At 45.0% G+C, this 57671-nt stretch carries 45 protein-coding genes, 5 tRNA genes and 2 pseudogenes; 35 read left to right on the top strand and 17 right to left on the bottom strand.

Features of this window, described 5'->3' with window-relative positions; genetic code table 11:
- Positions 1-676: 676 nt before the first annotated feature.
- Positions 677-760, bottom strand: a pseudogene (locus tag Xsze_RS03110) (IS1595 family transposase); the annotation flags it as partial.
- A gap of 207 nt (positions 761-967) precedes the next feature.
- Between Xsze_RS03110 and rep the strand changes: the two are divergent.
- The gene (gene rep, locus Xsze_RS03105) at positions 968-2998 is read left to right on the top strand and encodes a DNA helicase Rep (RefSeq protein WP_038242230.1); all 2031 of its coding nucleotides are present in this window, start codon (positions 968-970) and stop codon (positions 2996-2998) included.
- A 57-nt stretch (positions 2999-3055) separates the two neighbouring features.
- On the opposite strand, the gene gppA is transcribed toward rep, so the two are convergent.
- Together gppA and rhlB are read right to left on the bottom strand one after the other, a co-directional pair.
- A complete protein-coding gene (gene gppA, locus Xsze_RS03100) occupies positions 3056-4564 on the bottom strand; it encodes a guanosine-5'-triphosphate,3'-diphosphate diphosphatase (protein WP_038242233.1) in 1509 nt (502 codons plus the stop codon).
- Between the two features lie 61 nt (positions 4565-4625).
- Positions 4626-5912: an ATP-dependent RNA helicase RhlB gene (rhlB, locus tag Xsze_RS03095; protein ID WP_038242235.1), complete on the bottom strand. Its 1287-nt coding sequence runs from the start codon at positions 5910-5912 to the stop codon at positions 4626-4628.
- Positions 5913-6094: 182 nt separating this feature from the next.
- On the opposite strand from rhlB, the gene trxA reads away from it, so the two are divergent.
- The 14 genes from trxA to wecG all read left to right on the top strand — a co-directional run bounded on the left by trxA (position 6095) and on the right by wecG (position 22033).
- On the top strand, positions 6095-6421 hold the full coding sequence (gene trxA / locus Xsze_RS03090; protein ID WP_038242393.1) for a thioredoxin TrxA: 327 nt from the start codon (positions 6095-6097) through the stop codon (positions 6419-6421).
- 924 nt (positions 6422-7345) lie between these two features.
- Positions 7346-8605, top strand: a complete 1260-nt coding sequence (gene rho, locus Xsze_RS03080; RefSeq protein ID WP_038242237.1) for a transcription termination factor Rho — start codon at positions 7346-7348, stop codon at positions 8603-8605.
- 411 nt (positions 8606-9016) lie between these two features.
- A complete protein-coding gene (gene wecA / locus Xsze_RS03075) occupies positions 9017-10087 on the top strand; it encodes a UDP-N-acetylglucosamine--undecaprenyl-phosphate N-acetylglucosaminephosphotransferase (protein ID WP_408673083.1) in 1071 nt (356 codons plus the stop codon).
- Between the two features lie 34 nt (positions 10088-10121).
- Positions 10122-11204 (top strand): ECA polysaccharide chain length modulation protein, encoded by a 1083-nt coding sequence (gene wzzE / locus Xsze_RS03070; RefSeq protein WP_038242242.1) that lies wholly within the window; start codon positions 10122-10124, stop codon positions 11202-11204.
- A 146-nt stretch (positions 11205-11350) separates the two neighbouring features.
- Positions 11351-12481 carry a non-hydrolyzing UDP-N-acetylglucosamine 2-epimerase gene (wecB, locus tag Xsze_RS03065; protein WP_038242245.1) on the top strand — a complete coding sequence of 377 codons (1131 nt, stop codon included), beginning with the start codon at positions 11351-11353 and terminating at the stop codon, positions 12479-12481.
- Positions 12478-13740, top strand: a complete 1263-nt coding sequence (gene wecC, locus Xsze_RS03060; RefSeq protein WP_038242247.1) for a UDP-N-acetyl-D-mannosamine dehydrogenase — start codon at positions 12478-12480, stop codon at positions 13738-13740. Before wecB ends, wecC begins: the two co-directional genes overlap by 4 nt.
- A complete protein-coding gene (gene rffG / locus Xsze_RS03055) occupies positions 13737-14807 on the top strand; it encodes a dTDP-glucose 4,6-dehydratase (protein WP_038242249.1) in 1071 nt (356 codons plus the stop codon). Before wecC ends, rffG begins: the two co-directional genes overlap by 4 nt.
- Positions 14808-14825: 18 nt before the next feature.
- Positions 14826-15707: a glucose-1-phosphate thymidylyltransferase RfbA gene (gene rfbA / locus Xsze_RS03050; RefSeq protein ID WP_038242251.1), complete on the top strand. Its 882-nt coding sequence runs from the start codon at positions 14826-14828 to the stop codon at positions 15705-15707.
- Positions 15685-16422 (top strand): dTDP-4-amino-4,6-dideoxy-D-galactose acyltransferase, encoded by a 738-nt coding sequence (rffC, locus tag Xsze_RS03045; RefSeq protein ID WP_038242255.1) that lies wholly within the window; start codon positions 15685-15687, stop codon positions 16420-16422. The genes rfbA and rffC overlap by 23 nt, the downstream gene beginning before the upstream one ends.
- Before the next feature lies 1 nt (position 16423).
- The gene (rffA, locus tag Xsze_RS03040; protein ID WP_038242257.1) at positions 16424-17554 is read left to right on the top strand and encodes a dTDP-4-amino-4,6-dideoxygalactose transaminase; all 1131 of its coding nucleotides are present in this window, start codon (positions 16424-16426) and stop codon (positions 17552-17554) included.
- Position 17555: 1 nt separating this feature from the next.
- On the top strand, positions 17556-18806 hold the full coding sequence (gene wzxE / locus Xsze_RS03035; RefSeq protein ID WP_038242258.1) for a lipid III flippase WzxE: 1251 nt from the start codon (positions 17556-17558) through the stop codon (positions 18804-18806).
- The gene (locus tag Xsze_RS03030) at positions 18803-19885 is read left to right on the top strand and encodes a TDP-N-acetylfucosamine:lipid II N-acetylfucosaminyltransferase (protein ID WP_038242260.1); all 1083 of its coding nucleotides are present in this window, start codon (positions 18803-18805) and stop codon (positions 19883-19885) included. Before wzxE ends, Xsze_RS03030 begins: the two co-directional genes overlap by 4 nt.
- A complete protein-coding gene (gene wzyE, locus Xsze_RS03025) occupies positions 19882-21309 on the top strand; it encodes an ECA oligosaccharide polymerase (protein ID WP_038242262.1) in 1428 nt (475 codons plus the stop codon). The genes Xsze_RS03030 and wzyE overlap by 4 nt, the downstream gene beginning before the upstream one ends.
- The gene (gene wecG / locus Xsze_RS03020) at positions 21296-22033 is read left to right on the top strand and encodes a lipopolysaccharide N-acetylmannosaminouronosyltransferase (protein ID WP_038242263.1); all 738 of its coding nucleotides are present in this window, start codon (positions 21296-21298) and stop codon (positions 22031-22033) included. The genes wzyE and wecG overlap by 14 nt, the downstream gene beginning before the upstream one ends.
- 87 nt (positions 22034-22120) lie before the next feature.
- Here the strand turns inward: wecG and Xsze_RS03015 are convergent, their stop codons facing one another.
- The gene (locus Xsze_RS03015; protein ID WP_038242264.1) at positions 22121-22342 is read right to left on the bottom strand and encodes a hypothetical protein; all 222 of its coding nucleotides are present in this window, start codon (positions 22340-22342) and stop codon (positions 22121-22123) included.
- Positions 22343-22532: 190 nt separating this feature from the next.
- Here Xsze_RS03015 and thrP point away from each other — a divergent pair, with 190 nt between their 5' ends.
- The 5 genes from thrP to Xsze_RS02990 all read left to right on the top strand — a co-directional run bounded on the left by thrP (position 22533) and on the right by Xsze_RS02990 (position 24521).
- A complete protein-coding gene (gene thrP / locus Xsze_RS03010) occupies positions 22533-23909 on the top strand; it encodes a bifunctional threonine/serine APC transporter ThrP (RefSeq protein WP_038242265.1) in 1377 nt (458 codons plus the stop codon).
- A gap of 159 nt (positions 23910-24068) precedes the next feature.
- Positions 24069-24145, top strand: a tRNA-Arg gene (locus tag Xsze_RS03005).
- A 94-nt stretch (positions 24146-24239) separates the two neighbouring features.
- Positions 24240-24315 (top strand) — tRNA-His (locus tag Xsze_RS03000).
- 15 nt (positions 24316-24330) lie between these two features.
- A tRNA-Leu gene (locus Xsze_RS02995) sits at positions 24331-24417 on the top strand.
- Between the two features lie 27 nt (positions 24418-24444).
- Positions 24445-24521: transfer RNA gene (locus Xsze_RS02990), tRNA-Pro, on the top strand.
- Positions 24522-25343: 822 nt separating this feature from the next.
- Here the strand turns inward: Xsze_RS02990 and hemY are convergent.
- The 4 genes from hemY to hemC are packed head-to-tail and all read right to left on the bottom strand — an operon-like array spanning position 25344 to position 29481.
- Positions 25344-26549 carry a protoheme IX biogenesis protein HemY gene (gene hemY, locus Xsze_RS02985; RefSeq protein WP_038242267.1) on the bottom strand — a complete coding sequence of 402 codons (1206 nt, stop codon included), beginning with the start codon at positions 26547-26549 and terminating at the stop codon, positions 25344-25346.
- 2 nt (positions 26550-26551) lie between these two features.
- Positions 26552-27781, bottom strand: a complete 1230-nt coding sequence (gene hemX, locus Xsze_RS02980) for a uroporphyrinogen-III C-methyltransferase (protein WP_071991849.1) — start codon at positions 27779-27781, stop codon at positions 26552-26554.
- A gap of 21 nt (positions 27782-27802) precedes the next feature.
- Positions 27803-28543: a uroporphyrinogen-III synthase gene (gene hemD, locus Xsze_RS02975; protein WP_038242271.1), complete on the bottom strand. Its 741-nt coding sequence runs from the start codon at positions 28541-28543 to the stop codon at positions 27803-27805.
- A complete protein-coding gene (hemC, locus tag Xsze_RS02970; RefSeq protein WP_038242274.1) occupies positions 28540-29481 on the bottom strand; it encodes a hydroxymethylbilane synthase in 942 nt (313 codons plus the stop codon). The genes hemD and hemC overlap by 4 nt, the downstream gene beginning before the upstream one ends.
- A 642-nt stretch (positions 29482-30123) precedes the next feature.
- On the opposite strand from hemC, the gene Xsze_RS02965 reads away from it, so the two are divergent.
- On the top strand, positions 30124-32724 hold the full coding sequence (locus Xsze_RS02965; RefSeq protein WP_038242276.1) for a class I adenylate cyclase: 2601 nt from the start codon (positions 30124-30126) through the stop codon (positions 32722-32724).
- Positions 32725-32866: 142 nt separating this feature from the next.
- Here Xsze_RS02965 and cyaY read toward each other — a convergent pair whose 3' ends face one another.
- On the bottom strand, positions 32867-33187 hold the full coding sequence (gene cyaY / locus Xsze_RS02960; RefSeq protein WP_038242278.1) for an iron donor protein CyaY: 321 nt from the start codon (positions 33185-33187) through the stop codon (positions 32867-32869).
- Positions 33188-33265: 78 nt separating this feature from the next.
- On the opposite strand from cyaY, the gene lptM reads away from it, so the two are divergent.
- The 7 genes from lptM to corA all read left to right on the top strand — a co-directional run bounded on the left by lptM (position 33266) and on the right by corA (position 39981).
- Positions 33266-33436 carry an LPS translocon maturation chaperone LptM gene (lptM, locus tag Xsze_RS02955; protein ID WP_071991850.1) on the top strand — a complete coding sequence of 57 codons (171 nt, stop codon included), beginning with the start codon at positions 33266-33268 and terminating at the stop codon, positions 33434-33436.
- A 66-nt stretch (positions 33437-33502) separates the two neighbouring features.
- On the top strand, positions 33503-34327 hold the full coding sequence (dapF, locus tag Xsze_RS02950) for a diaminopimelate epimerase (protein WP_038242280.1): 825 nt from the start codon (positions 33503-33505) through the stop codon (positions 34325-34327).
- Positions 34328-34388: 61 nt separating this feature from the next.
- The gene (locus tag Xsze_RS02945; protein WP_038242281.1) at positions 34389-35093 is read left to right on the top strand and encodes a DUF484 domain-containing protein; all 705 of its coding nucleotides are present in this window, start codon (positions 34389-34391) and stop codon (positions 35091-35093) included.
- Positions 35090-36004 (top strand): tyrosine recombinase XerC, encoded by a 915-nt coding sequence (xerC, locus tag Xsze_RS02940; RefSeq protein WP_038242283.1) that lies wholly within the window; start codon positions 35090-35092, stop codon positions 36002-36004. Before Xsze_RS02945 ends, xerC begins: the two co-directional genes overlap by 4 nt.
- Positions 36004-36720 carry a 5-amino-6-(5-phospho-D-ribitylamino)uracil phosphatase YigB gene (gene yigB / locus Xsze_RS02935; protein ID WP_038242286.1) on the top strand — a complete coding sequence of 239 codons (717 nt, stop codon included), beginning with the start codon at positions 36004-36006 and terminating at the stop codon, positions 36718-36720. The genes xerC and yigB overlap by 1 nt, the downstream gene beginning before the upstream one ends.
- Positions 36721-36776: 56 nt before the next feature.
- Complete coding sequence (gene uvrD, locus Xsze_RS02930) at positions 36777-38942, top strand: DNA helicase II (protein ID WP_456303150.1); 2166 nt, start codon at positions 36777-36779, stop codon at positions 38940-38942.
- A gap of 88 nt (positions 38943-39030) precedes the next feature.
- A complete protein-coding gene (corA, locus tag Xsze_RS02925) occupies positions 39031-39981 on the top strand; it encodes a magnesium/cobalt transporter CorA (RefSeq protein WP_038242291.1) in 951 nt (316 codons plus the stop codon).
- Positions 39982-40271: 290 nt separating this feature from the next.
- Here the strand turns inward: corA and rarD are convergent, their stop codons facing one another.
- Both rarD and Xsze_RS02915 read right to left on the bottom strand, forming a co-directional pair.
- Positions 40272-41162, bottom strand: a complete 891-nt coding sequence (rarD, locus tag Xsze_RS02920) for an EamA family transporter RarD (protein WP_038242296.1) — start codon at positions 41160-41162, stop codon at positions 40272-40274.
- A 396-nt stretch (positions 41163-41558) separates the two neighbouring features.
- Positions 41559-42044, bottom strand: coding sequence for a thioesterase family protein (locus Xsze_RS02915; protein WP_038242298.1), 486 nt, complete (start codon positions 42042-42044; stop codon positions 41559-41561).
- 326 nt (positions 42045-42370) lie between these two features.
- Between Xsze_RS02915 and pldA the strand changes: the two are divergent.
- The 4 genes and pseudogenes from pldA to yigL all read left to right on the top strand — a co-directional run.
- Positions 42371-43140: pseudogene (pldA, locus tag Xsze_RS02910) on the top strand (phospholipase A); the annotation flags it as partial.
- Between the two features lie 127 nt (positions 43141-43267).
- A complete protein-coding gene (recQ, locus tag Xsze_RS02905; RefSeq protein ID WP_038242300.1) occupies positions 43268-45094 on the top strand; it encodes an ATP-dependent DNA helicase RecQ in 1827 nt (608 codons plus the stop codon).
- 90 nt (positions 45095-45184) lie between these two features.
- Complete coding sequence (gene pldB / locus Xsze_RS02900; RefSeq protein ID WP_038242302.1) at positions 45185-46183, top strand: lysophospholipase L2; 999 nt, start codon at positions 45185-45187, stop codon at positions 46181-46183.
- A 21-nt stretch (positions 46184-46204) separates the two neighbouring features.
- Entirely contained in the window at positions 46205-47005 is an 801-nt protein-coding gene (yigL, locus tag Xsze_RS02895) for a sugar/pyridoxal phosphate phosphatase YigL (RefSeq protein WP_038242303.1), read from the top strand.
- Positions 47006-47160: 155 nt separating this feature from the next.
- On the opposite strand, the gene Xsze_RS02890 is transcribed toward yigL, so the two are convergent.
- The gene (locus tag Xsze_RS02890) at positions 47161-48195 is read right to left on the bottom strand and encodes an MFS transporter (protein WP_038242306.1); all 1035 of its coding nucleotides are present in this window, start codon (positions 48193-48195) and stop codon (positions 47161-47163) included.
- 820 nt (positions 48196-49015) lie between these two features.
- On the opposite strand from Xsze_RS02890, the gene Xsze_RS02885 reads away from it, so the two are divergent.
- Positions 49016-49447 carry a carboxymuconolactone decarboxylase family protein gene (locus Xsze_RS02885; RefSeq protein ID WP_038242309.1) on the top strand — a complete coding sequence of 144 codons (432 nt, stop codon included), beginning with the start codon at positions 49016-49018 and terminating at the stop codon, positions 49445-49447.
- Between the two features lie 256 nt (positions 49448-49703).
- Here the strand turns inward: Xsze_RS02885 and Xsze_RS23085 are convergent, their stop codons facing one another.
- The 5 genes from Xsze_RS23085 to rsgA form a co-directional block, all read right to left on the bottom strand.
- Positions 49704-49922, bottom strand: a complete 219-nt coding sequence (locus Xsze_RS23085) for a GntR family transcriptional regulator (protein WP_084616404.1) — start codon at positions 49920-49922, stop codon at positions 49704-49706.
- Positions 49923-49979: 57 nt separating this feature from the next.
- Complete coding sequence (locus Xsze_RS02870) at positions 49980-51203, bottom strand: MFS transporter (protein ID WP_038242312.1); 1224 nt, start codon at positions 51201-51203, stop codon at positions 49980-49982.
- A gap of 12 nt (positions 51204-51215) precedes the next feature.
- The gene (mscM, locus tag Xsze_RS02865) at positions 51216-54560 is read right to left on the bottom strand and encodes a miniconductance mechanosensitive channel MscM (protein ID WP_038242315.1); all 3345 of its coding nucleotides are present in this window, start codon (positions 54558-54560) and stop codon (positions 51216-51218) included.
- A gap of 26 nt (positions 54561-54586) precedes the next feature.
- Positions 54587-55510 (bottom strand): archaetidylserine decarboxylase, encoded by a 924-nt coding sequence (gene asd, locus Xsze_RS02860; protein WP_051462648.1) that lies wholly within the window; start codon positions 55508-55510, stop codon positions 54587-54589.
- A 93-nt stretch (positions 55511-55603) separates the two neighbouring features.
- On the bottom strand, positions 55604-56662 hold the full coding sequence (gene rsgA, locus Xsze_RS02855) for a small ribosomal subunit biogenesis GTPase RsgA (RefSeq protein WP_038242318.1): 1059 nt from the start codon (positions 56660-56662) through the stop codon (positions 55604-55606).
- A 110-nt stretch (positions 56663-56772) separates the two neighbouring features.
- On the opposite strand from rsgA, the gene orn reads away from it, so the two are divergent.
- Both orn and Xsze_RS02845 read left to right on the top strand, forming a co-directional pair.
- Positions 56773-57318, top strand: coding sequence for an oligoribonuclease (gene orn, locus Xsze_RS02850; RefSeq protein WP_038242321.1), 546 nt, complete (start codon positions 56773-56775; stop codon positions 57316-57318).
- A 275-nt stretch (positions 57319-57593) separates the two neighbouring features.
- Positions 57594-57669: transfer RNA gene (locus tag Xsze_RS02845), tRNA-Gly, on the top strand.
- The last annotated feature ends 2 nt before the right edge of the window (positions 57670-57671 follow it).

Here is a 57671-nt window from a genome sequence, read left to right as displayed (position 1 = left end):
TGCCCAACTTGCCATGATATAATTCATCCCTTTTATTACCTCTTGTTTATAATTTTAATGTTATTGATAAATTTATTACGGATAATTACGTTATTTTGTGGCTTGCTGAGTATAGTCATTTAAATCGTAGGCCTATTCCGAAAAGGAAATGTTAATAATAGTATTAATAATGATAGCCCAGCATAACCATGAGTAGTATGAAATATGGTGTTTGTGTTTATTGTGATGAGGGAATAAATATAAAATGATAAGTAAAATAGGAATCAAGACAATGAATGTCAAAGCGATAGGTTATCTCTATTCTGACACATGGCTATGAATAATATTATGATGATAGAATGTTGTAAGGTCTTATTTTTTCTTTGAAAATATTATAACCAACAATAATGTATGATACTGAAAACACAATGGGAATATATGTGATTTCTAATATCCTTAATAAATGTTCCATTTTACATCTTTATCTCTCTTAAGGTTTTAAATAATTACTACATTCTCCCCTTAGATCTCTCATTGTTGCATGTTCAGGGTGATTGTTACAGCAAGTTAATTAGAAATACATGAAAATAATCATTATTAAATTTTATTTGATTTAATATATTGAATTATTGCAAGGTTTAAGTGTGTTAATCTTATTTAATCGGATTGATTTTAGAGCTGACCTAGATAATAGATCAATATTAGTTTTAACTATTTGCTTTAAAATAGTGAATTGTTTCTTTATCCCCGGAGTATCAAATCGCCACCTGCATTCCTTCAGGGAATTAGATGAAACACTATTGCAATATATCTGTCTTTTCGAACAATTGAAGGTGATTTTATCTGATTATTTAATATTGTCACATTTACAAAGAATTCATCTTAAATAAAAAGAAATAAGTTTTTTTAAAGAAAATATCTCCATCAGTTGCTTTCTGCTACAATTCAGCTCCCTGATCTTTCATTCTGATATCATTTTCGAAATAGTATGCGATTAAATCCAAGCCAACAACAAGCGGTTGAATTTGTCACAGGGCCTTGTCTGGTTCTGGCGGGAGCAGGCTCCGGCAAAACCCGCGTGATCACCAATAAAATTGCCCACCTGATCCGCACCTGTGGTTATCAGGCCCGGCACATTGCCGCAGTCACCTTTACCAATAAGGCAGCACGCGAAATGAAAGAGCGCGTGGCACAAACGTTGGGCCGCAAGGAAACAAAAGGTTTGATGATATCGACTTTCCATACCTTGGGTTTGGAGATCGTTAAGCGTGAATACAAGGCGCTGGGAATGAAGCGTAATTTTTCTTTGTTCGATGATCAGGATCAAATGGCTTTGTTGAAAGATCTGACCGCAGATTTGCTGGAAGAAGACAAGGATCTGCTGCAAAAATTAATTTCGAACATTTCGAATTGGAAGAATGACTTAATGTCACCAGAACAGGTGATCAGGAGAGCCCGTTCAGCGCAAGAACATCAATTTGCGGAATGCTATCGCCGCTATGATTTGCAATTGAGCAGTTGCAACGTTCTTGATTTTGATGATCTGATTACCAAACCAACGTTGTTATTAATGCGTGATGAAGAAATCAGGGAGCGCTGGCAAAATAAGCTCCGTTATTTGCTGGTGGATGAATATCAAGATACCAACACCAGCCAATATCAACTGGTGAAATTGCTGGTTGGTCATCGTGCCCGTTTTACTGTGGTGGGGGATGACGATCAGTCTATTTATTCATGGCGTGGTGCCCGCCCACAAAACTTGATCTTGTTGAAAGAAGATTTTCCCCAGTTGAATGTGATCAAGTTGGAACAAAATTACCGTTCATCGGGCAGGATCCTGAAAGCAGCGAATATTTTGATTGCCAATAACCCCCATGTATTTGAGAAAAAACTTTTTTCAGACTTGCACTATGGCGATCCACTCAGGGTAATAGAAGCCAATAATGAAGATCATGAAGCTGAACGTGTTATCGGGGAACTGATCGCCCATCACTTTATTAATAAAACAGAATACAAAGATTACGCCATCCTTTATCGCGGTAATCATCAATCCCGCATCTTTGAGAAGATGTTGATGCAAAACCGTATCCCGTACCGAATTTCGGGGGGAACCTCTTTTTTCTCACGACCTGAAATCAAAGATTTGCTTTCTTACTTGCGTGTCCTGACCAACCCTGAAGATGACAGCGCATTTTTGCGTATCGTCAATACACCACGGCGGGAAATTGGCGCAGTTACAATCCAGAAGCTGGGGGAATGGGCAAATCAACGCAACAAAAGCCTCTATCAGTCCAGCTTTGATCTGGGTTTGGAACAGCACTTAACGGGGCGGGGTTTGGCCGCATTGCAGCGTTTTACTCACTGGATGGATGAAATTGCCCGTCAGGCTGAGCGTGAGCCACTGCTGGCCGTGAGGGATTTATTGCGCGGCATGGATTACGAAAGCTGGCTATATGAAAATTCACCCAGCCCAAAAGCGGCCGAAATGAGAATGAAGAACGTCAACCAGCTTTTCACTTGGATGAGCGAAATGCTTGAAGGGGATGATTTGAATGAACCCATGACGCTTTCTCAAGTTGTGGCGCGCTTTACACTTCGGGATATGCTGGAGCGTGGGGAAGAAGATGAAGAGCTGGATCAGGTTCAGCTTATGACGTTGCATGCTTCCAAGGGGCTCGAATTCCCTTATGTTTTTTTGGTCGGGATGGAAGAAGGCTTGTTGCCACACCAAAGTAGCATTGATGAAGATAATATCGAGGAAGAACGCCGTCTGGCCTATGTCGGCATTACCCGTGCCCAAAGAGAACTCTTTTTCACCCTCAGTAAAGAGCGCCGCCAGTATGGGGAACTGATCCGCCCTGAACCAAGCCGTTTTTTACTTGAATTGCCACAGGATGATTTGCACTGGCCACAGGGGAAACCGGTGGTCAGTGCGGAAGAACGAATGCAAAAGGGGCAATCCCGTCTTGCAGATATAAAATCACGCTTGGGGCTTGGGCAGAAAAGCGTTGGTAAATAGCGCAATAGCACCCTGTATCCGTGAGGAATACAGGGTATAGAAAAAGCCACTAAAAAATCAGCCTAAACGGGAGTTATTCTGCTCTTCAATAAACAGCATCCATTGGACATAACTTTGCCATTTCATTTCTTGCTGCAATGTTTCGGCCCTGAGAGGGTGCTCTGCCTGCCAATGATAAGGCAGGGTAATAATGAGCGTTTCATTTTCCACTCGCAATCGTAAGGCAGGTAAAGAGTCATCCTGCCGCCGGCTGGCAAAAATAATGGCTGAACGCAATAAACGGCATAGCCGCTGTGCTTGTAATGATGGCAACGCATTTTGCTGACTGAGTGATGATAAATCGATTGGGCCATTTTGATTTTTCAAAAGTACCGCCAACAGTCTTTTTTGGGCTGGTGTATAGCCGGGTAGATCTAAGTGGCTGACAAGGTAAGCGGCATGTGCTGCCCCTTGGCGAAAATCAATGCACAAGCCTATTTCATGGAGCAGGCATGCACTACTCAGTAATTCGCGGCAGCGATCATCCAATTCCCATGATTTAGCGACTTGCTGGCAGAAATTTTCAGCCAGTTGCTTAACACGCTGTGCCTGTGCAATGTCCAACTGGAAGCGATTTTGAGTATTCCGTAAGGTTCTTGTGCGGATGTCCTGCTCAATAGGCCAATCCAGCATGCCATAAATTAATCCTTCACGGAGAGCGCCACCTGCCAGTGTCATGCCATCGATATTCAATGCCTGAAAAATAGCGATTAGGATTGCCAATCCGCTGGGAAAAACCAGTGCCCGTTCCAGAGTCAGCCCGTCGATTTCCAACTCTTCCAATTTGCCGCATTCGATCGCTTGATGCTTGAGTTGCTCAAGTTTGGGCAAAGTGATCTGTTCATCCATCCCTTGAGCAATCATGATTTCCTGCAAAGCCTGTACTGTGCCGGACGCCCCTACGCAAATCTGCCAGCCCTGTTCCCGCAGCGTTGTGGTCAGGGGGTTGAGAATATGATGGGCGGCAGATTCCGCTTTGGCAAAGTTTTCTGCTGTCAGGCTTCGGTCATTGAAATAACGCTCCAGCCAAGTCACACAGCCCATTTCAAGGCTGAACAGCTGGTTGGTTTTGGCGCCGGTGCCTATGACTAATTCTGTACTGGCACCGCCAATATCCACAACAAGCCGTTTTTCAGGCCCACCTGTCGTGTGGGCAACACCCTGATAGATTAGCCGGGCTTCTTCTTCACCACTGATAATATTCACCGGGCTATCCAATATTTCTGAAGCCTTCGTGACAAATTCATCAGAATTCGCTGCGAGCCGCAGGGTTGCTGTCGCGACAACACGGATCTGTGAGGCTGGAATATTTTGCAAGTATTCGGAAAAGAGATGCAGACATTGCCATCCCCGTTCCATTGCCTGTTTTGATAAATGGTTATTTTTATCTAACCCGGTGGCCAGTCTGACCTTGCGCTTAATACGGGTAACCACTTGAATGCTGCCGGATACTTCACGGACAACCAGCATATGGAAACTGTTTGAGCCTAAATCGATAGCGGCATAGAGCGACGAAGAACTCAGCATAGTGTTTGTTCCAACTGATAGTGTAAAATCCCGCCATGCGTTATTTCAGCATCAAGCTGCTTCAGCTTGAGTGTGGTTTACGATTGCGCGTTGTGTTGCCGCGGCGTTGCATATTTGAGCGGCGTGGATGTCCTCCTGAGCGTGAACGATTACGGCGCTTAGGCGTTGGCAAATCTTGCAGCAATGCATCACTGTTATATTTACTGACAGGTATCTGATGCTGGATATATTCTTCAATGGCAGGCAAATTCAGCGCATATTCTTCACATGCCAAACTGATGGAATGCCCGCTTTCTCCTGCACGCCCTGTCCGGCCAATGCGGTGAACATAATCTTCACAGTCATCCGGTAAATCATAGTTGAAGACATGTGTTACAGAAGGAATGTGTAACCCGCGTGCGGCAACATCAGTCGCAACGAGAATATCAATATTGCCCAGACTGAATTCCTCAAGAATACGCAGGCGTTTTTTCTGTGCCACATCACCAGTGAGCAATCCGACACGATGACCATCAGCCGCCAGATGCGCCCAAATGTCTTCACAGCGGTGTTTCGTATTGGCAAAAATGATGCAGCGATCAGGCCACTCTTCTTCCAGCAACGTTTGTAGAAGACGCATTTTTTCTTCGTTGGAAGGATAAAACAGCTCTTCCTTAATACGGTGTCCTGTTTTCTGCAATGGTTCAACTTCTACATATTCAGGTGCATTCATTTGTTCGAAAGCCAGTTCACGTACCCGATAAGATAATGTTGCAGAGAACAGCAAATTCATTCTTTCCGCAGCGGTTGGCATACGGCGGAACAGCCAGCGGATATCTTTGATAAAACCCAGATCGTACATACGGTCTGCTTCATCAAGCACAACAACCTGTATGGCGCCAAGGTGGAGGTGTCCCTGTTTGGTATAATCGATTAAACGCCCTGTGGTGCCGATAACGATGTCGACGCCGGATTCGAGTACTTGCAGTTGTTTATCATAACCATCGCCGCCGTAGGCAAGGCCCATTTTCAATCCGGTGACGCTTGCCAGCTCTTCAGCATCGGAATAGATCTGGACAGCCAATTCGCGGGTAGGCGCCATGATCAGCGCTCTTGGCTGATTGGTTTTGCGTTCCTTTACCGCTGGATGGGTAAGTAAATAATGAAAAGTAGACGCCAGAAATGCCAGCGTCTTGCCTGTTCCCGTTTGTGCCTGCCCCGCAACATCTCGGCCTTCGACAGTAAAAGGCAATGTTAGCGCCTGTATAGGCGTGCAGTTGGAAAAGCCCTTTTTATCAAGGGCTTCTATGACCTTGGGGTGCAATGCGAAGTCGGAAAACTTCTTTTCTGTCAAATGTGTTTTGCTCATAGTATGGTAGAATATCAGTTAACTATTGCTTTAAGAAAGTGTATCCGCTGAAATAAAGACACCCTTATGTCGATTAATGTACTACTTACGCAGTAAAAGATTTTATTTTGGAGCAAAAATTGATGAATGAAAAAATTGTAAACGATATCGATATCGATATTGATGTTGAGATCGATAAAGTTTTGAGTGCAGGTATCACTCATCTGACTGATGGTGATTTCACTGAAGACAAACTCAATTTAGGTGGTACCGTTCTCGTTGACTTTTGGGCGGAGTGGTGTGGTCCTTGCAAAATGATAGCGCCCATTTTGGATGAAATCGCTTCAGAATATGCAGGGACACTGACTGTCGCTAAACTGAACATCGATCATCACTCTGAAACAGCGCCAAAATTTGGTGTCCGTGGTATCCCAACCATGATTTTGTTTAAAGACGGTGAAAAGGTTGCTGTAAAAGTGGGTGCTTTGTCAAAAACTCAACTGAAAGAGTTTTTAGAGCCTCACCTTTAATTTAGAGTCAGGTCACAGTAATTACGGGCGTTTAGTGGATAGTGTGATTTCTCCGATTGACCGCTAGACGTCCGCTAAGAAGCATGATAAGTTAGCGGCCACATGTTTGTATGAAGCATTGCATGAATGAATTTTTTATTCGGTAATAATGGCTTACTGATTACTGATAGAGAAGTTTATTGACGTAAAGAGTTGACATTAAGCATGTTGCATACTAAATAATCTATAATGTCTGTTAAATCTGTTACTTCTGAATCATCTGATAGCATATCGCATTTGGTAATAAAGTCTCTGAGTCTATATACCAGACATTCAGTATGTAGCTTGGTACACTGATGGCGTTCTGATGCTGAATCTCTTAAAGTAGGGCGTTGTCATGCTGGTCAGGCATAGCGTTCGTTCAGACAGTGTCTGTCTGGTACTATTCTGAAGAAACTATGCTGTTGAAATTGTATGCGCTGTTATAGCGTCATTCTGTAACGTCATAATAGTGTTTGCATTCGTGATAGTAGATAGTTATAGATTGTTATAAATAGATAGATTGTTATAAATATAGATAGTTATAAACAGTGTTCACACCGAGATAATACTTACATTCATTAGCGAGATGGTACTTACATTGAATGGTATTTACACTTACATTGAATAGTACTTACCATTGAACAGTACTTACGCTGAGAGTGTTCTTGTAGATAATCCTATATTGAATTAGCCATGTTTTGTTATTATCTCAGTTGTGCTTTGACAGTTTGTCAGCCTTATTTTGAAATCAATCTGAGTACTTCAAACTAAAGCCTTATAATATAATTTAATATGTTAGAAGGTGTTATTCGTTTTTGGTACAAATAAACAGGCACCGATAACGCTGCCATACCATTCACGTTCATAGTTCGAGATATACCCCGAGTTAAAGAACCCACCATTATGAATCTTACCGAATTAAAGAATACGCCGGTATCTGAGTTGATTACTCTCGGCGAAAATATGGGGCTGGAAAACCTGGCTCGTCTGCGTAAGCAGGACATCATTTTTTCCATTCTCAAACAGCACGCGAAAAGCGGAGAAGATATTTTCGGAGATGGTGTGCTGGAGATATTACAGGATGGATTTGGTTTCCTCCGCTCCGCAGACAGCTCCTACCTTGCAGGCCCCGACGATATCTACGTTTCTCCTAGTCAAATCCGCCGTTTTAACCTCCGTACCGGTGATACCATTTCAGGGAAAATTCGCCCTCCCAAAGAAGGTGAACGCTACTTTGCCCTGCTGAAGGTTAACGAAGTTAACTTTGACAAGCCAGAAAACGCACGCAGTAAAATTTTGTTTGAAAACCTGACTCCACTTCATGCCAACAACCGTCTGCGCATGGAACGTGGTAATGGTTCTACTGAAGATTTGACTGCCCGTGTTCTGGATTTGGCAGCACCGATTGGTCGTGGTCAGCGTGGTTTGATCGTTGCTCCACCAAAAGCCGGTAAAACCATGTTGCTGCAAAATATTGCCGCTAACATTGCCCATAACTATCCGGATTGTGTCCTGATGGTTCTGCTGATTGATGAACGCCCGGAAGAAGTTACCGAAATGCAGCGTCTGGTAAAAGGTGAAGTAATTGCTTCAACTTTTGATGAACCTGCTTCTCGTCATGTTCAAGTGGCTGAAATGGTCATTGAAAAGGCGAAACGTCTGGTTGAGCACAAGAAAGACGTTATCATTCTGCTGGATTCCATTACCCGTCTGGCGCGTGCATATAACACCGTTGTTCCTGCGTCAGGTAAAGTATTGACTGGTGGTGTGGATGCGAATGCATTACATCGTCCAAAACGTTTCTTTGGTGCTGCTCGTAACGTTGAAGAAGGCGGTAGCCTGACGATCATCGCAACGGCACTGGTTGATACAGGTTCCAAAATGGATGAAGTCATTTACGAAGAATTTAAAGGCACAGGTAACATGGAACTGCACCTGTCCCGTAAGATTGCTGAAAAACGTGTCTTCCCGGCTATTGATTACAACCGTTCAGGTACACGTAAAGAAGAGCTGCTTACGACACAGGATGAGCTACAGAAAATGTGGATACTGCGTAAGATTATTCATCCGATGGGTGAAATCGATGCGATGGAATTCCTCATCAATAAATTGGCTATGACAAAAACAAACGAAGAATTCTTCGATTTCATGAAGCGTTCATAGTCTTGTGTTTGAACTATTACTTTGTAATAGGTAAAAATAGTGACTTCTTCAAAACGCCACATTTTTGTGGCGTTTTTTTATGGTTATCTTTAAACCACGGTATCGGACAGTGATGAACGAAAAAAACTGTGGAGTAATCGTTTTTAGATCTAAAATGGTACATTCTTTGCATTAGATTGAACTATTCAGCATGCGTTTTTAAGTGAACGTCGGGTGAGGGGTTGCTCAATAGTAATTGAACATGCACCACCAGTTACGTGATTCATTTGATTAATTTTTATAAATCAGGATGCCTTGTTTGTTCACAGGAAACTTATAAATTTTGATGTTGAGTGGGGCATCTATAATTAGCGAATGTAAATACCCCAATAATTATTTTTACAGAGAGTTGTTATTGTGAATATTCCCAGCATGATTGTCGAAATTTTTTGCGTATTTATGTTCTCATTCGCATTTTTGTTTGTATTTCGTACAGTAGCAAAAAAGATCGGTTTGGTTGATAAACCCAACTATCGTAAACACCACAGTGGGCTAATTCCTTTAGTTGGGGGAATATCTGTTTTTTTTGGGCTTTGTTTTGGTTTTATTATCACAAAAGAGTTTATACCACATAAGTGGTGGTATTTGGTTTGTGCGGGAGTATTAGTTTTTGTCGGTGCACTCGATGACCGCTTTGATATCAGCGTGAAGATCAGGGCAACGATCCAGGCATTAATCGGCACTTGCATGATGTATTTCGCAGACCTGAAGATCCAAAGTATAGGCGGTGCCTTTGGGCCATGGGACATGACGCTCGGGCCATTCAGCTACGTTGTGACTTTATTTGCTGTGTGGGCAGCGATTAATGCTTTCAACATGGTGGATGGCATTGACGGGCTGTTGGGGGGGCTATCTTGTGTTTCTTTCGGCGCATTGGGATTTTTGCTGTGCGCAAAAGGCGATATGGCACTGGCATTTTGGTGTTTTACGTTCATTGCGGGGATCTTGCCTTACATTGCCCTTAACCTTGGATTATTTGGAAAACGATTCAAAGTATTTATGGGCGATGCGGGAAGTACTCTCATCGGTTTTACTATCATCTGGTTGCTAATAGCAACAAGCCAAGGGGAAAGCCGGGCTATCCATCCGGTGACAGCATTATGGATCATTGCCATTCCATTGATGGATATGGTTGCGATTATGTACCGCCGGTTACGTAAAGGAATGAGTCCATTTTCTCCGGATCGTCAACATATTCATCATTTAGTGATGCGTGCCGGATTCACTTCCCGTCAGGCGTTTATTTTGATTACCTTAGCGGCAATGATACTGGCATCTATTGGGATCATGGGCGAATGGTTAGATTTTGTTCCTGAGTGGGTAATGTTGGCATTGTTTTTGCTTGCATTTGTATTGTATGGCTATTGTATCAAACGCGCGTGGCGAGTAGCCCGTTTCATCAAGCGACATAAACGTCGTATGCGTCGTGCAGTAAGCCATTAATCAAAATATTGGCTTATCAAAGAGGTTGTGTGCAGTGAACTCAGAAACGAAATCTAAACGGGATCAGCCTGCTATAGAGCATGAATTGGATATTCGGACATTATGCTATGCACTGTGGCGTGGAAAAATATGGATTATCGCACTGGCAATGACTTTCGCTGCTGTGGCTCTGGGAGTATCTTACCTGATGCCACAAAAATGGAGCACAATTGCCATTGTCGATTTGCCGATCACCAATAATTTGGGGAGCTATTATTCTCAACAGCAATTTTTGCGCAATCTTGATACCCGCATCAATGCTTCACCAGAAGCACAGCTGCCGACGATCCCGGACATGGCATATAAGGAATTCATGATACAGCTCTCGGCATATGATACCCGCCGTGAATTCTGGCTTCATTCTGATTACTACAAAAAACGCAGGGACGATAGCGTCAAAGCGGATGCCGAGTTGTTGGAAAAACTGATCAACAATATTCAGATTACACAAGGTATTGATAAGAAAGAATTAAATGACAGCATTAAATTAATTGCAGACACCGCAAGCGAAGCTAATCAATTGCTGCGCAAATATATTGAATTTGCTAATCAACGGGCAAGTACCCATCTGAATAATGAAATCAGAGGGGCATGGGCAACACGGACCCAATCACTGAAAGCGTTGGTCAAACGTCAGGAAAGCGTTGCCCGGGTAGTGTATAATCGCCAATTAAATGTCTTGCAGCAGTCATTGAAGGTGGCAGAAAAACAAGGTATTCATCGTAATCAAACCAACATTCCCATTGATGAACTGCCTGAATCCAAAATGTTTATGTTGGGCACGCCATTGTTGCAAGGCCAGATTGAAACACTGGAAGCAACAGGGCCTGATTACAGCATTGATTATGACCAAAACATAGCAATGCTCGCGACATTGGATTTTGGTCCGACTTTACAAAAGACTTTCCCGACTTACCGTTATCTCAGAACACCGGAAGAGCCTGTTAACCGAGACAGCCCTCGCCGCGCTTTCATGATGGTCATGTGGGGAGCGATTGGTATGCTGGTAGGTGCAGGAATTGCTTTAGTAAGGCGTTCACGTACTGTCAGTTCAGGTAACATCAGTTCAGGTAACTAATTCATTAAATTATTCAGAGAAAAGTAAATCCGGACTGTTTCCGGGAGTTTGTATGCGTATTGCCCGGAAGCAGGGATGGAAATAGCGATTAACAGCGTCCTTTTCGTGGAAAAATCAGTAATGATAGACAAAATAAGAGAGCCACTGTGAAAGTGTTGACTGTGTTTGGTACCCGACCGGAAGCCATAAAAATGGCACCATTGGTACACGCATTGGCTAAGGATACTGCCTTTGACGCAAAAGTGTGCGTGACTGCCCAACATAGAGAAATGTTGGATCAAGTATTGCACTTGTTTGGGATAACACCAGATTTTGACCTCAATATTATGCAAAAAGGGCAGGATTTGACCGACATTACCTGTCGTATCCTGCAAGGCATAAAACCTGTATTGGAAGAGTTCAAGCCGGATGTCGTGCTGGTGCATGGTGATACGACAACAACCATGGCAACCAGTTTAGCTGCGTTTTACCAACATATTCCGGTAGGTCATGTTGAAGCCGGGCTGAGAACCGGTGATCTATACTCTCCATGGCCGGAAGAAGCTAATCGTAAGATAGCCGGGCACTTGGCAATCTATCATTTTGCTCCAACAGAAAACTCACGAAACAATCTCTTAACAGAGTCTATTGCCGGAAACCGAATTTTTGTGACGGGCAATACGGTGATCGACGCTCTGTTGTCGGTACGTGATCGCATCATGAATGACGAAAACCTGTATGCACAGCTTACCGAGCTTTATTCTTTCATTGATCCGAATAAAAAAATGATTTTGGTGACAGGCCACCGCCGCGAAAGCTTTGGCAAAGGATTTGAGCGTATTTGTGAAGCGTTGGCGCAAATTGCCAGAACACATCCTGATGTTCAGGTTGTTTATCCTGTTCATTTGAATCCGAATGTCAGTGAGCCTGTTAAGCGTATTCTGCATGACATTGATAACGTCATTCTTATCAAGCCGCAAGATTACCTGCCATTTGTTTACCTGATGAATCATGCCTACCTGATTTTGACTGATTCAGGTGGCATTCAGGAAGAAGCGCCTTCCCTTGGAAAACCGGTTCTGGTTATGCGTAATACAACTGAACGACCTGAGGCCGTTGATGCGGGAACAGTACGTTTGGTTGGTACAGAAACCCAAACTATCGTGGCTGAAGTTACACGTTTATTGACGGATGAAATTGCCTATCAACAAATGAGTCATGCCCATAACCCTTACGGTGACGGGCAAGCTTGTCAGAGAATTCTTGAGGCATTGAAGAACAATCAGGTGATACTATGAGTTTTGAAACAATTTCTGTGATCGGTCTTGGTTATATTGGCCTACCTACTGCTGCGGCATTTGCTTCCCGTAAAAAAACAGTCATTGGCGTTGATGTCAATCAGCATGCCGTCGAAACGATTAACCGTGGTGAAATTCATATCGTTGAACCTGATTTGGATAAGGTCGTTAAAGTTGCCGTTGAAGGGGGTTACCTGAAAGCGGTGACGACCCCGCAGGTTGCAGATGCTTTCCTGATTGCAGTACCTACCCCTTTTAAAGGTGACCATGAGCCAGATATGGCTTATGTGTGCTCAGCCGCAGGCTCCATCGCGCCGGTTTTGAAAAAAGGCGACTTGATTATTCTGGAATCCACTTCACCTGTTGGCGCGACAGAACAGATGGCCGAATGGCTGGCGGCGGCACGCCCTGACCTTTCATTCCCACAGCAGGTTGGCGAAAATTCAGATATTGATATTGCCTACTGCCCTGAGCGTGTTTTACCGGGTCAGGTGATGGTGGAGCTGATTAAAAATGATCGCGTAGTGGGGGGCATGACAGCTAAATCATCCCACAGGGCAAGCGAACTCTACAAAATTTTCCTTGAAGGTGAATGTGTTATCACCAACGCTAAAACGGCGGAAATGTGCAAGCTGACTGAAAACAGTTTCCGTGATGTCAATATTGCTTTCGCCAACGAACTTTCCCTGATTTGCGCTGAACAGGGCATTAATGTATGGGAACTGATCAGTCTGGCGAATCGCCACCCGCGTGTAAATATCCTGCAACCCGGCCCGGGCGTCGGGGGGCACTGTATTGCCGTTGACCCGTGGTTCATTGTCTCTCAGAATCCGAAACAATCCCGTTTGATTCATACTGCGCGTCTGGTCAATGACGGTAAGCCACTTTGGGTTGTTGATCAGGTGAAAGCCGCAGTGGCAGATTGTCTGGCGGAAAGTGGCAAACGCGCAAATGAAGTTAAAATCGCCTGTTTTGGTCTGGCTTTTAAACCGAACATTGATGATTTGCGTGAAAGTCCGGCCGTGCACATCACGAAAATGGTGGCACAATGGCACGCGGGCCAAACAGTGGCGGTTGAACCCAATGTGCGTGAATTGCCTGATTCACTTCAGGATCTGGTAGAGCTGAGTGATACAGAACAAGCCCTGAGAGAAGCTGACATCCTATTAATGCTGGTGGATCACAGCCAGTTTAAAGCGATTCATGGCGATACCATCAAGCAGAAATGGGTTGTGGATACAAAAGGAGTCTGGCGATGAAACGCATTCTGATTACAGGCGGTGCGGGTTTTATTGGTTCTGCGGTGGTTCGACACATTATCGACCTGACGGAAGACAGCGTTGTTGTTGTTGATAGTTTGACTTACGCCGGTAATCTTGAGTCACTGGCTTTGGTTGCCGATCATCCTCGTTATGCGTTTGAGCAGGTGGATATTTGCCAGCGCGACGACCTGGACCGGGTATTCCGGCAGTATCAACCGGATGCTGTCATGCATCTGGCGGCAGAAAGTCATGTTGACCGCTCCATTGATGGCCCTGCGGCTTTTATCGAAACCAATATTATTGGTACCTACACTTTGCTGGAAGCGGCCCGCGCATACTGGCAACAGTTGGATCAGAAACAGCAGAACGCATTCCGTTTCCATCATATTTCCACCGATGAGGTTTACGGTGACTTGCATGATGACGGTGGTTTTTTCACTGAAACAACGCCTTATGCACCGAGTAGCCCCTATTCCGCATCAAAAGCATCCAGCGATCATTTGGTCAGGGCATGGCGCCGTACTTATGGCTTGCCGACCGTGATCACCAATTGCTCCAATAATTATGGGCCTTACCATTTTCCGGAAAAACTGATCCCATTGATGATCCTGAATGCGCTGTCAGGGAAGTCATTGCCGGTTTATGGCAAGGGAGAGCAAATCCGTGACTGGCTGTATGTGGAAGATCACGCACGTGCGTTGTATCTGGTGGTTACCAGGGCAGAAGCCGGTGAAACCTACAATATTGGCGGGCATAACGAACGTAGAAATATTGATGTTGTAGAAACGATTTGTGAATTACTGGAAGAGCTGTGCCCTGAAAAACCGGAAGGCATTTCATCTTACCGTGATTTGATCACTTATGTGGCCGATAGGCCGGGGCATGATATGCGTTATGCCATTGATGCCGCGAAAATTGAGCATGATCTGGGTTGGGTGCCACAAGAAACCTTCGAATCAGGCATTCGCAAAACGGTGCAATGGTATCTGGAAAATAAAAATTGGTGGCGCAGAGTTCAGGACGGTTCTTATGCAGGGGAACGTCTTGGATTGGGAAATGAGTAACCCCAACAAGGAGATCACATGAAAGGAATTATACTGGCTGGTGGCTCCGGCTCTCGTTTATATCCAATAACACGCGGCGTATCAAAACAGTTATTGCCCATTTATGACAAGCCGATGATTTACTATCCGCTGTCTGTTTTGATGTTATCCGGAATACGCGACATCCTGATTATCTCAACACCAGAAGATCTGCCGGCCTTTAAAAGATTGCTGGGAAATGGTGAACAGTTTGGCATCCGTTTGAACTATGCAGAACAGCCTTCTCCGGACGGTCTGGCGCAAGCGTTTTTGATTGGCGAAGAGTTCATTGGCAACGACGCTTGTTGTCTGGTTCTGGGGGACAATATCTTCTTTGGTCAGGCATTCAGCCCCAAACTGCAAAGTGTTGCGGCACGCGAAACGGGAGCGACGGTATTCGGTTATCAGGTTATGGATCCGGAACGATTTGGTGTCGTGGAATTTGACGATCACTATCGGGTACTTTCCATTGAAGAAAAACCGGTTCAGCCGAAATCCAATTGGGCTGTGACCGGGCTTTATTTTTACGATCGCAAGGTGGTGGATTTTGCAAAACAGGTAAAACCCTCCGGGCGTGGAGAACTGGAAATTACCAGCATTAACCAAATGTATCTGGAATGTGGTGAATTAAACGTCGAATTATTAGGGCGTGGCTTTGCATGGCTGGATACCGGCACTCATGACAGCTTGATAGAAGCCAGCACTTTTGTTCAAACTGTCGAAAAACGGCAAGGCTTTAAAATCGCCTGCCTTGAAGAGATTGCATGGCGCAATGGCTGGCTGAATGTAGAACAGTTACAAGAGGCCGCAGTGGGTTTGGCGAAAACGGGTTATGGAAAATATCTCATGGATTTGCTCAATGTCTATTCACGCAAATCTTGAACCGTTGGTTTGGGATAGCCAGTTTTTTGGTATATCCACGGCTCGCCTGCATGTATTACCGGAAACCTTATTGCCGGAAACAGAAGCGCTCACAACCGCCAGACTGGATGAGTTTGCATTGGTGCAGGCCAAGATCCCGACCCGGCAAACGGCCATCATTGATAGCTTATTTTCCTTGGGGTTTTCTTTGGCGGAAGGTGAGGCAGATTTACTTTTGCCACTTGATGCCGCCCTTTCTGGATCGAATGTGGCACATCATGCAGAGCCGGCGCTGATTGCGGCCAAATCACGAGATATACCTGCGTTAAAGGCGGCTGCGGCTAAGGCATTTACCGCCAGCCGTTTTCGTGCCCCGTGGTATCAGCCAGATGACAGCGGCCGATTCTATGCCGCTTGGGTAGAAAAAGCGGTATTGGGTACGTTTGATCACGAATGTTTACTGATTAATGATGAACTCGGCCAAATGGTTGGGTTTGTCACCCTGAGGGATATGGGCAGTGATGAAGCACGCATTGGTTTATTGGCTGCGTTACCAGGCACTCACCACAAAGGAATTGGAAACAAATTAATGTCGGCGGCGCAGCAGTGGTGTCGTTACCATCAGATACAACGTCTGAGAATAGCAACACAAATCAGTAACCTCGCTGCCTTGCGTCTTTATACTCGTCATGGTGCCATCATTGAGAGCACCTCATATTGGTTATATAGGGGATGAAATGATTCCATTTAACAAACCACCTGTCGTCGGCACTGAACTGGAATACATGAAACAGGCCATGGCCAGCGGTAAATTGTGTGGTGATGGTGAATTTACTAAACGTTGTGAATCGTGGATGGAACAGCACTTTGGCTGCCCGAAAGTGTTACTGACGCCATCTTGCACAGCGTCATTGGAAATGGCGGCTATTCTGCTGGATATTAAGCCGGGTGATGAAGTTATCATGCCCAGCTATACCTTTGTTTCCACTTCCAATGCGTTTGTTCTGCGTGGTGCTACCATCGTGTTTGTGGATATCCGCCCTGACACCATGAATATTGATGAAAACCAGATTGAAGCGGCCATTACAGAGAAAACCCGTGCCATCGTACCGGTACATTATGCGGGTGTTGCCTGTGAAATGGATACCATCATGGCACTGGCGGAAAAATATAACCTGTATGTCGTAGAAGATGCTGCACAGGGCGTTATGTCGACTTATAAAGGCCGGGCTTTGGGCACGATTGGGCATATTGGTTGTTTCAGCTTCCATGAAACCAAAAACTACTCCTCGGGCGGGGAAGGCGGGGCGACATTAATCAACGATGAATCCATGATTGCCCGTGCTGAAATTATTCGCGAAAAAGGAACTAACCGCGGTCAATTCTTTCGTGGGCAAGTGGATAAATATACTTGGCGTGATATCGGCTCCAGTTATCTGATGTCTGACCTGCAAGCCGCCTATTTGTGGGGGCAACTGGAAATGGCGGAAACAATCAACCAGCGTCGTCTGGCATTGTGGGATAACTATTATCAGGCGTTGAAGCCCTTGGCAGATGCCGGGCACCTGATCCTGCCAACCGTTCCGGAAGGATTGGCACATAATGCCCATATGTTCTATATCAAGCTCAATGATATGCAAGAGCGCGGTGAATTCAGTCGTTACATGAAAGAAAACGACATATTGAGTGTTTTCCACTACGTTTCATTGCATACCAGTCCGGCCGGTGAGAAATGTGGTTATTTTCACGGAGAAGATCGCTTTACAACCCGTGAAAGTGAACGGCTGGTCCGTTTACCGATGTTCTACAACATTACGGATGAAGAACAGCAAACCGTCATTGCCCGTATCAAGGAATTTTTCGCCTGATATGTCACTTGCCAAAGCTTCTGTTTGGACAGCTGGCTCCACGCTGATCAAAATCGGCATGGGTTTGCTGGTTATTAAACTTCTTGCTGTCTCTTTCGGCCCAGCGGGTGTTGGGCAGGCAGGTAATTTCCGACAACTTATCACCGTACTGGGCGTATTGTCCGGTGCGGGGATTTTTAATGGAGTGACCAAATACGTAGCGGAACACCATCAACAACCAGAAAAGCTCAGGGCAGTGTTGGGCACGTCGTCCTCAATCATTCTGGGGTTTTCAACCGTGTTGGCAGTGGTTTTCCTGTTGTTCAGTGATGCCATCAGTCTTGGGTTATTTGGGCATAACCGTTACAAAACTGTTGTGCAGGCCCTCGCATTTATACAAATGGGTATCGCTTACGCGAACTATTTTCTGGCGATCCTGAAAGGATTCAGAGATGCTCAGGGAAACGCGCTGGCGGTTATCTTGGGCAGCTTAACAGGCGTTATCGCTTACACTCTCTGTTATTGGGTAGGGGGTTATGAAGGTGCGTTGGCAGGATTGGCTCTGGTGCCTGCATTGGTTGTTTTTCCTGCCGGGCTGATGATTATGCGTCGCAAGGCCATTACACTTCCGGCCTTGAAGCCAATGTGGGATCGTGCGATTGCCAGCCATTTGGGCAAATTTACGCTGATGGCGTTGCTGACCTCCATGACGTTGCCCGTTGCTTATATCATGATGCGGAATTTACTGGCAGAGCGGTATAGCTGGGAAGAGGTTGGGATTTGGCAAGGGGTCAGCAGTATCTCGGATGCTTACTTACAATTCATCACGGCTTCTTTCACTGTTTATTTGCTGCCGACACTGTCCCGTCTGGATAATAAGCAAGAAATTGCCAGTGAGATTGTGAAAGCATTGAAATTTGTTTTACCCGCGGTGGCTGTTGCCAGTTTTTCAGTTTGGTTGTTGCGGGACGTTGCCATCTGGTTGCTGTTTTCGGACAAATTTATCGCCATGAGGGAGCTGTTTGCGTGGCAACTGGTGGGAGATGTGCTAAAAGTTGGCGCTTATGTCTTTGGTTATCTGGTGATAGCGAAAGCAGCACTGCGTTTTTATATATTGACTGAAATCAGCCAATTCCTTTTGCTGACCCTATTTTCTCATTGGTTGATACCGGAAAATGGGGCATTGGGAGCGGCCCAGTCTTATATGGCAACATATATTGTTTATTTCATTCTTTGTTGTAGCGTATTTATTATTTACCGCAGGCGAGTATGACAACCCTCATTCACGTTTTGGGATCGGATATCCCACATCATAATCAAACGCTGCTGCGTTTTTTTAATGACGTTTTGGCGCAGGAGATGAGCTTCCCTGCTAAACCGTGTTTTATGGTGGTATCCAAAGACCACTCATGGCTATCGAATTATTCTGGCCTGACCATCTCAGCTTATGACAGCAAGGCGGCCTTATCACGGGCGGTGATAGAAAAGGCACAGGCTGATAAAACAACGCGTTTCTTTTTCCATGGGCAGTTTAATGCAGCCTTGTGGCTGGCGCTTTTCATGGGAAAAATCAAGTCGCACCAATTTTGGTGGCATGCGTGGGGGGCTGATTTATATGAAGATTCTCGTCGGCTGAAATTCCGGTTGTTCTATCAGTTACGCCGTTTGGCTCAGAAGAAAGTAGGGCATATTTTTGCCACTCGTGGTGATCTCCAGTATTTTCACCAGTCCAAATCTCATGTGCCGTCATCATTGCTTTACTTCCCGACGCGCATGAATTCTGAATTGATCGTAACAGAAAAAGCGTTTTCCTCAGAAGGCATCACCATTTTACTGGGGAATTCAGGTGATCAGTCCAACCGTCATGGTGAAGCCTTGCACAAAATTCACCGGCAGTTCGGCAATGAAGCCCGGGTCATTATACCAATGGGGTATCCTGATAATAATCAAGCCTATATCCGGAGCGTGGAACAAATTGCACTGTCACTGTTTCCGGCAAAAAACGTCTCTGTTTTGAAAGAAAAAATAGACTTCGATGAATATCTGTCATTGTTGCGTCAATGTGATTTAGGTTATTTCATTTTTACTCGTCAGCAGGGTATTGGCACGCTCTGTTTACTGATTCAGTTGGGAATCCCGTTTGTTTTGAGTCGCCAAAATCCATTCTGGCACGATTTAACAGAACAGAACATTCCTGTTCTGTTTGATGGTGATGAATTGAACAAGAACTGGGTGCAGGTGGTTCAGCATCAGATATTGTCCCTCGATAAAAAAGCCATTGCTTTTTTTGATCCCAATTTCATTGAGGGCTGGAAAATCGCCCTATTGGCAGCATCCGGAGAAAAGCAATGACTTTGGCGCAATTCGGTGGATTATTTGTTGTTTACGTGCTTTCTCTGAGCTTTATCCTGGTCTTGACATACTTGGAATTCCGGCGTGTTCGCTTTAATTTTAATGTCTTTTTCTCATTGCTGTATCTGCTGACATTCTATTTCGGCTTCCCCCTGACTTGCATGCTTGTGTTCCAGTTTGGGGTGCAGGTTGTGCCAGTGGATTCATTGCTGAATGCCATGTTGGCATCGGGTTGTTTCTATGCCATTTATTATGTTGCTTATAAAACCCGGCTCAGCGCCAAAACTCGCCGCGGCAATGGTACGGAATCGGAAATGTCATCTGTGTCTTCATCGCGAAGGCCTCTATTCAACATGAATCGGGTAGAAACTAATCTGACATGGCTTCTGTTGGCTGGTATTGCCATCACGACAGTGGGGGCTTTCTTTCTCCAGAATGGTTTCTTGCTGTTTAAATTGCAGTCCTATAGTCAGATATTCTCCAGTCAGGTTTCTGGCGTGGCGCTTAAGCGTTTTTTCTATTTCTTCATTCCGGCCATGCTGGTGGTGTTTTTCCTGAAGCCAACTAAAATCCGTTGGTTGTGCTTTCTGGCAGGAACCGTCGGGTTTGGCATTCTGACTTATGTGATAGTGGGCGGAACACGGGCAAATATCATCATCGCGTTTGCATTGTTCCTCTTTATCGGCATTGTCCGTGGTTGGATCACTTTGTGGATGTTATTCACCGCTGGGATCATGGGGATTGTCGGTATGTTCTGGCTGGCATTGAAACGCTATAGTCTGGACGTCAGTGGGGCAGAGGCATTTTATACATTCCTTTACCTGACAAGAGATACTTTCTCGCCGTGGGAAAATCTGGCGCTGTTGCTGGATAACTACGGCAAAATAGATTTTCAGGGATTGGCGCCCATTATCCGTGATTTTTACGTTTTCATTCCCAGTTGGGTATGGCCGGATCGGCCCAATTTGGTCTGGAACACCGCTAATTACTTTACATGGGATGTATTGAATAATCACTCAGGCCTTGCTATTTCCCCTACGTTGATTGGTTCACTGGTGGTGATGGGAGGGGTACTTTTTATCCCTCTGGGTGCCATGGCGGTTGGCTTAATTATTAAATGGTTCGATTGGATCTATGATGCGGGAAAACAGGAAAGCAATCGTTATAAGGCAGCAATTTTACAGGCTTTCTGCTTTGGGGCCATATTTAACATGATAGTTCTGGCTCGTGAAGGGGTGGACTCTTTCGTTTCCCGTGTTGTGTTCTTTTGTCTTGTTTTTGGGCTGTGTTTGGTTGCAGCGAAACTATTGTATTGGTTGTTTGACAGTGTAGGGCTGATACGTAAGTTCACTGCCAGTAATTTAGCTTTATCACAAAAAACATCTGTTGCTCTGGATGTAAGGAAGAAAAATGGCGCTGAATAATATTCCCAGATACGGCATTCGTGGCCTCAATATTTGGGGATTTCGCGGTATGTCGCATTTTCTTGATCACCTTTTTCAAGATGGGAAAGTGAAGGCGGGTACATTGGTTGCAATTAATGCAGAAAAAATTCTCACGGCAGAAAAAGACAATGCATTGAGTATGTTGCTGGATGAGGCTGAGTATCTGTACGCAGATGGTATCAGCATTGTACGCGCCATTCGTCGTAAATATCCGGGTGCAGATGTCGCTCGCATTGCGGGTGCCGATTTATGGGAAGCCTTGATGGAGCGTGCGGGACGTGAAGGTACGCCCGTTTTCTTGATCGGTGGAAAGCCTGAGGTTCTGGCTGAGACAGAAAACAAATTATGTACCCAGTGGAACGTGAATATTGTGGGTAGTCAGGACGGTTATTTTACACCAGAAACCCGCGATACCGTATTTGAGCGGATTCGTGCCAGTGGAGCAAAGATTATCACTGTCGCTATGGGTTCCCCGAAACAGGAAATTTTCATGCGTGATTGCCGCAAAGTACACCCAGAGGGATTGTATATGGGGGTTGGTGGCACATACGATGTCTTTACCGGGCGTGTTAAACGTGCTCCAAAGGTTTGGCAAAATTTGGGGTTGGAATGGTTGTATCGCCTGTTATCCCAACCAAGCCGTATCCGTAGGCAAATCAAGTTATTAAGGTTTCTTGGTTATTATTATGGTGGCAAACTCTGACCCGCCATTTTGCTTTCAGCAAATTTGAATGCCAAAAATACAAAAGCAGGGCATAACAAAAGCAGGGTATAGCAGAAATGCCCTGCATCACGTAATCCAGCGGATCGATACCCCGTGCCCAGTGGGTTTCAGGCTGCCGCCAATGGAGCTGTAACTTGAACGGCGACAGGTATTCACTTCCGTTTTACCTCGCTTTGATCCCGGCTTTTTCACCTCTGTGTTTGTGGAAAGCCAACTGCGTTTGCAGAAAACCAACTGTGCGTGTGGCAACAGTGTGAAAACCCCGTCTGTTGATTGTATAGAAATCATCCATTATTAATGCTGTTTTCCCCCTCTTTTATGTGAAATAAAACTGGCATTGGCTTAATTTTGTAATTTTTTATTTCACTGTTCGGCAAAACGTGCTTTGATCCCAGCCTTTTTTACAATGATTGATTATCAATTCCTGTATTTTTTCTGTTTGCAAATATAAACATCATAAAAGTGGATAGGGAGTTTTATGAGTGATTCAAAACAGAGCCTGCAAAGAGGACTTGAGGCACGTCATATTGAGCTGATTGCGCTAGGTGGCACTATCGGCGTAGGGCTGTTCATGGGTTCAGCCAGTACCTTGAAATGGGCCGGCCCGTCTGTTTTGCTGGCTTACATTATTGCTGGGCTTTTTGTCTTTTTCATCATGCGTTCAATGGGCGAAATGCTGTTTATTGAACCTGTTACCGGCTCATTTGCGGCGTTCGGGCATAAATATCTCAGTCCATATTGGGGATGCCTGACAGCATGGGGATATTGGTTTATGTGGGTTTCGGTGGGGATTTCAGAAATCACCGCCATCGGTGAATATGCCAAATTTTGGTTCCCGGAACTGCCCCAGTGGATACCTGCATTAGTCGCAGTAGGATTGGTTGCCTTGGCAAACCTGGCGGCGGTAAGGTTGTATGGTGAATTGGAGTTTTGGTTTGCCATGATCAAAGTCACGACGATTATCGTGATGATTCTGATTGGCGTCGGTTTGATTTTCTTCGGTTTGGGCAATGGTTGGCAGCCTATTGGCCTGGATAACCTGACGTCACATGGTGGTTTCTTTTCCGGGGGCTGGAAAGGCTTTTTGTTTGCCCTCTGTATTGTTGTGGCATCCTATCAGGGGGTTGAACTGGTGGGGATTACTGCCGGTGAAGCGAAAAACCCACAAATTACCCTCAAGAAAGCGATCAACAATATCTTGTGGCGTATCCTGATTTTCTATGTCGGTGCTATTTTTATTGTTGTGACGTTGTTCCCGTGGACTGAAATTGAGTCACACGGCAGTCCGTTTGTCATGACCTTTGCCAAAGTCGGTATCGTCTCTGCGGCGGCAGTCATTAACTTTGTCGTTCTGACGGCAGCGCTTTCTGGCTGTAACAGTGGAATGTACTGCGGCGGCAGGATGTTGTACGCGCTGGCACAGAACCGCCAACTTCCGGCTTCACTGCTTAATTTGTCGAAAAACGGTGTACCGGTGAAATGTATCGCGATCACCATCGGTTGTTTGATTGCAGGCTCTAGCCTGAATTACCTGCTTCCGGACCCTAAGGCTGTATTTGTTTACGTTTACAGTGCCAGCGTATTGCCGGGTATGGTACCGTGGTTTGTCATTCTGGTGAGTCAGCTGCGTTTCCGTAAGCATCACGAGGAAGCACTGAAACAGCATTGCTTTAAATCGATCCTGTTTCCTTATATCAATTACCTGACCTTGATTTTCCTCTGCTGTGTGTTGGTTGGAATGGCCATTAACCCGGATACACGTTTTTCACTTATCGTGGGTGGGATATTTTTGTTGGTTGTGTCATTCCTCTATTTAGTGAAATACATCATTCAGCAGCGGAAAGAATTAACATAGCCCTGACCGTTTTTTTGATCTGAAAACGCCATCGTGGTGTAAATGTGCTGTCTTTATCACCTAAATGAACAAAGCGTAATCAAACGCATCATTTCTTTTAAAAAAGCACTGGACAGTTGGAGATTAAATCCGTACTATCCTCCACCGCAACGGCGTTAAGCGCCCGTAGCTCAGCTGGATAGAGCGCTGCTCTCCGGAGGCAGAGGTCTCAGGTTCGAATCCTGTCGGGCGCGCCATTAAAGCGTGCAGGAGCAGTGACAATGAGTTATCGTGGTAAACGCGATTCGTTGTAAGTAGTAAGACAGTATCTGAAAAAAGATAGTTGTTATGGTGGCTATAGCTCAGTTGGTAGAGCCCTGGATTGTGATTCCAGTCGTCGCGAGTTCGAGTCTCGTTAGCCACCCCATCTTTTTTATGACATGCGAGGGTGGCGGAATTGGTAGACGCGCTAGCTTCAGGTGTTAGTGTCCTTACGGACGTGGGGGTTCAAGTCCCCCCTTTCGCACCATAGAAAAGAGAGCTAAAAAATATATTTCGGCGAGTAGCGCAGCTTGGTAGCGCAACTGGTTTGGGACCAGTGGGTCGGAGGTTCGAATCCTCTCTCGCCGACCATGTTCCTGAAAAAGCCCCGCAACAGCGGGGCTTTTTCTTTTTCTTTTTCTTTTTTTTCTCTCCAATTTCCTTTAGTTACTTTATCTTTTCCTTAAACATAATATTAAACCCCATGATTTTTACCATTTTGTTAATTTTATGTTTTAAAAGTGGTTTTTTGTTGATGTTGTATTTTAACGACAATCTCATTATTGAGTGTCTCAAATGTGAGACACATAATATTTTGATTTTAATGAAAAATATATAAATAACTTTGAAGGCGTCTCTAATGAGAGACGGTGTTTTAGAAATTATCTGTTGAAAAAATGGATCTTGGTTACAGAAAGTTGATTAAGGTGGGAGTTAACGAGATTTACTTTGATTAAAAAACTTGGCACGGAAAATGCTTAATCTACCCTGTAGATACTCATCCTACTCCTTATGACAGCATCGACTTCATAAACCTCGGGATGATGTAGAGCTAATTTCCAGTGCCTATGGTCCACGTTATAGATGAGTCAGCGTATTTGCTTTTCATCACAAACAGGACACAACGTTGAGTGAGGCACTATCCGTCTGTAGACCTGATTGGATTTATACACCTATCTTTTGATAGGTGTTTTTTTTTGCCTGTTGATCTTGTACTTATTGGGTAAGTTCTCGTCGGGTACGTTTTTGGTACGTCGCAAAGCTTCGTTTTCAGGAAGAGGTGATGAAAGGGATAAACAGTATGGATACCCGGTTAACGATCTTATTTTATCCCAAATGATTCATATTACCGTTAACCGGGAAAATTAGCAGGCTTTACCAAAAACGCCGTAAAACCCAGTGGTTCAGAGGATGTCAGCTTTCGATATCACTGTCGCGTTTCAACGTCAGCATAAAACCTTTGCTGCGGGCTTGGGCGGCTTCTTCGTGCTTCTGCAATCTATCGAAGGCATCAGCAAGCCATGCATAGTCATGGGCGTCAGGACGTTGTGCAAGCGCTGCTTTGAATGCGGTTTCGGCACTTGCCCACTCTCCGTGACGCAAAGCGACTTGCCCTATCGTGCTGTTGAGCAAGGGGGTGGCGCCATGTTGCTTTGACAAGTGAGCCAGTGTTTTTTGCACGGCTTCGGCTTTGCTTGTTTTAAGATGCGGAATTAATAACAGAAGGCGTTCGTCATACTGTTGCTTTAATCCATTCAGAATGATTTGTTGCGCAGTATCATGATCATTGCATTCAATTGAATGTTCGGCCATGGCGACTTGCAGTACGATATCATGGCGCACTTTGCGGCTTTGATCTTTCCACCAGATTTTCAGGCCATTACTGCCTTTTTCTGCCATCACCTGATTCATTAACCCGGCATAGGCTTGCTGACGCAGTTTAATAATTTCGTCTTCATTGTGCAGATCGATCTTCATTATTGAAGGCAAAATATCAATCAGTGATTGATAAGCACCCGAAAGAGTATAGGCCTGTTCAGCCAACCGTAATACTTCAGGATGGCGTGGGGCATAATTCAGCAATTTATCCACGCCATTGCGTGCAGCGTGGATCTCTCCCTGGGCCAGTTGGATACGTACGCGGGTAATATCAACCGGGAGTTGATCTTTATCAGCAACTTCTGCGGCACGTTCAATATATTGATTGGTCCTGAAATAATCCCCGCGTTGCTGGGCAGCTTCAGCCGCCATCAGGTAGTTCACGACAGGGTGCTCAGCATGGTCAATATTGCGGGTCATTAAATGCTCAACCTGCTTGAAATCCCCTTCCGCAAGTTTAAGCAGGGCTTGTTTGGTCTGTGAACGAGCCTGACTGCGTTTGTATCCGCCAAATATCCAGCTGTGGGTAAATGTGCTGGTGCGTTTTAGCCGACGATAACACCAACCGATAAAAATCAGCAGGAATTGCAGCAACAGGAACATGATCGCCAGCCCTGTGATGCTGGTTTCGATATCTTTGGCATCCGTTCGGATCAACACATATCCTTGGTGTCCGGATAACATAGGGCCGAGTACGACACCTATAATGAGGATAGTGAACAGTAGTAATACTTTTAGCATGCTCAGCTCTCTTCAACGTGAGTTTCTGCCTGACCGGATAGCGGCTCAGACGGTGGTTGGTGTTTTGGCTCAGATTGCGTTTCAGATTCGGTTTGGCGCTTCGGCTCAGGTTCAGATTGAGCCTCTGCATGATTTTTTGGGGTTGCCGGCTCGGAACCGGGTAAATTATAGATGCGTTTACGCACCAGCTCGGACAGAATTTGTTGGCTTTCCAGTTGTTCAGGCAGCGTGATAGAAAGTGATCGCGCTTCCAATGAGTCAACACTGCTTAAGAAGCTTTCGGTATCTGGCACTGAGTTATCAAAATAGGCTCTGACCCACTCTCCGACAGATTCCAGTGATTTCTTGTAAATTTCTTCTTGCTGGCGGGGAACTGCCTGTACAGCAATCAGCAGCTTAGAACGAATATTTTCACGCAGATAAATATCCTGATTAGGGGCCAGCAGTGCAGCTTTATTGTTATCACGGGGTGTAATGGTAATAAAGTTGTCCATAAAACTTTTCAGGCTATTGCGCAGGTTTTTATTCCAATCTGAGAGCGAAGCCGTAATTTCCCGGTTATTTTTCTCCATGGGGGCGCCTTGTTCAACTCTATCAATAAGCGGTAAGTTATCCACTTGGTTTGAGAGTTGATTCAGCGCCAGAATAATACCTTCCAAATCAGTTTGTTGGATTTTAGTCAGCGTATTTATATCGTCTCTGATCGCTTTGCGGGCGTGAATAAGGCTGGGATCGCCCATTTCTGCGATATTCCGGTCAGCATCTTCCAGTAAGGCGATGGCGGTGGTGACATCCTGCTCACTCCATATTTTGTAGCCTGCCATTTTAACCAGAGAACTTGCCTGCGCCAGTCGCCAGTTTTCGATATCAGAATTTGAAAGTGATGAAACTCGTGTTTGTAGTTTGCCTACACGCTCATCTAACTGATGGTTTTGAGATTCAATCTGTTCTTTCAAGGATGTTTCTAATGTTTGGATCTTGGCGTCAAGATTTTGTTTATCGGTAGACTGCTGTTCCATCAGTGAGGCAATTTGCTGTTGAAGAGTGTTATTTTCAGCGATTAATGCCGCATTTTGCTGTTTACCATGATAATAAATGTAAAAGCCACCTATCCCAATCGCCAGAGAAATAGCGATTGAGAGAGTATTGCCCACCCAGCCACAACTTTTGGACTTCTGGGGAGCAGTTGGTTTAGTCTCAACCGCGTCGGTGGATTGATTTTGTTCCGTCATAATGAACATCCCATAATTGGTTTATTCCAGCGCCTGCATTAAGGCGTCATTATCTGCACTCTTGGCTATTTTTATTGCCAGCCAGCCTAGAGATCGAGCAATATCGGCAAGGCGCCCGCTAACGACAATCAGGCGGCAGCCCAGTAGCCATGCTTTTCCATCACTGTCAGTTACTAAGTTATATAACAGTTGCAGCATTTCGCCACTTGTTACCACGAGGGTTTTTATACCACATTGCTGCCAGTGGCGGCTGAAATCTGCTGCAAGATATTTAACGGGTTGTCGTGAGTAACATTCACAGTAATCAACTTTTCCTCCCCGATTTCTCAGTGTAGAGGCTATCACTTCACGTCCGCCATTTCCCCGAAGCAGCAGGATATTTTTATTGTCCATATGCATCAGGGTGGGAAGTTGCAATAACGCTTCACTGGTTTCACCTTTTTCTGACCAAAGGATGTTCCGGCCAGTCTGGTGGTAAAACCTCAGGGAAGTCGATTTGCCTATACCATAATAAGACAAATTATCAGGCCATGATCGGCCTTCCCGGATAAGTTGTTCATTGGCATAGTCAACGGCATTCTTTGACAACAGAAAAACCAGATCACCCGCAGACAGCCATTGCAGCTTTTTTGACAGCAATGGCAAATCAGCCCCTGGGAATATTTCGATGAGTGGCGAGCTGAAAGCTGTTTTTCCCACAGCCTGCAATTGCTTGACCAATTCGTCTCCGGCAGGGGAGGGGCGGGTGATCAGAATGCTCATTCGGGTAGATTCCTCTGGTAAACACTGGCCAGAATTTGGTGTGCGCCTTTTTCCAGCAATTCTTCAGCTAATGCCACGCCTGCCTGACTGGCTTCTTCCGGTGCTACCACTCTTTCACCACGTACAATGACTTTGCCATCAGGGGCGCCAACCAATGCCCGTAGCCAGATACTATCACCCTGCCAGATGGCATAACTGCCAATCGGAACCTGACAGCCCCCTTCCAGACGCGTATTCATCGCTCGTTCAGCAAGAACGCAGATCTCTGTTCTTGCATGGTTTAATGGCGCCAATAGTTCACGCGTCTGCAGGTCATCAAGCCGGCATTCAATGCCCACAGCGCCTTGCCCAACAGCTGGCAACAGCAGTTCAGGTGCCAAAGGCATACGAATCCGTTCTTCCAGCCCCAATCTTTTCAGCCCTGCCGTTGCCAGAATAATGGCATCATAATTGCCATTATCAAGCTTGCTCAGGCGGGTACCGACATTACCGCGCAAGTCATTAATGACAAGATCAGGGCGTAACTGGCGGAGCTGGCACTGACGGCGTAAACTGGATGTTCCTACAATCGCGCCGGCGGGCAGCTCATCGAGCGAGGCGTATTTTACTGAAACAAAGGCATCGCGTGGATCATCCCGTTCACAGATTGTGACTAAACCCAAACCATCGGGAAATGCGACGGGAACATCTTTCATGGAATGGACAGCAATATCAGCTCGTTTCTCAAGCAGTGCCAATTCCAGCTCTTTCACAAACAGCCCCTTGCCGCCCACCTTTGCCAACGGTGTATCAAGGATAATATCCCCACGGGTGACCATTGGGACGAGTTCTACGCTAAGTCCCGGGTGGAAGCTCTCCAATTGCTTTTTAACGTAGTGCGCTTGCCACATAGCCAGCGGGCTTTGGCGGGTTGCGATGTGAATGTTTTTCATTGTCATGGATGATTCGATTGAACATAGCGGCTTTTCGCCACCAGTTAGCTACCAAATAGTGAGAAAATAGTGCCAGTTTTAACATTTCAATGATGTTTTTTCCAGTTGCTCAGGCGTTGGTCAGGCATGGATAGTCTGTAATTTTGTACGTAGATACTAATGCAAAAATAATTTTAAAAATTAAAATAATATTTTATTAAAATAAATGAAATAAACAAACAGTTTGATTTAAAAGAAAAATAATAATTTGAATTTAGTTCGAAAGAAAAAGCAGGGACTATATTTAACAATTTAAAAATATTATTAGCTGAAAATTTATAGCAGGCTAGTGATTGAATATCTTTTAGAGTCTTAAATATCTTACAGACTAATATGAAGAATAATTGACTATAATATCTATTTAAACATGTCTATTTTGTGTTGATTTCGTGATTAACTTAATATTTTACAACAAGTTAATTGTACTTTGACTATTGCAGAAGAAATGAAAAGATGATAATGCGTACTTTACGCTTCGACTGCAAGGTGTTAAATTGATCACGTTTCCGACAATAAACTTGTAAAAATAATTCAAAAACATTCTGTAATACCCATTGTTATCGGAAACAGGGGCTACTGTGGGCACTGGACTGATATCAGGCGAAACCTTTGTATCTTTATATTGAAACGCTGAAACAGCGACTGGATGCAATTAATCAACTTAGGCTAGAACGTGCCACTGACTCAATGAGTGCCGCGTTTAAACAAGTTTATAGTTTAATCCCAGTATTATTACATTATCATCATACAATGATGCCAGGTTATCTCGACGGCGATGTTCCTCATGGCGTCTGTTTTTTTACGCCGGATGAAACTCAGCGAGTTTGGATTGATGATCCGGAAAACCAACTGTCTGATGTTTTACCACATATGTCCAATGGTGAATTGCCGATCACGGGAATTTATTCAATGGGCAGCACTTCCTCCATAGGACAAAGTTGTTCCTCTGACATTGATATTTGGGTTTGCCATCAATCCTGGCTGGATAACGGTGAAAAAGCGTTATTAGAGCAAAAATGTGCGTTGATAGAACAGTGGGCTGCCTCGCTGGGCATTGAAGCCACTTTTTTTCTGATTGATGAAAATCGTTTTCGTCACAATGCGTGCGGGCGCCTGAACGGTGAAGACTGCGGCTCAACCCAGCATATCCTTTTGCTGGATGAATTTTACCGCACGGCGGTCTGTATGGCCGGTAAACGTCTGCTGTGGACGACGGTGCCTGTAGAAGAAGAAGCCCATTATGATGAATATGTTCTCTCCCTTTATGCCCAAGGGGTCCTGACGCCAAATGAATGGTTGGATCTCGGGGGGTTGGGGGAACTGTCCGCAGAAGAATATTTTGGCGCCAGCCTCTGGCAATTATACAAGAGCGTGGACTCCCCTTATAAAGCGGTTTTGAAAAGCTTGTTGTTGGAAGCTTATTCATGGGAATACCCGAACGGAAAACTGCTGTCACTGGAGATGAAACAACATTTCCATGACGGTGAGATTGTTTCTTTTGGTCTTGATGCCTATAGCATGATGCTGGAGCGTGTGACCCGTTATCTGATTGCCACGAACGACCTTACCCGCCTTGATTTAGCCCGCCGTTGCTTTTACCTGAAGGTCTGCGAAAAAGTGCAGGAAAGCCGGCATGACAAAGGTTGTACAGGATGGCGTCGTCAGGTTATTTCCCAGCTGGTGCATGAATGGGACTGGGACGATGAGAAATTGGCCATGTTGGATAATCGCAGTTCATGGAAAATTGAGCAGGTACGTGATGCCCACAATGAACTACTCGATACCATGATGCAAAGCTATCGCAATCTTATCCGTTTTGCCCGCCGCAACAATTTAAGTGTGAGCGCAAGCCCGCAGGATATCGGTGTATTGACCCGTAAATTGTATGCGGCTTTTGAAGCATTGCCCGGTAAAGTCACCTTGGTGAATCCCCAAATATCACCGGATCTGTCAGAGCAGGATCTGACGTTCATTTATGTGCCTGCCGGGCGAGTGAACCGCAGCGGGTGGTATCTGTATAATCGTGCTCCAACGATAGAGTCGATTATCGGGCACCAGCCGTTGGAATATAACCGTTACCTCAATAAATTAGTTTCCTGGACTTACTTCAATGGCCTGTTGACCAAAGAAACCCGGATTCACATTCGTTCCGGGGACTCACTGTGTGACAGACGCAAGCTTTGCCATTTGGTCGATGATATCGCAACACATTTTCCGATCCGTTTACCGGCACCAACACCAAAAGCACTGTACAGTCCTTGTGAAATACGTCATTTAGCCATCATCGTTAATCTGGAAAAAGATCCAACCGCTGAACTCTGCGAGAAAGTTGTACATTTTGATTTTAGGAATTTGAATGTATTCAGTTTTGGCGAGTCGCAACAATGTTTGGTGGGAAGCATTGATTTGCTTTACCGCAATTCATGGAATGAAGTGAGAACGCTGCATTTCAGTGGTGAGCAATCCGTACTGGAAGCGTTGAAGACTATATTGGGTAAAATGCACAGGGATGCCGCCCCACCGTCCGGTGTTGAAGTCTTCTGTTACAGCGAGCATTTGAGCGGGCTTATTTGTACTCGTATCCGGCAGTTAGTTTCAGAATGCATAGAATTACGTCTCTCCAGCAATCGCCAAGATCTCAATCGTTTTAAAGCAGTGCGTATCTCGGGTCAAACCTGGGGGTTATTCTTTGAACGATTAAACGTGTCAGTGCAAAAACTGGAAAATGCAGTGGAATTTTATGGCGCGATATCCAATACCAAATTACATGGCTTACCGGTCAAGATTGATACCAAAGAGAAGCATTTGCCGCCAGTGATAGATGGATTTGCCTGTGAGGGCATTATTCAGTTTTTTTTCGAAAACATTGAAAACGAGCAAGGTTTTAATATTTATATTCTTGATGAATCCAATCGGGTTGAAATTTATTCACACTGCGAAGGAAGTAAAGAAGAATTGGTCCGGGATGTTAGCCGCTTTTATTCGTCATCACATGACCGCTTTACTTATGGCTCTAGTTTTATCAATTTCAATTTGCCGCAGTTTTATCAAATCGTTAAGAAAAGCGAACGAACGCACGTCGCTCCGTTTGTGGAAGGTGCATTCCCGATGGGAGATATGGAAGCCAACGATATCAGGCGCTCCGCCGATGAATGTCTTGAAGAGGCATGTGGGGCAGGCGAGTCTTACCGTTCACTTTACCACTATTGATCATGCCGTATTGATCATGCTTATGGATCATGTTTGATTGATCCGCCGGTCGCATAGATGGCTATGCGACCGGCGGATTGAGGATTGATTTTAGCCTTTGTGCGGCTAAGGTTGAAATCCATCAAGTCCTTTTAAAGGGAAATTACAGAAGTTGGAACGGCTCACCGCTCTGTTCTGTGATGGCTTGTGCCAATACAGCAATAAAATTATCCCCGTTGCGATCGCAAACCCACTGGCTATCCTGATAGTTAAAATGGTATCCCCCATTTTTGGTTGCCAGCCAGATTTGGTGGAAGGGTTCTTGGCGGTTAATAATGATCTTGCTGCCGTTTTCAAAACTTAATGTCATCACACCGCCGTTTGTTTCACAGTCTATATCCGCGTCACCATCATAATTATCTAATTGTTCTTCGAGATGAAGCATCAATTTATCGGCTAATTGATGAAATTCGCTGTCGTTCATGTTTATTTCCTATTTGCTTTTCAGGGCCTAGCTGCGATTATAGAGAGTATTGGCGCATGAATCACAGGCATTAATATGATGAAAAAACAATTCCGTTGGTCGCTGGCTATCATAACATTACTTTCTCTGGCTGGCTGTGGCTTAAAAGGCCCCCTTTATTTTCCCCCCGCCAAAGCATTTGCGGCACAAGATACTGTGAGCAACATGAATAAAGCGCAGACAAAGGATATGTCAGGAAGCGGTTTTTAAAAATAAAATATCAGTGAACGCTTAATAATAGCCCGTTGGTCATGGGATTTTTCTTGGGGGTCGTATATGCAGTTCTCCAAAATGCACGGTCTTGGCAATGACTTTATGGTCGTTGATGCAGTGACCCAGAATGTTTACTTTTCTCCGGAGCTAATTTGCCGTTTGGCTAACCGGAATACCGGAGTTGGTTTTGATCAACTCCTGCTTGTTGAAGCCCCCTATGATCCTGACCTAGACTTCCACTATCGTATTTTTAATTCAGATGGCAGTGAAGTTTCCCAGTGCGGTAATGGGGCCCGCTGTTTTGCCCGGTTTGTCCGCCTTAAGGGGCTGACTAACAAGCGTGATATCAAAGTCAGTACACAAGCGGGCCGGATGGTGTTGAGCGTTACAAATGATGATCAAGTTTGTGTCAATATGGGTGAACCCAACTTTGAACCGCAGCGTATTCCTTTTCGAGCTAACAAGGCTGAAAAAACGTATATTATCCGCGCAATGGAACGCACAGTGCTTTGTGGTGTGGTATCAATGGGAAATCCTCACTGTGTTATACAGGTTGAAGATATCAATACCGCTGAGGTAGAAATATTGGGGCCGATATTAGAAAGTCACGAACGGTTTCCTGAACGGGCAAACATCGGGTTTATGCAGGTAATGAACAGAAATCACATTCGGTTGCGGGTTTTTGAACGTGGTGCCGGAGAAACTCAGGCATGTGGTAGCGGTGCATGTGCAGCGGTTGCTGTGGGGATACAACAAAATCTGTTGGATAACCAAGTGAGAGTTGATCTTCCCGGCGGTATTTTGCAAATTAGCTGGAATGGACCGGGAACCCCACTTTATATGACAGGAGCGGCAACCCATGTCTATGATGGTACAATTCATTTGTGATTCTCATTCGTGATTGGTTTGATGTTGATTGAATCATGCTGGATATATGAGGCATTGAAAGATGCGTAAAAAGAACGAGCCATTGCACATCGAAAATGGGTTGGATGATCAAGTGGTTGTGGATTACCTATTGAGTAATCCTGATTTTTTTATTCGCAATGCCAATATGGTCGATAAAATAAGAGTACCCCATCCGGTCAGGGAAAGTGTCTCTTTGATGGAATGGCACATGAATCGCCAAAGAAACCACATCCGTTATCTGGAAAATGAGCTAAACCATTTGGTGGAGCATGCAAAGCAAAATGAAGTCTTGTTCTGTCATCTCCTGCTTTTGGTTTCTGAGCTTTCGAGTGCCCAGAGTTTGCAGGATTTTCTGGCCCGGTTGAGTTTATGGACCAAAACACTGGGATTAAGCAACAGCTACATTCGGTTATTCAATGACAAATGGCGTCTTGGCGCTCCCCTGAATTCACCGGAGCTGTCCCTTTCCCGCTATGCTTTTGAACCTATCCGTATCCAGCGGTTTGGTGATAACAACCATTACCTTGGTACATTGCACGGCCCGGAAATTTTGCTGTTGATGCCACAGGCACGCCATGTCGGCTCGGTGGCGATTTCTCTTTTGGGCATGCAAGGGGATTTGGGCATGGTGATTTTCAATAGCCATGATAAACATCATTATCACGAAGGGATGGGGACTGATCTGCTGGATCATTTAGCCAAATTGCTGCCGGGATTATTATCCCGTTGGATTGAACGAGCATGAGCCAGCCAATTGATCGACTGCTGGAGTCTGTAGAGGCTTTTTTACATTACCTGCGGGTTGAGCGGCGTTTAAGTCCTGTCACAATTCTCAATTATCGGCGTCATTTGACCGTTTTGGCCGGAATGTCCGTGGAAATGGGAATACATGAATGGCAGGCGCTGGAGCCGGAGAAAGTCAGAGTGTTTGCCTCCCGTAGCCGTCGTGCAGGATTGCAGTCTGCCAGCCTTGCCCTCCGGCTTTCTTCCTTGCGCAGTTTTCTTGACTGGATGGTCACACAAGGGGCACTTGGCGTTAATCCGGCCAAATCCGTCAGTGCGCCTCGCAAAAAACGCCATTTACCTAAAAACATGGATGTAGATGAAGTCAGCCAATTGCTTGACATCAATATGGATGATCCCTTGTCAATCCGCGACAGGGCGATGCTGGAAGTGATGTATGGTGCAGGGCTTCGGTTGTCTGAATTGGTCGGCCTTGACTGCCGTCACTTAGATCTGGAAAGTGGTGAAGTTTGGGTGCATGGCAAGGGCAGCAAAGAACGTAAAGTCCCCTTTGGCCGTACGGCGCAGGAATGGCTTCAACGTTGGCTGGAAATGCGGGGGTTATTTGAACCGGATGATAATGCGATTTTTATCTCTACCCGAAGCGGGAAACGGATTTCGGCCCGCAATGTACAGAAACGATTTGAACAGTGGGGGATTAAGCAAGGCGTGAACAGCCATATCAACCCCCATAAATTGCGCCACTCTTTTGCTACGCATATTTTGGAATCCAGTGGAGATCTGCGCGCAGTACAGGAATTGCTTGGTCATGCTAACCTGTCAACGACCCAAATCTATACTCATTTGGATTTCCAGCATTTGGCCAAAGTTTATGATGTGGCCCACCCCAGAGCCAAGCGAGGAAAATCATAATGCGTTTTTATCGGCCTCTCGCATCGTTTGCTGCGATGACATTCGATCTGGATGATACGCTTTACGATAATCATCCTGTTATCGATAAAACCGAAAAAGAAGTGTTGTGTTTTATCAGGCAGTACGACGCCAAATTCAGCCAATTCAAGCGTGAAGACCTCTCTTTATACCGTCAGGCCGTTCTTGAGCGTGAACCAGACATTTACCATGATATGACATTATGGCGCCGTCAATCGTCGGAACTGATGTTCATCCATTACGGTTTCAGCCGTGAAGAAGCAGTGCGGGGTACTGATGAGATTATGTCCTGCTTTACACATTGGCGTAATCAAATCACTGTTCCGGAAGCAACTCATAGCACCCTCTCCATATTGGCGGAAAAAATACCGCTGGTGGCAATCACTAATGGAAATGCAGAACCTGCCGCTTTCGGGTTGGACCCTTATTTTGAATTTGTATTGAAAGCAGGTACAGATGGACGGGCCAAACCCTATTCAGATATGTATCATTCGGCGGCTGAACGGTTGAGTTTACCGGTAAATCAGATCCTGCATGTGGGGGATAATCTTAAAACCGATGTTGAAGGTGCACTTTGCAGCGGAATGCAGGCATGTTGGATTAATCTCGACAATAAGAATCTGATGCAGGAGCCAGAAGGGCGCTTGCTGCCCCATGTTGAGATTTCTGATTTGGCTTCTTTGATAGCACTGTTATAATTCCGCCCTGTAATCTGTATAAAAAAACAGTATCACTTACTCAATTGATGGTAATTATGGACGTTTCTTATCTGATCGAAAGCCTGAATGATAAACAACGCGAAGCAGTCGCGGCATCCCGTAAAAATATGCTGGTGTTGGCGGGTGCCGGTAGTGGTAAAACGCGTGTATTGGTTCATCGTATTGCCTGGTTATTGTCAGTTGAGAATGCCTCTCCATTTTCCATCATGGCAGTAACGTTTACGAATAAAGCCGCCGCAGAAATGCGCCACCGCATTGAAAACCTGATTGGAACAAGTCAGGGCGGCATGTGGATTGGTACTTTTCACAGCCTTGCACACCGTTTATTGCGCGCCCATCATCTTGATGCAGGTTTGCCACAGGATTTCCAGATCCTTGACAGCGAAGATCAACACCGCCTGATAAAGCGAATCATTAAGGCGATGAATTTGGATGATAAACAGTGGCCTGCCCGTCAGGGCATGTGGTATATCAACGGCAAAAAAGATGAAGGGCTACGACCGCAGCATATTGAAAGCTATGGCAATCCGGTGGAAGCCACATGGCTGAAAATTTACCAGACCTACCAAGAGGCATGTGATCGTGCGGGGTTAGTGGACTTTGCCGAATTGCTGTTGCGTGCTCATGAACTTTGGCTAAACAAGCCTCAAATTCTGCAGCATTACCGTGAACGTTTTACTAATCTTCTGGTTGATGAATTTCAGGATACCAACAGCATTCAATATGCTTGGATACGTCTTCTGGCAGGTGAAACCGGCAAGGTCATGATCGTTGGGGATGATGATCAGTCCATTTATGGCTGGCGTGGCGCTCAGGTGGAAAATATCCAGCGTTTCCTCAAAGATTTTCCCGGCGCAGAAACCATTCGCCTGGAACAGAATTATCGTTCTACCAGCAATATCCTCAAGGCTGCCAATGCACTCATCGCTCATAACAGTGACCGGTTAGGCAAAAACTTGTGGACTGAAGGGGGAGAAGGTGAACCCATTTCATTGTACTGCGCGTTCAATGAACTGGATGAATCCCGCTATGTTGTTGGCCGCATCAAGCACTGGCTGGATAATGGGGGCGCGTTGAAAGAGTGCGCTATTCTGTATCGCAGCAATGCCCAGTCCCGTGTTTTGGAAGAAGCCTTGTTACAGGCCTCCATGCCTTATCGCATTTATGGCGGCCAGCGTTTCTTCGAGCGTCAGGAAATCAAAGATGCTTTATCCTACTTGCGATTGGTGGCAAACCGTCATGATGATGCGGCTTTTGAGCGTGTGGTCAATACACCGACCCGCGGGATTGGCGACAGGACACTTGATGTTGTGCGTCAGGTCGCGCGTGATCAGCAAAAAACGCTATGGGAAAGCTGCCAGTTGCTGATTCAGGAAAAAGTGCTGGCGGGACGGGCGGCATCGGCATTGCAGCGTTTCCTTGAATTGATTGAGGCGCTGGAAACAGAAACGCAGGAAATGCCTTTGCATGTACAGACAGATCGCATTATCCGCGATTCTGGTTTATGGGCTATGTATCAGCAGGAAAAAGGCGAAAAAGCGCAGGCGCGCATTGAAAACCTTGAGGAACTTGTCACGGCAACACGTCAATTCAGCTACACGGACGAAGATGAAAATCTGCTGCCTTTGCAGGCTTTTCTTTCTCATGCCGCGCTGGAATCAGGAGAAGGTCAGGCAGATGCTTATCAGGATGCCGTACAATTGATGACATTGCACTCGGCAAAAGGGCTGGAATTTCCGCAGGTTTTTATCGTGGGAATGGAAGAGGGAATGTTCCCGAGCCAGATGTCCCTTGATGAAAGTGGCAGGCTGGCAGAAGAGCGTCGTTTGGCTTATGTGGGTGTAACGAGGGCGATGGAAAAACTGACACTGACTTATGCGGAAAGTCGTCGCTTATACGGCAAAGAAGTGTATCATCGTCCATCTCGTTTTATTGGAGAGCTACCGACAGAATGTGTGGCAGAAGTTCGTCTGCGTGCCACGGTATCCCGTCCGGTAAACCATAAACGATTGGGCACACCCATCAGTGCCAATGATAGCGGCTATGCGCTCGGGCAGCGTGTACGCCATCCCAAGTTTGGTGAAGGGACGATTATCAATATAGAAGGCAGTGGGGAACATTGCCGCTTGCAGATCGCGTTTCAGGGTGAAGGCATCAAGTGGCTGGTCGCCGCTTATGCCAGACTCGAAACAGGCCAATAATCCGGTTGAATGTTGACAGGCTTTTTCTTCTGAGCGTAACATTCGCGCCTTACAATAAATGTAGGGAGTATAAGGAGACTTATGGTACATGCTGAACGCATTTAAATTAGAGAATAATCGCCTGCTCCGTCTTGAATTTGAAGAAGGTGATAAGTTATCCGACTCCATGTGGGTAGATTTGGTTGGATTGGGGGATGATGATCGTCTTCGGGTCCAAAATGAGCTTGGGCAAGTTCTGGCAACCCGCACTGAACTGGATGACATCGAAGCATCGGCACGTTTTTTTGAAGATGAAGATGGGATGCATGTCCACTCATTCTTCTATTTTGAAGATGCCGAAGACCATGCTGGCAACTCGACCGTCGCATTTACGATCCGTGATGGCCGTCTCTACACATTGCGAGAGCGTGAACTCCCTGCATTTCGATTATACCGAATGCGCGCCCGTAACCAGACGATGGTTGACGGAAATGCTTATGAACTGCTGATGGACCTGTTCGAAACCAAAATTGAGCAGTTGGCTGACGTCATTGAAAATATTTACAGCGTACTGGAATCCCTGAGCCGGGTCATCATGGAAGGCAAGCAAGGGGACGAATTTGATTCAGCGCTTTCCAACCTTGCAGAGCAGGAAGATATTGGCTGGAAAGTTCGTTTATGTCTGATGGATAGCCAGCGTGCACTGAACTTCCTTGTGCGTCGTGCTCGTTTGCCTGCCAATCAGCTCGAACAGGCCCGTGAAATTCTGCGAGATATTGAATCCTTATTGCCGCACAACGAATCTCTGTTCCAGAAAGTGAACTTCCTGATGCAAGCGGCGATGGGTTTTATCAACATTGAACAGAGCCGCATCATTAAAATTTTTTCCGTTGTTTCTGTGGTCTTCCTGCCACCGACATTGGTTGCTTCCAGCTATGGGATGAACTTCAAATTTATGCCAGAACTGGATTGGACATTTGGTTATCCAGCGGCCATTGGATTGATGATAGCCGCAGGGCTGGCGCCTTATCTCTATTTCAAGCGGAAAAACTGGCTGTAAAAACGCACAGGTTATACCGATTTCAGGTCGCTGTTTTTTGCCTGCCTTGATTTATTTCAGTCACATAGATAACTGTGTGACTGAAGTTCACACTCCTTTCTCCTGATAACATGTTAATTATTCCGGCCAAACTGAATCCGGATATTTGTCTTTATTGCTTTCCGAAACTTTTTTCCAGGGCATAGTTTCAGAACCTGTTTTCAGAACTCGCTTTCAGAGCTGGTTTTCAGTAAATGGCAGATGAACGGTGTTGATACCTTCGCCCATTTAAGGGCGGAGGGATAACCGGATTACTTACGCAGGCGTCGCTGGGTATACAGTGCATCCAACGTGAACAGGAGCAATGCTGCCCAGATAAAGCCGAATGTGATCAAACGCTCTGAACCAATTTTTTCACCATAAACCAGTGTTGCCAGCAAGAACATCAATGTCGGGGCGAGATATTGGAAGAATCCCAGTGTGGACAAACGCAGGTGGGACGCCGCGGCCGTAAAAAATAACAACGGTACAGTCGTGATAATACCCGCAGCAATCAGCAATAGATTCAAGGACATCGTGTTATTCAACATATTGCTGGTTGGAGTATGTGTGAAAAACAACAGATAAATCAGTGCAACCGGGAATACCCAAATGGTTTCAATCAGCGTACCGGTTTGAACATCAACGCCCAGTTTCTTGCGAATGAGTCCATAAAGTGCAAACGTTGTTGCCAAATACAGGCCAATCACCGGCACAGAACCAAATTGCCACAGTTGAATCAATACACCTGTAACGGCCAGGCCTACGGCGATCCACTGCATGCGGCGAAAGCGTTCACCAAGAAATATCATCGCGAACAACACACTCACCAAAGGATTAATAAAATACCCAAGGCTGGCTTCCAGCATGTGATTATTATTGACTGCCCAAATATAAGTCAGCCAGTTACTGGCAATCGTAAAGGCAGAAACACCCAACAGCAGAAGGATTTTCGGTTTTTTGATGGCAGATGCAACCTGACGCCAGTGACGGGTTACCGTCAACAACAGAACCATAAAGAAAACCGACCAGATAACACGGTGTGACACGATTTCATCGGGGGGGACGTATTGTATTTCTTTGAAGTAAATAGGAGCGAAACCCCAAATGAGGTAGGCACCTAAGGCATAGAGGATACCTTTGGCAGTCTGTTGGTTATTCATAATATCCTTGAATGTTTCGAGAGTTAAGAAGAGACGTGAGAGTATTCGCTCATGAACCTATACAATGTGGCACTGGGTTGCATGATTTACAAGTAGTTAATAGCTTGAATAATAAATTAAATTTTTTCTATTATTCAAGTGATTATTTATGCGAAGTTGTTATAAAAACATAAAGTAGTTATCTGTTTTGATGTTGCCGGCTTCTGTTTTATTTTCACGCATTTTCACGAAATGTCATAAATACCGCGACCGTTACATCAATATTTCTGGTTATGCCCCGTGTGTGATATCGCATGCAATTACAGGGTGAATGCGGTTATCAACATGAATTCAGAGAGCAAGGGCATAACAGATTTAAATGCGACAGGATGCCGTCACTGAATAACGATAAAAACGTTAACCAACTAAATAAGTTCCTGTTGCACTGGCAATATGCACTTGATTTTCATTATGAAGCTCAATTCTGGCAACAGACACTTTATTTCCATTGCGGATAATATTGCAGCTGGCCGTAAATACTTCGCCACGTCCGGGACGCAGATAATCGATGCGTAAATCAATCGTGCCGAGAGTGGATAAACGTTTTTGCATCTCTGCAATTGTCAGAAGTTCCAGTGAGGTGAGAGCATTTCCCGCACAGACCAGCCCGCCAGCCACATCCAGTATGGTTGCAATTGCACCGCCATGCAGAATATTTTGCGTTATATTGCCGACCAGCTTTTCCTGATTGCAAAATTGCACTTCTGCATAGTCCTGTTCGAATCGGAGTAATTCAAGCCCCAGAAGCCGGTTAAATGGCATATGGTAAATAAAAATTTCACCGATAAATAGACGGGCTTCTTCAGGTGTTAATACTTTGTCCACTTGCTGCATATTTTCCATTGTAGTTTCCTGATAATGAAATGGCGGTTTCCTGATAATGAAAAGTAAAACGGCTGAATTCTAATGGGTAACTGTCGTTAATAACTTGTTAATTTTATGCCTTGGACAGCAAATTTACCAGTCTGTGAAACACTTCGAAAAATAATTAACTGAAAAAAAACGGGCTACAAAAAATAACCATATAGCGTGTAGAATAAGCGGCAATTCTTTATCTCGCAATTATCACAATAGGAAAAACCAGAGATGCGTTGGCTATGGAAAATGCTGCTTGTTTATTCTCATCAATGTGTTATAGAGCAAAAAAACAGATTGGTGAGTTGAATGGAAGAGGGGGTGTGTTTGCGATAATATTGGGGGAGCAGGAATCACCATTGATGCTCTATTCCTACGATACAAATTACCTTATCTATACTTATGGCTCCAGTATGAATAAACCGGCCATCCACAGTTATGATTGGTCAGATCAGGCTCGCAAAGATGAAGTCAGTTTTCAGATAAGTTTTGGTTTCCCGTTATGGCAGGGAATTCTCGGTGAAGGCTCATTGCTTGGTGCTTCTTATACTCAGCGGTCATGGTGGCAACTCAGCAATAAGAAAGAATCCTCCCCATTCCGTGAAACCAATTATGAGCCGCAGATCTTTCTGGCACGGCTGACTGACCATGAGTTTGCAGGTTGGCATTTACGAGAAATTGAAATGGGTTTTAATCACCAATCCAATGGGCGCCCGGAAGACGTAGCTGGAATCGTCTGTATGCGCGTTTTATGGCACAAAAAGGCAATTGGCAGGTGGATTTCAAGCCGTGGTACCGGCTGCCGGAAAGTTCATGCCATGATGACAATGATGATATCAGCCGCTATCTGGGCCATTACCGCCTGAAGGTCGGTTATATCTGGGGAGACAGCGTATTTACGGCTCAAGGGCGTTACAACTGGAGTAGTGGCTATGGAAGCGGAGAGCTGGGTTGGAGTTACCCGATCACCAAGCACATGCGTCTTTATACACAGCTTTTCGCAGGATACGGGGAGTCAATGATTGACTACAATTTCAAACAGACCCGTTTTGGTATCGGCGTTATGTTGAATGATATGCTGTAATGGCGCCGACCGTGCAGTCGCATGATATACAGACCGTAATGGCGTGCCTGTATTTGTATGGCCTGTTTTTTCAGGCTGTTCCAAAGATTGGCGTTTAATGATTAGCTTCTAACGATTGAGGAAAGGCGTGTCTACCGCAGAACTCATCAGCACGGCATCGCTGGCTGAACAAGCATTACGAAAAACATTCGGATATCAGCAATTTCGCCCGGGGCAACAGCAGGTGATCGACGCCGTTCTTGGTGGACGTGATTGCCTGGTGGTGATGCCAACAGGGGGCGGAAAATCACTGTGCTACCAGATCCCCGCATTGGTAAAAAACGGCCTGACACTGGTTGTATCCCCGCTTATTTCACTGATGAAAGATCAGGTCGATCAGTTGCGGGCAAATGGCGTTGATGCGGAATGCCTGAACTCAACTCAAAACCGTGAACAGCAATTTGACATTATCCAACGGTGTCGTCAGGGAAGCATTAAACTGCTTTATATTGCTCCTGAGCGTTTGGTAACGGACAATTTTCTTGATCAACTTCGTGATTGGCAACCTGTGCTATTGGCAGTAGATGAAGCCCACTGTATTTCACAATGGGGGCATGATTTCCGTCCGGAATATCGCGCACTGGGTCAACTTCGTCACCGCTTTCCTGAACTTCCTGTGGTTGCATTGACGGCGACGGCAGATAAAACCACCCGTCAGGATATCGTTCGCCTATTGGAATTACATGATCCGGTTATCCATATCAGCAGCTTTGATCGGCCTAATATTCGCTATACGCTGGTCGAGAAATATAAGCCACTTGATCAGCTTTGGGCATTTGTCCGCGGCCAGAAAGGGAAAAGCGGGATCATATATTGCAATAGTCGCAATAAAGTGGAAGAAACAGCAGAACGCCTGCAAAAACGTGGGCTAAGTGTCGCACCTTACCATGCCGGATTAGATAACAATCAGCGTGCATGGGTACAGGACGCTTTCCAGCGGGATGACTTACAGGTGGTTGTCGCAACGGTTGCATTTGGCATGGGAATTAACAAACCCAATGTACGTTTTGTTGTACATTTTGATATTCCTCGTAACATTGAATCCTACTATCAGGAAACGGGAAGAGCAGGGCGGGATGGTTTACCTGCCGAAGCCGTGCTGTTTTATGATCCTGCCGATATGGCATGGCTGCGCCGTTGTCTGGAAGAAAAAGAGGCGGGTGAACGACAAGACATAGAGCGGCATAAGCTCAATGCAATGGGGGCGTTTGCAGAAGCCCAGACCTGCCGGCGCTTGGTGTTGCTCAACTATTTTGGTGAAAGCCGTCAGGCTGCCTGTGGCAATTGTGATATTTGCCTTGATCCCCCCAAGCGTTATGATGGCCTGGTGGAAGCGCAAAAAGCCCTGTCCTGCATCTATCGCGTTGGTCAGCGTTTTGGGGTTGGCTATATCGTAGAAGTGCTTCGTGGTGCGAATAATCAACGCATCAGGGATTTTGGGCACGACAAATTGCCTGTTTATGGCATTGGCAAAGAACAGAGCCAGGAACATTGGATGAGCATTTTACGCCAGCTTATCCATCTGGGGCTGATTAGCCAAAACATTGCCAATTTCTCTGCATTGCAACTGACAGAAGCTTCCCGGCCTGTGTTGAGGGGGGAAGTGCCATTGCAGCTTGCTGTACCACGTATTCAAAGCCTGAAAAGCCGTAATCAGCAAAACAAATCATACAGTGGTAACTATGATCGCAAGTTGTTTGCAAAATTGCGCAAATTACGTAAATCCATTGCGGATGAAAACAATATTCCCCCTTTTGTTGTCTTCAATGATGTTACGTTAATTGAGATGTCAGAACAGTGCCCGATAACGCCGGATGAACTTTTGCAGATTAATGGCGTTGGGCAGCGAAAACTGGAACGTTTTGGTGATGCCTTCATGGCATTGATCCGCGATCACTTTGACGGATTGGAGTAGCAGAAAGGTTTTAATAACAGACAGGTTTTAATAACAGACTGATAATGAGAGCCTAATGGAATAGGGCATTGTTATAACAGAGGGTGATGAATGGCACCTGAGATATTGAAAGAGAGCTGGTTAAACCGCGAACCTCAGTACTCAGCCTTTATGAATGGAGCATTGCTGGATTTCTGGTATACACGGGACGAACGGCATTTTATGGGAGTTGATGATATTCCCATCCGCTATGTCTCCTTTTGTTCCCCATTTCATGACAAAACGCTTGTGATTTTGCCCGGCCGTAGTGAAAGCTATGTGAAATATACTGAAATAGCCTACGATTTTTATCATCTGGGCTATGATATTTTTATCATTGATCATCGTGGGCAAGGGCGTTCAGGGCGAATGTTGAAGGATCGGCAAAAAGGGCATGTTGAATCATTCGATCACTATGTGGATGATTTTGCAAAATTTGTCGAATTAGAAGTCATGCCTCGTCAGCATCAGTGTTGTTATGCACTGGCCCATTCTATGGGAGGGGCTATCTTGAGTCGTTTTCTAATGCGTTATCAGGAACCGGTTTTTCGTGCAGCGGCACTCTGTGCGCCCATGTTTGGCATCAACTTACCCATGCCTCGTTGGTTGGCTAATTTTTTGGTCAATCAGGCTGAACTGCATATTGAAAAGCGCAATGCCTATGCATTATCAACAGGTCAATGGCAGCCGTTACCCTATTTTATCAATCTGCTAACGCACAGTTATGCGCGTTATCAGCGTTATTTACGCTATTATGTTGATTATCCAGAATTACGTCTCGGTGGCCCGACTTACCATTGGATGCGGGAAAGCCTGCGAATGGGAGATAATTTAGTTGAAAATGCCGACAAAATTCGAACGCCACTCACTGTGTTGCAGGCGAGTGAAGATAAAGTAGTGAGTAACCGGGAGCAGCTGGCTTTTTGCAATACACGTCAAAAAGCGGGCGTAGAGCCGGAAAAACAACAGCTTCTGGTTATTCAAGGCGCTCATCACGAAATCTTGTTCGAGAAAGATATATTACGAGCACAAGCTCTCAATGCAATTTGTGATTTTTTTGATCTTCATTGACTTAGTTTAGGAACTATAACTATGTATCATGTTGTCGCTTCAGATTTAGATGGAACATTGCTGTCACCCGCCCACAAATTAACGCCTTATACCAAGGAAACCCTGAACTTACTGACAGACCAAGGCATCCATTTTATTTTTGCGACAGGTCGCCATCATATTGATGTAGGGCAGATCCGGGATGGGCTTGGTATCAATGCTTATATGATCACATCAAACGGAGCAAGAGTTCATAACACTCAGAATGAACTGGTATTCAGCCATAATTTAAATCCTGATATTGCGCATGAATTATGTTTATTGGAGTTTGACAATCCTAATATCCTGACTAACTACTTCAATAACGATGATTGGCTCATTAATCGTGAAGCACCTGAGCAAGTTGATTTTTTTCAGGAGTCTGTTTTCCATTACCAGATTTTCCAGCGTGATAACTTCCCGACGGACGGGGTGTGCAAAGTCTATTATTACAGTGAAGATCATGATTATCTCGTGGAGTTGGAAAAGCGGATCAAAGCGCGTTGGGGAGAAAGAGTCAACGTCAGCTTTTCATTGAGTAGTTATCTGGAAGTCATGGCAGGGGGTGTTTCTAAAGGCTATGCCCTGGAGCAGGTATGTCAGTCCCTTGGATACTTATTGAGTGATTGCATTGCCTTTGGTGATGGCATGAATGACAGAGAAATGCTGAGCGCGGCAGGCAAGGGGTGCATCATGCAGGGAGCACACCAGCGTTTAAAAGATACGCTGCCAGAGATGGAAGTGATTGGTTCTAATGCTGATGATGCCGTTTCTTGTTACCTGCGACAAGTATACCAAGTTTGATGTTAATTATTTGACGATTTATTTGGCAAATAAAACGAATACAGAGAACGGGTAAATTGAAAACAGCATCTGGCCGGATGCTGTTTTCACTGCATATTTGCTAATCAATAGTATGGCAAAATAGCACAAATTGCCATCGGAAATACCTATTTTCCTTATTGAATAGCGATTAAATTTCTATCCAAATACCTTCTGAAAAGTAATGCCACAGGGGCAATAAGGCTGATTGCGAAAATATAATTCCATACATGCTGATAATTATTGGCGAAAATCAGGGGCACCAGCCCTGTTGCAATAATCCCCAGCGTTATTGCAAAAATAGACGTGAAAATAAAAACCAGCTTGCGTTGTGGATAACGACCGGAGAGCCGCTCCATAATGAAACCGACTAATATGGCCCCACAGCCATATATGATCCCATAGGTTGCATACGAGCCGATAGGTTCAAGAAGTACATCATTCATAAAGGGAGCTTGGATCACGTTGATTGTCATAATGCAAATAAAGGGTATATTCCCCATTGCCATATAGCAAAACAGATCGGTTTTTAAAAATGAAAGTGAAAGTTTGGGGAGTGGTGCTTGCGTATTTTTGCTGCCGGTAGTGACGTTGGATGTATAAGGGATCACCATTAGCATAACCAGAGAAATAAATGCCATTCCTGCCAGCACGAGAAAAATATCTGTGCTGGTTAATGTGGTTGAAAAGAAAAATACCAGGGCTGCCGCCAATAGAATCGAAGACTGGGTTTCAATCTCAAGGATGGCATTAATGCGATAAAGTTGACTCTCAGCAAAGATATCTTTGATAAATCCTTGTCGGGTATTGTAGAAAACCGAATAATAAATTTGGATAAATAAATACGCCCCAATCAAGGCATATAAGCGGTTCAAAAAAGTGTCGTCAGAGAGAGCAAGAAACAGAAAAAGCACCAAGATGACAATGGTGATAAACGTGAGGATTGATTTTCGATTGAAAGAATCAATCAATTTGCCAATAAAAGGTGATAAAAAAAGAATTAAAAGCGCAGATAACATCGCGGTATTGGCAAGGAATACAGGCTCACCGGCAGTATTGCTGATATACCATGGAATGAGATACATCCCGATAGAAACTGCAATAGATGAAAATAAGTTGGATATCAAAAAAAATGTTATCAGCAACCAAGGTCGCTCGGATAAAATTTTCATGTCGCCTCTGATAAGGAAGAAATACACATAGCAACGATTTTTCCTTGAATGATAGGATTTTGTTAAAATTATGTAAATGATTGACCGGTGGGGACGGCATTTTTTGCCATTATTGCTGCTATTGATGAAATGATATGCAGTGGGTATTGATTTGTTAAAAGTAATCACAAAATTACCCATACAATGGCAATGGAAAATAGTCATTTAACTGAAAGGTATAATAAGTTAATGGGTTTTATTCTTCTGATGGTTTTATGTATAACTTTGATATGAACCGGAGAGGTTTATATTGTTTATGTTGTTAATTTTGCACTTATAAGTATTTTATTGTTCATTAACCCATAATGGCATTAACGGGGTAGTATTATCTTATAAATATCAGGATATGGCATTTTACGATAAATAAGTATAGAGTGAGTTATCCTTTAATAGTTTGTTTTTTTATTTTTTATAATCCTAATTCAAATATAGTGATGTGACGAATTACTCTCTTAATACCGTTTTAATCAAGAATGGTATTTAGTGAGGTAGATTCTTGATATAGAATGAATTAACGATTTAGTTAGCTACCTGCATAGCAAAACACTGCTTATTATTTTAAGCAGTGTTTTTTTTATTTCCGAACAGAAAATATTGGCGATGGGAAGATAGGTTTGATGTTCAATCAAATCTTGTCATGATTAAAAATGCCAATCTTGTCTCTGATCTGAATCGATGATTTATTATATCGTTAACAGTGATGATCGTTGACAACAATAATAGTTAACAACAATAATCGTTAACAATAATGACTATGCTACAAAGATAAGGACCATGACGCATGAGTGGATTACGTCTTGCTTATTACGATTTATCCCCCGAATTGCTGCAAGGATTTCGTATTGTCAAAGATGAATTGGAAAAGAGCCCGTTAGGATTAAAGTTAATAGAATTGGTTTACTTGCGAGTTTCCCAAATTAACGGTTGCTCTTTCTGTCTCAATAAACATTCTCGCTCTTTACGAGAAAATCAAGAAACTGACCGCCGTTTGTGGGAATTGGCGGGATGGCGTGTCAGCAACCAATTTACCCTTCGTGAAAAAGCCGCATTGGAATGGGCGGAAGCTTTAACATATATTTCCACAACTCATGCTGATGATGAGGCGTATTTCCCTTTGAAAGCGCATTTTACGGATAAGGAAATTTCAGATCTGACTTTTGCAATCTCTCTCATGAATGGTATGAATCGGCTTGCAATAGGCATGCGTCAGTAGTTTTGGAACAGGCAGTTTTGTAGATCTTGGGCATGGCGCAAAGCCATTTCTGGTGTTTTTTCATTGGCGAAGCCGAACAGTAACCCTTTGCCGCAATCAGCGCTCAAGCCTCGTGAAGACAGGGCAGCAATACCAAGGCCTTGTTTTCTGGGAAGTTGGGACAGGGCAATATCATCTTCATGTTGATTCAGTTTTGCCAGTAAATGCAGTCCGCCTACGGGAATATCAAATTGAAGGCGGTTATTGAAAACCTGATTTAAACTTTCAATAACTCTATGCCTGCAACGCGTGGGGAGACAATGGTTCCGGCTTGTCCCCTTGCTTCCAGATAACCTTCGCTGATCAGCAACATATAAGCTGATTCTACCGTACTGCGGGAAACATGTAGTTCATTAGATAATGTGCGAATAGAAGGAATACGTTGTTCAGGCTGTAATATGCCTTGATTGATGGCCTGAATAAGGCGTTGGTATATCTGGCGATAGAGAGGCTTTTTTCTGCGAGGAAAGACCGGACTGAAAAAAGGACCCTTTCATTGAATCATGTTCCCGCTCGTCATGCTCCCACGCATGAATTTGTATATGACTAATCCTACCAATACGATAGAAGCCATTATCAGAGGCGTTTGCTTGGCAAAACCTGATTCCAGCACTGTGCCAAAAAAGAGATACCCCACAGGTACAGCAAGGTATCGGGTAGAAGAAAACAGCGTCATGATCCTGCCAAATAATTTCTCAGGAACCTGACGTTGAATCAGTGTGATTTCGACGGGGGCAGAAAAACCAATACAGAAACCAATGGCGAAAAGGTGAATAAACAGGGCAGATTGCCCCTCAAATAAATTCAGCGACATCAGGCACAGGGAGAAAAAACCATAGCCGCAAAGGATAATCCGGTGACTGGAAAAATAGTTACCGTAAACGCCGTACAACAACGAAGAAAGTGTGGTACTGGCGCCGAAGCAGGTCATTGAAATACCGAGGCTCCAAACGGAATTAAATTCTTGTTGATTGATATAGGGTAAATAAACGATCAAAAACGGTGTAATAACAATATTTATCAACGAACTGATGGCAAGAACTGAGAAAATTTCTTTTTCGGATTTAAGGTATCTGAATGCTTCACAGAAATAGTGGTGTGGTCGGGAGGGCACGACGGTCACTTCATTGATATCAGCGACAAAATGTTTTTTCAGCATAATCAGCCCCAATGCGACAACTAAAAAACTCACTGCATCGAAATACAGGGCGTTTATCGTACCGATCATGGCGATAATCAATGAGCCCACAACAGGGCCAATCAGGTCACAAATATTCTCAATGGTACTGTTGATCCCATTGATCAGCTCATGCCCGCTTTTATTTTTTTTGATCTCCTTTGCCAGCATGATGTCTTTTGCCAGACGTCCGGGAGAATCTAAAATGGTGGAAAATATCAGTAAAACTGCCAGTAAATAAAAGTGCAGGACATCCATCGTATAAAAAACGGGGATCAGCAGAACGCTCAGAAAATTCACCAGATCAGATAATAACGAGATACGGAATGCCCCGTATTTATCGACCAGTTTTGCACTAAAGAAAATAGAGAGGATGAGCGGCAGGATTTTCGCCGACATCACGCTGGCAACCAACAGTGGGCTGCCTGATATTTCCAGGATCAACCATGGAATGGCAATTTCAGTAATGGCGTTTCCCAATATAGAAACGCCATTGAATGCCAGTAATCCACCAATTTGATAAGGTATGAGTTTTATCATGTCGGTTTGGTTTTATAATGCTCCTGATTTACGGGGAGGATTACGTCCTGAAGCATTCATCATGGAGCTACGAATTTCTTGTCCAAAAATATCAACATGGGCTTGAAATGGCGGGAATGGCAAAGTGATATTGTGTTTGCGGAATTCCTGCAAAATATGTTGATTGACTTCATGGCGTGCGGGCATGCGATGCCCCATTTCTGCCGCATAAGCACGTAATTCGTAAATTTGAATGCCCTGTTGTAGATCCACCAAATACACTTCTGGTGTTGGGTTATCGAGAATCAAAGGTGAATTTTTCGCTGCGGACATTAATATATCGGTGGCATAGGCCGATTCAGTGTCAGCAGGAACAGGGATGGTCAGGACAATACGGGTGACCGTGTCAGAGAGTGACCAGTTAATAAATTGCTCAGTGATAAAGGCTTTGTTAGGGACAATAATCTCTTTTCGGTCCCAGTCAGACAGTGTGGTCGCCCGTGTGTTGATTTTGGTGATACTGCCGGTCAGGCCCCGGATAGTCACGGTATCACCAATCCGGATCGGTTTTTCAAATAAGATTATCAGGCCGGAAATGATATTGGCGAAGATTTCTTGCAAACCAAAACCAAGGCCCACCCCCATCGCAGCGATCAGCCATTGTAGTTTCGCCCACTCAATGCCCATCAGAGAGAAGCCCACCAAGCCACCAATGAGGGTAATGCTGTATTTGGTCAGTGTCGTAATGGCGTAGCCTGTCCCCGGTGTCAGTTCCAGATGCTGCAACAGTGCGAGTTCCAGCAGTGCTGGCAGATTGCGGACAAGTTGTGCCGTAATCACAATGACCAAGATGGCAATTAATATTGACCCCATAGTGATGGGTTGGACTGTTTCAACGCCATTGATGGTTGTGCTGACATCCCAAAGACGGATCTTTTCAAGGAAAGAGAAGGCCGAATGCAGTTCAGACCACAATAGAATGAGGGAAACCAGTGCGGTCATCGTCAGAATTGAACGTACCAGTCCCAGCGATTGGGCGCTGATTGCGTCCAGATCAATGATAGGTTCTTCAACGTCGATCGAACCTTCTACACTGCTGTTGATATTCGCAGAATCGTCTTCGTTTTTGGCACGTTGAGCCAATATTTCGGCACGGCGCTGTTTTGCACGTTCAAATGCAATTTTACGCCGTTGGATCAACATCCAACGGCGAATGATGTGATAAATGACCAGCAGGAAAAACCAGATGGCGACGGAAGTTTCCAGACGGCCCAGCAAGGCTTGCGAGGTTTGCAAAAAGCCCAGGATCGACGCAAATGCGGCCAGAATGGGTGCAGAGAGCAATATCCACCATAGAATAGAATTTACAATATTCTCGCCTGAACCGTGTTTGTCCATATAAAGCGGGACACCCGCACGTTTCAGGCTGCTGGTGACCAGACTCAGGGAGATACAGAGCATCACGAAGCATAATCTGCCCAGGGTTGAGGTAAATTCCCGATCGCTGTAATGGTTGAACGTGATTAATGCCATCATGAGAGGCACGATCAGGAAAATGGACAGGCGATAGAAACGCATTGCCCGTTTTATACGCTCTTCTGGCCAGCGGAAGTGCGCGATAAATAAGCCGTTTGGATGGGCAAAGGCTCCGCTGAGCATGAAAATCCAGAGTACTGGCGTTGTATCACGTACACCATCGCCTATTGCGTTAGCCATCGGATACTGCCACGCATTTTGCAGGCCATAGCCAATGGCTGACCAGAGCATGGGCAATGGCAAGGCGGCAATGACAGACCAAAACACAGTGCGCAGGGTCAGGGAGAAATGATCCTGTGTGACTTTGCCGATACGATTGCTGGAACGTTCAAGGAAAGCATGGTATTGGCGATGTGAGCTGATGCTGAAAATCACCAGTAGCAATGTCCCCAACAGATAGAGCAGGGTATCCTGTGTGGTCAACATACTGTGAATGGCCCCACCCAGTTGTGAGAAGGTATCCAGAGACAGTAAGCGGGTTAAGTCCTGTACGACCAGCAGCGGATAATTCAGTGAGATGGGATTAACATCTGCAACCCAGAATAGATAGCGGTGTGTTGCATCCTGCACTTCTTTCAGGGCGTCGTTGAGCTGGCTGGTGGTGACTTTAAGCTTTGTCAGCTCCAGTATTTCATTGTCATAGCCTGAGATCAGCGAGTTCAATAACTCTTTCCGAGTGCGGTTAAGCGACTCATAAACCTGTTTTTGTGCCGGAGTCAGTGCGTTATATGAAGGAGATGTTTGGTCGGTGTCGTGTTGTGAACGTTCCAGCATTTCCTCATATTTCAGCCTTTCAACCCGCAATTCAACGATATTGCTGTCAAGTTGCTGAGATTTCGGCATATCCGGGATACGTGTAACCTGAGTTCTTAGGGCTTCCCCAAGTGCGGTAGAGTCATTTAGCCATTGGGCTTGTTCACGGATAGTGTTCAGTGTCTGGCGCACTTGCAGGATATCGCTGGCTGCTTTGCGTTGCTGTGAGCCAATGACGTCCATTTTCTGGGTCTGTTGGCTGAGCATTTGTGATAGATGGCGATTCTGTTGAAGCTCATCAAGCAAAAATTGCGGGAGCTTCCCGCCACTTTGCTCTGCCAGCATCTCGGTATGCTCAAGCGCGGATTCTGCTTTCTGCTGGCGTTGAATATTTAACTGGCTGCGCAGTTGCTGGAGTTTTAGATCCAGCCGTTGGTAGCGTTTTTTAAATAACTCAGCACGAATGCGGGAAATTTCCTGCCGGCTATTGGCAGAAAGTTGTGCCATCTCTAATTCCGTGGTCACTGCCTTGCGGGCATTCACTTCTGCCTGGGCAAGGCTCAATTGTGCTTCTGCCAGTGGCGTGGTCGGCGCTCCCAAAGATTGGAGGCGAGAGGTGGCTTCAGCCAACAGTCGTTTTGCCTCAACTTGCTGTTGCGGCAATTGATTCATTGAATCACTGATTTCTCGGATTTTGTCCTGCTCTTGCTGTAACAGACGTCCCTGATCCAATAGCTGACTGCTGATTTGGATAATCTGTTGTTCCAGATTGCTGGTAGGCTGGTTAGCTGGAATGGGGGGAACGGTATCACTTTCCGCAAGGATTTTCTGGCGCAGCTCTTTGATAATGGCAGGAAAATCATCAATGGCTTTTTGGTAACTCTGGGTACGCTCGTTAGCGGATTTTGTATCATTAATCCAATTGAGTGCCCCTTGAAGTGTTTGCGCGATTTCAGCATCCTGCGGTTCTTTGCTACCGCCCATCTGCTTCAGCTCTTGTTTCAATTGGGTTTCATTCAACTGTGGTATTGCAGCCAAAGCCGGGACCACAATCAGCAAGCTGAGAAGTAAACTGATAATCAGGCGCACAATAAGGGGCTCCTTGGAGTCTAAAATTAGCTAACGATATCGTGTTGATTCACTGAATCATCAGCATTTTCTAAGGGGTTTTCTGGCGTGACAGACTGTGCCATCAGACCACCCATGCGGGTTTGCGAGCCACTGTATAAGTTATTGGCAAAATTAATCTGATTGTGGGCAAACAGGTTAATAACGGTCGAACCCAGTTTGAAGCGTCCCATTTCTTCACCTTTCCTGAGGGAAACCGCACCTTCTTCTCCTTCGTCAGGATAAACCCAGCGTTTGATGATCCCTTCACGGGGAGGCGTGACACAACCGCCCCAGACAGTTTCAATACTGCCCACAATGGTAGCACCGACCAGAATTTGTACCATTGGCCCGAATTCTGTTTCAAACAGGCAAATAACACGTTCATTGCGAGCGAACAAATTCGGAACATTCGCCGCTGTCAGTGGGTTGACTGAGAACAGATCACCGGGAACATAGATCATCTCTTTGAGTACGCCATCACAGGGCATATGCACACAATGATAATCTTTGGGGGATAAGTAAGTCGTGACAAATTGCCCATCACGAAATTTCTCTGCCAGTTGATGTTGGCCGGCCAGCAAAGCTTCCACTGTGTAGTAGTGACCTTTGGCCTGAATGATTTGATCTTCGCGGATAGCGCCCAGCTGGCTGATTGTTCCGTCTGCCGGCAAGGCCAGTTGATGAGGCTCGTCAACAATAGGACGAACCTCCTCTTTCAAGGGGCGAATGAAAAATTCATTGAATGTCGAGTAAGCCGTGAATGAAGGATCTTTGGCTTCGTTCATGTCCACTTTATAGATTTTGGCGAAAGCCTTGATGACAAGTTGTGTCAACCAGCCGGCTTTTTTATTGGCGAACCAACCTGCTAAATGGGTAATGCATTGTTTTGGCAGCAAATATTGTAGCCTGATTTTAAGATTATCCAGCACATCAACCTCTTGGAGTATTCTTGGTAAATTGGACAAAAGTCTATCATTGTACCTGTCATTATTTTTAATGTCAGTGCATCGTTAATTATTGTCTTATTTTTGACTATCCGTGAAATTTCGGCGTGGTTTAACCTGTGCCATGCTTTCTAGGATCCGGTGATAATTCTCGAACCGCTCCTCTGCGATAGCACCTTGCTCCAGGGCTTCTTTCAAGGCACAACCGGGATCATCCTGATGTTTGCAATCGCGGAATTTACACCCCCCGAGGTATTCGCGGAATTCGATGAAACCTTGGGTTACCTGTTCTGGTGTCAGGTGCCACAATCCAAACTCACGGACACCCGGAGAGTCGATGACATCACCACCCAGCGGGAAATGGTAAAGGCGTGCCGTGGTTGTTGTATGCTGACCCAGGCCGGAATTGTCAGAAACTTCGTTGACCAGGATGCTGTTCTTATTGTCAGGCAGCAGTTCATTGAGCAGGCTGGATTTACCGACACCGGATTGTCCGGCAAAAATACTGATTTTATCCGCCAGCAGGGAGGTGAGTTCGGCAATGCCTTCACCGGTATAACTGGAGACTTCCAGCACGCGGTAGCCGATATGGCGGTAAATATCCATGACATCCCTGACCCATTCACGGCTGTCTGCATCCAGCAGATCAATTTTATTGAGCACAATCAAAGGCGCGATATTGAGCGTCTCACAGGCGACCAGATAACGATCAATAATATTCAGTGAAAGTTCAGGCAAGATAGCGGAGACAATCACGATTTGGTTTATATTTGACGCAATCGGTTTAATGCCGTCGTAATAATCGGGACGTGTGAGAACAGAAGTGCGTTCATGCACGGCTTCTACAATCCCATTAACTTTGACATCCGACTGAAGCTGCAATGCGGGACGCCATACTACGCGATCGCCTGTGACCAATGAGCGGATTGTCCTGCGGATATTGCAACGTTGTATAGAAGCGTCAGCGGCTTCAATGTCCGCATGTTGCCCGAACCGGCTGATCACGAGCCCTTCCCGCGGCTCACCAAGCTGGCTATCATCTATTTCTGGTTTATTGGCGTCAACTTTGTTCAGCCTGCGCTGATGATTGGCCTGTACACGGCGTTGCTGCCCTTTGGAAAGTTTATTCTTAGCCACCAAACCTCACTTATGTATTCTATCTTACTGATTATCGCTGTGAGTGATCAAAAACGTTATGATACATCACGGATAAAGACTACCGGCTTTAAAAGAAACTAGGATATATCATGTCAAAAAGTGAGAACAATCTTATCTGGATAGATTTAGAAATGACCGGATTAGATCCCGAGCATGATCGCATAATTGAAATTGCGACTATTGTAACCGATTCAGAATTGAATATCCTCGCGGAAGGGCCTGTTATTGCAGTACACCAATCTGATGAACAGCTGGCATTGATGGATGATTGGAATGTCCGGACGCACACCGGCAGTGGGTTGGTTGAGCGGGTGAAACAGAGCCGGTTTAATGATGCTGAGGCAGAAAAAGCGACAATTGCTTTTTTAGAGCAGTGGGTGCCGGCAGGAAAATCGCCGATTTGCGGTAACAGTGTGGGGCAGGATCGTCGTTTTCTGTATCGTTATATGCCGGAACTGGAAAAATATTTTCACTACCGGTATCTGGATGTCAGTACGCTCAAGGAGCTGGCCCGCCGTTGGAAACCTGAGGTGTTAGCAGGGCTCAGCAAGAAAAACACCCATCAGGCATTGGATGATATCCGGGAATCCATCGCTGAGTTGGTGCATTACCGTGAACATTTTATCCAGAAATAATATTTCCGGGAATAGAGTGCGATATTGGCAATCATCCCGGATGTAACACTCTCTTAGATTGATGATTAAGCAGATAATTTGTAGGTTTAATCATCAATTAGAGAAAAAACACGATTTTTTGCGTTTAGGGGCTTGCCACAAGCAGAATTTCTCGTATAATGCGCACCCCGTACCGATGAATAATTTCAACAGTACGAGTACCAAAATATTTCATCAAAAATACTTCGTCAGTAGTGTGATGTAAGCAATATTGAATAAGTCATATTGAAATGTAAGCGGGAATAGCTCAGTTGGTAGAGCACAACCTTGCCAAGGTTGGGGTCGCGAGTTCGAGTCTCGTTTCCCGCTCCAAA

This window comes from Xenorhabdus szentirmaii DSM 16338 (genome assembly GCF_002632585.1).
In the GTDB taxonomy this organism is placed as follows: domain Bacteria; phylum Pseudomonadota; class Gammaproteobacteria; order Enterobacterales; family Enterobacteriaceae; genus Xenorhabdus; species Xenorhabdus szentirmaii.
The sequence above is the reverse complement of the archived record's forward strand: the minus strand, read 5'-3'. Positions and strand labels throughout refer to the sequence as shown.

Bases quoted from the DNA above. Each gene is read 5' to 3' on its own strand.
- rffG (WP_038242249.1), top strand. From the start codon at position 13,737: ATGAAACGCATTCTGATTACAGGCGGTGCGGGTTTTATTGGTTCTGCG.
- rep (WP_038242230.1), top strand. From the start codon at position 968: ATGCGATTAAATCCAAGCCAACAACAAGCGGTTGAATTTGTCACAGGG.
- yigL (WP_038242303.1), top strand. From the start codon at position 46,205: ATGTATCATGTTGTCGCTTCAGATTTAGATGGAACATTGCTGTCACCC.
- Xsze_RS03030 (WP_038242260.1), top strand. From the start codon at position 18,803: ATGACAACCCTCATTCACGTTTTGGGATCGGATATCCCACATCATAAT.
- hemY (WP_038242267.1), bottom strand. From the start codon at position 26,549: ATGCTAAAAGTATTACTACTGTTCACTATCCTCATTATAGGTGTCGTA.
- xerC (WP_038242283.1), top strand. From the start codon at position 35,090: ATGAGCCAGCCAATTGATCGACTGCTGGAGTCTGTAGAGGCTTTTTTA.
- dapF (WP_038242280.1), top strand. From the start codon at position 33,503: ATGCAGTTCTCCAAAATGCACGGTCTTGGCAATGACTTTATGGTCGTT.
- rarD (WP_038242296.1), bottom strand. From the start codon at position 41,162: ATGAATAACCAACAGACTGCCAAAGGTATCCTCTATGCCTTAGGTGCC.
- yigB (WP_038242286.1), top strand. From the start codon at position 36,004: ATGCGTTTTTATCGGCCTCTCGCATCGTTTGCTGCGATGACATTCGAT.
- rhlB (WP_038242235.1), bottom strand. From the start codon at position 5,912: ATGAGCAAAACACATTTGACAGAAAAGAAGTTTTCCGACTTCGCATTG.
- pldB (WP_038242302.1), top strand. From the start codon at position 45,185: ATGGCACCTGAGATATTGAAAGAGAGCTGGTTAAACCGCGAACCTCAG.
- rho (WP_038242237.1), top strand. From the start codon at position 7,346: ATGAATCTTACCGAATTAAAGAATACGCCGGTATCTGAGTTGATTACT.
- hemX (WP_071991849.1), bottom strand. From the start codon at position 27,781: ATGACGGAACAAAATCAATCCACCGACGCGGTTGAGACTAAACCAACT.
- Xsze_RS02915 (WP_038242298.1), bottom strand. From the start codon at position 42,044: ATGGAAAATATGCAGCAAGTGGACAAAGTATTAACACCTGAAGAAGCC.
- rfbA (WP_038242251.1), top strand. From the start codon at position 14,826: ATGAAAGGAATTATACTGGCTGGTGGCTCCGGCTCTCGTTTATATCCA.
- rffA (WP_038242257.1), top strand. From the start codon at position 16,424: ATGATTCCATTTAACAAACCACCTGTCGTCGGCACTGAACTGGAATAC.
- Xsze_RS02870 (WP_038242312.1), bottom strand. From the start codon at position 51,203: ATGATAAAACTCATACCTTATCAAATTGGTGGATTACTGGCATTCAAT.
- uvrD (WP_456303150.1), top strand. From the start codon at position 36,777: ATGGACGTTTCTTATCTGATCGAAAGCCTGAATGATAAACAACGCGAA.
- wzxE (WP_038242258.1), top strand. From the start codon at position 17,556: ATGTCACTTGCCAAAGCTTCTGTTTGGACAGCTGGCTCCACGCTGATC.
- hemC (WP_038242274.1), bottom strand. From the start codon at position 29,481: ATGACAATGAAAAACATTCACATCGCAACCCGCCAAAGCCCGCTGGCT.
- wecG (WP_038242263.1), top strand. From the start codon at position 21,296: ATGGCGCTGAATAATATTCCCAGATACGGCATTCGTGGCCTCAATATT.
- lptM (WP_071991850.1), top strand. From the start codon at position 33,266: ATGAAAAAACAATTCCGTTGGTCGCTGGCTATCATAACATTACTTTCT.
- wecA (WP_408673083.1), top strand. From the start codon at position 9,017: ATGATTGTCGAAATTTTTTGCGTATTTATGTTCTCATTCGCATTTTTG.
- thrP (WP_038242265.1), top strand. From the start codon at position 22,533: ATGAGTGATTCAAAACAGAGCCTGCAAAGAGGACTTGAGGCACGTCAT.
- Xsze_RS02885 (WP_038242309.1), top strand. From the start codon at position 49,016: ATGAGTGGATTACGTCTTGCTTATTACGATTTATCCCCCGAATTGCTG.
- Xsze_RS03015 (WP_038242264.1), bottom strand. From the start codon at position 22,342: ATGATTTCTATACAATCAACAGACGGGGTTTTCACACTGTTGCCACAC.
- gppA (WP_038242233.1), bottom strand. From the start codon at position 4,564: ATGCTGAGTTCTTCGTCGCTCTATGCCGCTATCGATTTAGGCTCAAAC.
- corA (WP_038242291.1), top strand. From the start codon at position 39,031: ATGCTGAACGCATTTAAATTAGAGAATAATCGCCTGCTCCGTCTTGAA.
- rffC (WP_038242255.1), top strand. From the start codon at position 15,685: ATGTCTATTCACGCAAATCTTGAACCGTTGGTTTGGGATAGCCAGTTT.
- wecC (WP_038242247.1), top strand. From the start codon at position 12,478: ATGAGTTTTGAAACAATTTCTGTGATCGGTCTTGGTTATATTGGCCTA.
- Xsze_RS02890 (WP_038242306.1), bottom strand. From the start codon at position 48,195: ATGAAAATTTTATCCGAGCGACCTTGGTTGCTGATAACATTTTTTTTG.
- orn (WP_038242321.1), top strand. From the start codon at position 56,773: ATGTCAAAAAGTGAGAACAATCTTATCTGGATAGATTTAGAAATGACC.
- cyaY (WP_038242278.1), bottom strand. From the start codon at position 33,187: ATGAACGACAGCGAATTTCATCAATTAGCCGATAAATTGATGCTTCAT.
- hemD (WP_038242271.1), bottom strand. From the start codon at position 28,543: ATGAGCATTCTGATCACCCGCCCCTCCCCTGCCGGAGACGAATTGGTC.
- wzyE (WP_038242262.1), top strand. From the start codon at position 19,882: ATGACTTTGGCGCAATTCGGTGGATTATTTGTTGTTTACGTGCTTTCT.
- Xsze_RS02945 (WP_038242281.1), top strand. From the start codon at position 34,389: ATGCGTAAAAAGAACGAGCCATTGCACATCGAAAATGGGTTGGATGAT.